52 protein-coding genes, 1 tRNA gene and 2 pseudogenes (1 of these 55 cut by a window edge) are annotated in these 56639 nt (G+C 68.4%); 19 read left to right on the top strand and 36 right to left on the bottom strand.

From position 1 onward, the window contains the following. Positions 1-93: 93 nt before the first annotated feature. Positions 94-1209: an ADP-ribosylglycohydrolase family protein gene (locus tag ACIRP2_RS23270; protein WP_404253207.1), complete on the top strand. Its 1116-nt coding sequence runs from the start codon at positions 94-96 to the stop codon at positions 1207-1209. 87 nt (positions 1210-1296) lie between these two features. Here the strand turns inward: ACIRP2_RS23270 and ACIRP2_RS23275 are convergent, their stop codons facing one another. Together ACIRP2_RS23275 and ACIRP2_RS23280 are read right to left on the bottom strand one after the other, a co-directional pair. Further along, on the bottom strand, positions 1297-2868 hold the full coding sequence (locus ACIRP2_RS23275) for a sodium:solute symporter family protein (protein ID WP_404253209.1): 1572 nt from the start codon (positions 2866-2868) through the stop codon (positions 1297-1299). A gap of 360 nt (positions 2869-3228) precedes the next feature. Further along, positions 3229-4011 (bottom strand): SDR family oxidoreductase, encoded by a 783-nt coding sequence (locus tag ACIRP2_RS23280; RefSeq protein WP_404253211.1) that lies wholly within the window; start codon positions 4009-4011, stop codon positions 3229-3231. Between the two features lie 80 nt (positions 4012-4091). On the opposite strand from ACIRP2_RS23280, the gene ACIRP2_RS23285 reads away from it, so the two are divergent. Then, positions 4092-4931 (top strand): hypothetical protein, encoded by an 840-nt coding sequence (locus ACIRP2_RS23285; protein WP_404253213.1) that lies wholly within the window; start codon positions 4092-4094, stop codon positions 4929-4931. 328 nt (positions 4932-5259) lie between these two features. Here ACIRP2_RS23285 and ACIRP2_RS23290 read toward each other — a convergent pair whose 3' ends face one another. From ACIRP2_RS23290 to ACIRP2_RS23300, 3 genes are all read right to left on the bottom strand, one after another. Next, positions 5260-5466, bottom strand: coding sequence for a DUF397 domain-containing protein (locus tag ACIRP2_RS23290; protein ID WP_404253215.1), 207 nt, complete (start codon positions 5464-5466; stop codon positions 5260-5262). 256 nt (positions 5467-5722) lie between these two features. Further along, on the bottom strand, positions 5723-6592 hold the full coding sequence (locus ACIRP2_RS23295) for a helix-turn-helix domain-containing protein (protein WP_404253217.1): 870 nt from the start codon (positions 6590-6592) through the stop codon (positions 5723-5725). A 310-nt stretch (positions 6593-6902) separates the two neighbouring features. Beyond that, complete coding sequence (locus ACIRP2_RS23300) at positions 6903-7625, bottom strand: GPP34 family phosphoprotein (protein ID WP_361443514.1); 723 nt, start codon at positions 7623-7625, stop codon at positions 6903-6905. A 164-nt stretch (positions 7626-7789) separates the two neighbouring features. On the opposite strand from ACIRP2_RS23300, the gene ACIRP2_RS23305 reads away from it, so the two are divergent. Continuing rightward, positions 7790-10438, top strand: a complete 2649-nt coding sequence (locus ACIRP2_RS23305; RefSeq protein WP_404253219.1) for a D-alanyl-D-alanine carboxypeptidase family protein — start codon at positions 7790-7792, stop codon at positions 10436-10438. An 88-nt stretch (positions 10439-10526) separates the two neighbouring features. On the opposite strand, the gene ACIRP2_RS23310 is transcribed toward ACIRP2_RS23305, so the two are convergent. Beyond that, complete coding sequence (locus ACIRP2_RS23310; RefSeq protein WP_404253221.1) at positions 10527-10940, bottom strand: acetyltransferase; 414 nt, start codon at positions 10938-10940, stop codon at positions 10527-10529. 219 nt (positions 10941-11159) lie between these two features. Here ACIRP2_RS23310 and ACIRP2_RS23315 point away from each other — a divergent pair, with 219 nt between their 5' ends. The 5 genes from ACIRP2_RS23315 to ACIRP2_RS23335 all read left to right on the top strand — a co-directional run bounded on the left by ACIRP2_RS23315 (position 11160) and on the right by ACIRP2_RS23335 (position 15662). Beyond that, positions 11160-12977, top strand: a complete 1818-nt coding sequence (locus ACIRP2_RS23315; protein WP_404253223.1) for an MFS transporter — start codon at positions 11160-11162, stop codon at positions 12975-12977. Positions 12978-13077: 100 nt separating this feature from the next. Next, positions 13078-13359: a hypothetical protein gene (locus tag ACIRP2_RS23320; RefSeq protein ID WP_404253225.1), complete on the top strand. Its 282-nt coding sequence runs from the start codon at positions 13078-13080 to the stop codon at positions 13357-13359. Positions 13360-13421: 62 nt separating this feature from the next. Further along, the gene (locus ACIRP2_RS23325; protein WP_404253227.1) at positions 13422-14114 is read left to right on the top strand and encodes a hypothetical protein; all 693 of its coding nucleotides are present in this window, start codon (positions 13422-13424) and stop codon (positions 14112-14114) included. Continuing rightward, positions 14111-14992 carry an isocitrate lyase/phosphoenolpyruvate mutase family protein gene (locus ACIRP2_RS23330; protein ID WP_404253229.1) on the top strand — a complete coding sequence of 294 codons (882 nt, stop codon included), beginning with the start codon at positions 14111-14113 and terminating at the stop codon, positions 14990-14992. Before ACIRP2_RS23325 ends, ACIRP2_RS23330 begins: the two co-directional genes overlap by 4 nt. Positions 14993-15281: 289 nt before the next feature. Then, on the top strand, positions 15282-15662 hold the full coding sequence (locus tag ACIRP2_RS23335; RefSeq protein WP_404253231.1) for an antibiotic biosynthesis monooxygenase family protein: 381 nt from the start codon (positions 15282-15284) through the stop codon (positions 15660-15662). 182 nt (positions 15663-15844) lie between these two features. On the opposite strand, the gene ACIRP2_RS23340 is transcribed toward ACIRP2_RS23335, so the two are convergent. Both ACIRP2_RS23340 and ACIRP2_RS23345 read right to left on the bottom strand, forming a co-directional pair. Continuing rightward, positions 15845-16000 carry a hypothetical protein gene (locus ACIRP2_RS23340; protein WP_404253233.1) on the bottom strand — a complete coding sequence of 52 codons (156 nt, stop codon included), beginning with the start codon at positions 15998-16000 and terminating at the stop codon, positions 15845-15847. Positions 16001-16110: 110 nt separating this feature from the next. Further along, positions 16111-17214 carry a hypothetical protein gene (locus ACIRP2_RS23345; protein WP_404253235.1) on the bottom strand — a complete coding sequence of 368 codons (1104 nt, stop codon included), beginning with the start codon at positions 17212-17214 and terminating at the stop codon, positions 16111-16113. A gap of 570 nt (positions 17215-17784) precedes the next feature. Between ACIRP2_RS23345 and ACIRP2_RS23350 the strand changes: the two genes are divergently transcribed. Both ACIRP2_RS23350 and ACIRP2_RS23355 read left to right on the top strand, forming a co-directional pair. Continuing rightward, positions 17785-18384: a hypothetical protein gene (locus tag ACIRP2_RS23350; protein ID WP_404253237.1), complete on the top strand. Its 600-nt coding sequence runs from the start codon at positions 17785-17787 to the stop codon at positions 18382-18384. 515 nt (positions 18385-18899) lie between these two features. Continuing rightward, positions 18900-19112 (top strand): hypothetical protein, encoded by a 213-nt coding sequence (locus tag ACIRP2_RS23355; RefSeq protein ID WP_404253239.1) that lies wholly within the window; start codon positions 18900-18902, stop codon positions 19110-19112. A 375-nt stretch (positions 19113-19487) separates the two neighbouring features. Here ACIRP2_RS23355 and ACIRP2_RS23360 read toward each other — a convergent pair whose 3' ends face one another. Both ACIRP2_RS23360 and ACIRP2_RS23365 read right to left on the bottom strand, forming a co-directional pair. Next, the gene (locus tag ACIRP2_RS23360) at positions 19488-20375 is read right to left on the bottom strand and encodes a prohibitin family protein (RefSeq protein ID WP_404253241.1); all 888 of its coding nucleotides are present in this window, start codon (positions 20373-20375) and stop codon (positions 19488-19490) included. A gap of 330 nt (positions 20376-20705) precedes the next feature. Next, positions 20706-20893 (bottom strand): annotated as a pseudogene (locus ACIRP2_RS23365) (hypothetical protein). Between the two features lie 507 nt (positions 20894-21400). On the opposite strand from ACIRP2_RS23365, the gene ACIRP2_RS23370 reads away from it, so the two are divergent. Then, positions 21401-22702 (top strand): right-handed parallel beta-helix repeat-containing protein, encoded by a 1302-nt coding sequence (locus tag ACIRP2_RS23370; protein ID WP_404253737.1) that lies wholly within the window; start codon positions 21401-21403, stop codon positions 22700-22702. Positions 22703-23301: 599 nt separating this feature from the next. On the opposite strand, the gene ACIRP2_RS23375 is transcribed toward ACIRP2_RS23370, so the two are convergent. Continuing rightward, a complete protein-coding gene (locus ACIRP2_RS23375; protein WP_404253243.1) occupies positions 23302-24042 on the bottom strand; it encodes a class I SAM-dependent methyltransferase in 741 nt (246 codons plus the stop codon). A 224-nt stretch (positions 24043-24266) separates the two neighbouring features. On the opposite strand from ACIRP2_RS23375, the pseudogene ACIRP2_RS23380 reads away from it, so the two are divergent. Further along, positions 24267-24511 (top strand): annotated as a pseudogene (locus ACIRP2_RS23380) (integrase); the annotation flags it as partial. A gap of 561 nt (positions 24512-25072) precedes the next feature. Here the strand turns inward: ACIRP2_RS23380 and ACIRP2_RS23385 are convergent. From ACIRP2_RS23385 to ACIRP2_RS23455, 15 genes are all read right to left on the bottom strand, one after another. Beyond that, positions 25073-26449, bottom strand: coding sequence for a Shedu anti-phage system protein SduA domain-containing protein (locus tag ACIRP2_RS23385; protein WP_404253245.1), 1377 nt, complete (start codon positions 26447-26449; stop codon positions 25073-25075). Between the two features lie 133 nt (positions 26450-26582). Continuing rightward, positions 26583-27308, bottom strand: a complete 726-nt coding sequence (locus ACIRP2_RS23390) for a PaeR7I family type II restriction endonuclease (RefSeq protein WP_404253247.1) — start codon at positions 27306-27308, stop codon at positions 26583-26585. A 12-nt stretch (positions 27309-27320) separates the two neighbouring features. Further along, the gene (locus ACIRP2_RS23395; protein WP_404253249.1) at positions 27321-28997 is read right to left on the bottom strand and encodes an Eco57I restriction-modification methylase domain-containing protein; all 1677 of its coding nucleotides are present in this window, start codon (positions 28995-28997) and stop codon (positions 27321-27323) included. Between the two features lie 636 nt (positions 28998-29633). Continuing rightward, complete coding sequence (locus ACIRP2_RS23400; RefSeq protein WP_404253251.1) at positions 29634-30551, bottom strand: restriction endonuclease; 918 nt, start codon at positions 30549-30551, stop codon at positions 29634-29636. Between the two features lie 349 nt (positions 30552-30900). Continuing rightward, positions 30901-32385 carry an SAVED domain-containing protein gene (locus ACIRP2_RS23405; protein ID WP_404253253.1) on the bottom strand — a complete coding sequence of 495 codons (1485 nt, stop codon included), beginning with the start codon at positions 32383-32385 and terminating at the stop codon, positions 30901-30903. Next, positions 32385-33305, bottom strand: a complete 921-nt coding sequence (locus ACIRP2_RS23410; protein ID WP_404253255.1) for an AAA family ATPase — start codon at positions 33303-33305, stop codon at positions 32385-32387. The genes ACIRP2_RS23405 and ACIRP2_RS23410 overlap by 1 nt, the downstream gene beginning before the upstream one ends. Positions 33306-33335: 30 nt before the next feature. Continuing rightward, on the bottom strand, positions 33336-33851 hold the full coding sequence (locus ACIRP2_RS23415; RefSeq protein ID WP_404253257.1) for a hypothetical protein: 516 nt from the start codon (positions 33849-33851) through the stop codon (positions 33336-33338). Positions 33852-33853: 2 nt separating this feature from the next. Beyond that, positions 33854-34852: a CBASS oligonucleotide cyclase gene (locus tag ACIRP2_RS23420; RefSeq protein WP_404253259.1), complete on the bottom strand. Its 999-nt coding sequence runs from the start codon at positions 34850-34852 to the stop codon at positions 33854-33856. 280 nt (positions 34853-35132) lie between these two features. After that, positions 35133-35927, bottom strand: a complete 795-nt coding sequence (locus tag ACIRP2_RS23425; protein ID WP_404253261.1) for a phosphotransferase family protein — start codon at positions 35925-35927, stop codon at positions 35133-35135. A gap of 19 nt (positions 35928-35946) precedes the next feature. Beyond that, complete coding sequence (locus ACIRP2_RS23430; RefSeq protein ID WP_404253263.1) at positions 35947-36855, bottom strand: aldo/keto reductase; 909 nt, start codon at positions 36853-36855, stop codon at positions 35947-35949. Continuing rightward, positions 36852-38045, bottom strand: a complete 1194-nt coding sequence (locus ACIRP2_RS23435; protein ID WP_404253265.1) for a cupin domain-containing protein — start codon at positions 38043-38045, stop codon at positions 36852-36854. Before ACIRP2_RS23435 ends, ACIRP2_RS23430 begins: the two co-directional genes overlap by 4 nt. 16 nt (positions 38046-38061) lie before the next feature. Next, positions 38062-38208 (bottom strand): hypothetical protein, encoded by a 147-nt coding sequence (locus ACIRP2_RS23440; RefSeq protein WP_404253267.1) that lies wholly within the window; start codon positions 38206-38208, stop codon positions 38062-38064. Positions 38209-38505: 297 nt separating this feature from the next. Further along, positions 38506-38742: a hypothetical protein gene (locus ACIRP2_RS23445; RefSeq protein WP_404253269.1), complete on the bottom strand. Its 237-nt coding sequence runs from the start codon at positions 38740-38742 to the stop codon at positions 38506-38508. Then, positions 38739-39155: a hypothetical protein gene (locus ACIRP2_RS23450; RefSeq protein WP_404253271.1), complete on the bottom strand. Its 417-nt coding sequence runs from the start codon at positions 39153-39155 to the stop codon at positions 38739-38741. The genes ACIRP2_RS23445 and ACIRP2_RS23450 overlap by 4 nt, the downstream gene beginning before the upstream one ends. Beyond that, positions 39142-39555 (bottom strand): hypothetical protein, encoded by a 414-nt coding sequence (locus tag ACIRP2_RS23455; RefSeq protein WP_404253273.1) that lies wholly within the window; start codon positions 39553-39555, stop codon positions 39142-39144. Before ACIRP2_RS23455 ends, ACIRP2_RS23450 begins: the two co-directional genes overlap by 14 nt. Before the next feature lie 119 nt (positions 39556-39674). On the opposite strand from ACIRP2_RS23455, the gene ACIRP2_RS23460 reads away from it, so the two are divergent. From ACIRP2_RS23460 to ACIRP2_RS23470, 3 genes are read left to right on the top strand one after another with little or no spacing between them, the layout of a single operon-like run. Then, entirely contained in the window at positions 39675-40718 is a 1044-nt protein-coding gene (locus ACIRP2_RS23460) for a helix-turn-helix domain-containing protein (RefSeq protein WP_404253275.1), read from the top strand. Further along, positions 40715-41404 (top strand): YdcF family protein, encoded by a 690-nt coding sequence (locus tag ACIRP2_RS23465; RefSeq protein ID WP_404253277.1) that lies wholly within the window; start codon positions 40715-40717, stop codon positions 41402-41404. Before ACIRP2_RS23460 ends, ACIRP2_RS23465 begins: the two co-directional genes overlap by 4 nt. A gap of 28 nt (positions 41405-41432) precedes the next feature. Beyond that, on the top strand, positions 41433-42158 hold the full coding sequence (locus ACIRP2_RS23470) for a WbqC family protein (RefSeq protein WP_404253279.1): 726 nt from the start codon (positions 41433-41435) through the stop codon (positions 42156-42158). 178 nt (positions 42159-42336) lie between these two features. On the opposite strand, the gene ACIRP2_RS23475 is transcribed toward ACIRP2_RS23470, so the two are convergent. The 5 genes from ACIRP2_RS23475 to ACIRP2_RS23495 form a co-directional block, all read right to left on the bottom strand. After that, complete coding sequence (locus ACIRP2_RS23475; protein WP_404253281.1) at positions 42337-44040, bottom strand: relaxase/mobilization nuclease domain-containing protein; 1704 nt, start codon at positions 44038-44040, stop codon at positions 42337-42339. Next, positions 44040-44555: a plasmid mobilization relaxosome protein MobC gene (locus tag ACIRP2_RS23480; protein WP_404253283.1), complete on the bottom strand. Its 516-nt coding sequence runs from the start codon at positions 44553-44555 to the stop codon at positions 44040-44042. The genes ACIRP2_RS23475 and ACIRP2_RS23480 overlap by 1 nt, the downstream gene beginning before the upstream one ends. A 256-nt stretch (positions 44556-44811) precedes the next feature. Beyond that, complete coding sequence (locus ACIRP2_RS23485) at positions 44812-45678, bottom strand: DUF2637 domain-containing protein (RefSeq protein WP_404253285.1); 867 nt, start codon at positions 45676-45678, stop codon at positions 44812-44814. A gap of 396 nt (positions 45679-46074) precedes the next feature. Then, the gene (locus tag ACIRP2_RS23490; RefSeq protein ID WP_404253287.1) at positions 46075-47358 is read right to left on the bottom strand and encodes a DUF3631 domain-containing protein; all 1284 of its coding nucleotides are present in this window, start codon (positions 47356-47358) and stop codon (positions 46075-46077) included. A gap of 226 nt (positions 47359-47584) precedes the next feature. After that, on the bottom strand, positions 47585-47815 hold the full coding sequence (locus tag ACIRP2_RS23495; protein WP_404253289.1) for a hypothetical protein: 231 nt from the start codon (positions 47813-47815) through the stop codon (positions 47585-47587). 96 nt (positions 47816-47911) lie between these two features. On the opposite strand from ACIRP2_RS23495, the gene ACIRP2_RS23500 reads away from it, so the two are divergent. Together ACIRP2_RS23500 and xerC are read left to right on the top strand one after the other, a co-directional pair. Beyond that, on the top strand, positions 47912-48592 hold the full coding sequence (locus tag ACIRP2_RS23500; protein WP_404253291.1) for a helix-turn-helix domain-containing protein: 681 nt from the start codon (positions 47912-47914) through the stop codon (positions 48590-48592). Then, positions 48589-50193 (top strand): tyrosine recombinase XerC, encoded by a 1605-nt coding sequence (gene xerC, locus ACIRP2_RS23505; RefSeq protein WP_404253293.1) that lies wholly within the window; start codon positions 48589-48591, stop codon positions 50191-50193. Before ACIRP2_RS23500 ends, xerC begins: the two co-directional genes overlap by 4 nt. Positions 50194-50239: 46 nt before the next feature. Here the strand turns inward: xerC and ACIRP2_RS23510 are convergent. Then, a tRNA-Arg gene (locus ACIRP2_RS23510) sits at positions 50240-50312 on the bottom strand. Between the two features lie 730 nt (positions 50313-51042). Then, positions 51043-51660, bottom strand: coding sequence for a TetR/AcrR family transcriptional regulator C-terminal domain-containing protein (locus ACIRP2_RS23515; protein ID WP_404253295.1), 618 nt, complete (start codon positions 51658-51660; stop codon positions 51043-51045). 67 nt (positions 51661-51727) lie between these two features. On the opposite strand from ACIRP2_RS23515, the gene ACIRP2_RS23520 reads away from it, so the two are divergent. Further along, positions 51728-52990, top strand: coding sequence for a beta-ketoacyl-[acyl-carrier-protein] synthase family protein (locus ACIRP2_RS23520; protein WP_404253297.1), 1263 nt, complete (start codon positions 51728-51730; stop codon positions 52988-52990). Between the two features lie 268 nt (positions 52991-53258). Here ACIRP2_RS23520 and ACIRP2_RS23525 read toward each other — a convergent pair whose 3' ends face one another. The 3 genes from ACIRP2_RS23525 to ACIRP2_RS23535 are packed head-to-tail and all read right to left on the bottom strand — an operon-like array spanning position 53259 to position 55868. Beyond that, complete coding sequence (locus tag ACIRP2_RS23525; protein WP_404253299.1) at positions 53259-54059, bottom strand: FAD:protein FMN transferase; 801 nt, start codon at positions 54057-54059, stop codon at positions 53259-53261. Further along, positions 54052-54495: an FMN-binding protein gene (locus tag ACIRP2_RS23530; RefSeq protein WP_404253302.1), complete on the bottom strand. Its 444-nt coding sequence runs from the start codon at positions 54493-54495 to the stop codon at positions 54052-54054. The genes ACIRP2_RS23525 and ACIRP2_RS23530 overlap by 8 nt, the downstream gene beginning before the upstream one ends. An 11-nt stretch (positions 54496-54506) precedes the next feature. After that, a complete protein-coding gene (locus tag ACIRP2_RS23535; RefSeq protein WP_404253304.1) occupies positions 54507-55868 on the bottom strand; it encodes a ferric reductase-like transmembrane domain-containing protein in 1362 nt (453 codons plus the stop codon). Positions 55869-56040: 172 nt separating this feature from the next. Between ACIRP2_RS23535 and ACIRP2_RS23540 the strand changes: the two genes are divergently transcribed. Beyond that, a protein-coding gene (locus ACIRP2_RS23540) for a response regulator transcription factor (protein ID WP_404253306.1) crosses the window boundary here: on the top strand, positions 56041-56639 show its 5' portion. 139 nt of this gene lie beyond the right edge of the window; 599 of the gene's 738 nt are visible here — the first part of the coding sequence; it begins with the start codon at positions 56041-56043; its stop codon lies beyond the right edge, outside the window.

Genomic DNA, 56639 nt, shown 5'->3' on the forward strand with positions numbered 1-56639 from the left:
CGTTCCGGTTCGATTACAGTGCTGCGCGTCAAAGCTGCGCAGTCGTACGCGGACGGCTTCAAGGACGGCTTCCGCGGACGGGGGAGGGGCACGGTGAGCACAGGGACCACAGCTGTCTGGGGCCGTGCCGAGCAGCAGGACTTCCGCAGCCGGGTACGTGGGGCTCTGCTCGGCGGGGCCATCGGCGACGCGCTCGGGGCGGGTGTCGACGGACTCACGCTCGAAGAGATCCGGGCGGCCCACGGCGTCGACGCGGTCACCGACTTCGTACCCGCGCACGGCGGGCGCGGCATCGTCACCGCCGTCACGCAGCTCACCCTGTTCACCGTGGACGGGCTGATCCGCGCCCAGGTCCGCCGCGACACCGGCGCCTGGCATCCGCCCACCGATGTGCACCGGGCCCATCTGCGGTGGGCGGCCACGCAGCGCGACTGGGGGCCCGACGAGCGGCGCAAGGACAACGGCTGGCTCGCCCTGCAGGAGTGGCTCTACGCCCGCCGCGCCCCCGCCAGGGAGTGTCTGACCGGTCTCGGCGACACCACCATGGGCACCCTCGACCAGCCCAAGAACCCCGCAGCGCGGGACTCGGCCGCCCTCACCCGGTCCGCCCCGTTCGGACTGCTCGTCGGCTGGGAGCCCCAGCTCGTCCTCCAACTGGCCGTCGAGTGCGCCGCGCAGACCCACGGCCACCCCAACGCGCTGCTCTCCGCGGGCGCCCTCGCCGTCATGGTGCACGGGCTGGCCCGGGGCGAGACCCTGGACGGTTCCGTCCAGCACGCGCTGGCCCTGCTCGCCGAGCGCCCGGGGCACGAACCGGTCACCGAGGCGCTGAAGCGGGCCCTCGGCACCGTACGGCAGGGCATTCCGGGACCGGCCCTGATCGAATCGCTGGGTGCCACGGACGCCGCCGAGGAGGTCCTCTCCGTCGCCCTGTACTGCGCGTTGGTGGGCGAGGACGTGCGGCACGGGCTGCGGCTGGCCGTGAACCACGGGGGGCCTTCCGCGGCCACCGGATCCCTGTGCGGAGCGCTGCTCGGTGCGCTGCACGGCGAGACCGCGCTGCCCCCGGCCTGGCTCGCCGAGCTGGAGGGCCGGGCCACCGTCCTGGAACTCGCCGACGACTTTGCGATGGAGATGACCCAGGGGCCCGCCCTGCACAGCCCGTCGGCCGCCGCTCCGGGCTGGCTGACCCGGTATCCGCGCGGCTGAGACCTCGAACCACGGGTACGGGCGGGGTGCGGGCGCCGCCGCGGCCGTACCCCGTCCCTCGCCGCCTTCCCGTACCGACGGCGGGCCTCAGTCCTTCACGTCCTCCGTGACCGCCGCGTCCCCGGAACCGGCCTGCGCAGGAACCGTCGCGCCGGCTCCCGTGCCGTCACCGTCCGAGTTGATCTTCTCGATGACGGCGTCCCGCTCCGGGGTGTCCTCCGGTTTGACGAGGCCGATCACGATGTAGAGGACCAGCGAGATCGCCAGCGGCAGCGCCACCTGGTACTGCAGTGCGACGTCCGTCTTCGCCGAACCGTCGAAGTCGTAGTTGGTGAAGTAGAACGCCAGCAGGCCCGCCGCCCAGCTGGTGAGCGCCGCCGTCGGCCCGGACCTGCGGAAGCTGCGCAGCAGACCCAGCATGAACGGGATCGCGATCGGGCCCATCAGACCGGCCACCCACTTGATGACGACGGAGATGATGTCCTTGAACGTCGGCGAGTTGATCTGCGTGGCCAGCGCCATCGACAGGGCGAGGAAGCCGAGCGTGGACAGCCGCGCCGCCAGCAGCCCGGCCCGGCTTCCCCAGTTGCGCGCCGCATGGGAGAGGACGGGCGCGATGTCGCGGGTGAAGACCGCGGAGATGGCGTTGGCGTCCGAGGAGCACATGGCCATCGTGTGCGAGAAGAAGCCGACGACGACCAGGCCCAGCAGCCCGTGCGGCAGCAGCTGCTCGGTCATCAGGGCGTAGCTGTCCGAGGCGTCCGGCTTCTGCGCGTGGACCAGCAACGGGGCGCACCACATCGGGAAGAAGAGGACGGTGGGCCAGACCAGCCACAGCACGGCCGAGAGCCGCGCCGAGCGCTTGGCCGCGGCGGCGGACTCCGTGGCCATGTAGCGCTGGGCCTGGTTCCACATGCCGCCGTTGTACTCGAAGGTCTTGATGAAGAGGTACGCCAGCAGGAAGGTCACGGTGTACGGGCCGGCCGTCGGGTCGGTGTGGCCCTCGGGCAGCTTGTCCCAGACCGTCCACAGGGTGCTGACACCGTCGAGCTCGGCCATGGCGGTGACGAGCATCGCGACCCCGGCGAAGAGCTGGATGACGAACTGCCCCAGTTCTGTGAGCGCGTCGGCCCACAGGCCGCCGACCGTGCAGTAGACGGCGGTGATGCAGCCGGTGATGAAGATGCCCTGGGTGATCGAGATCCCCGTGAAGACGGAGAGGAGGGTGGCGATGGCCGCCCATTTGGCGCCGACGTCCACGATCTTCAGCAGCAGACCCGACCAGGCGAGTGCCTGCTGGGTCGGGATGTTGTAGCGGTTCTTCAGGTATTCGAGCGGGGACGCGACGTGCAGCCGTGACCGCAGTCGGTTGAGCCGGGGCGCGAAGAGCTGGGCGCCGATGCCGATGCCGATGGCGATCGGCAGCGACCAGGTCACGAAGGAGGTGACGCCGTACTGATACGCGATTCCGGCGTAACCGGTGAACATCACCGCGCTGTAGCCGGACATGTGGTGCGAGATGCCGGACAGCCACCACGGCATCCTGCCGCCGGCCGTGAAGAAGTCGCTGACGTTGTCCACACGCTTGTGGGACCAGAGCCCGATCGCGATCATCACGCCGAAGTAGCCGATGAGCACGACCCAGTCGAGACTGTTCATGTGTCCCCTCCTGGGGTCCGCCTTATGAACGGGTGTGCACTTCGTCAGTGAGGCCGCTCAGCGGTGTCCCCGTGCGGGGGCGGGGACTTCGGGGATTGAACCGCCTGCGCGGCATCTCGGTCAAGGTCTCCACGGTCAGGGATGTGAACGAAGGTCAGTAAGGCGAACGTTTTTACTTCTTCTTGACTCACGTGGGCGTTGTCGCGAACGTGACGGCGGCCACACGATGAGCGGGCACTTCGTCAGGCTGTGCAGAGCGTCAGAAGGACCGTGGAGCACAGAAAGACCGCACGGGATGCGGGTCCCGTGCGGCCGAGAAGGAGGGGAACTGGCCCTGCGAGCCGGTCGTGCGAACCGGCCCTACCGCATCAGCTCGCCCGCGTTGACCAGCAGGGACTGCCCGGTGATCGCCCGCGCCCGGTCCGAGGCCAGGAACGCGACGGCCTCGGCGACATCGCCGTCCGTGGCGAGGTCCGGAAGCGCCATGCGTTCGGTGAGCCTGCCGAGCACCTCGGCCTCGGGTACGCCCTCGGTGTGCGCGGTGAACTGCACGTACGCCTGCACCGGTGGACCCCACATCCAACCGGGCAGCACCGTGTTCACACGGATCCGGTGCGGGCCGAACTCCCGCGCCATGGAGTACATCGCCGAGGTGAGCGCACCCTTCGATGCCGCGTACGCCGCCTGTTGCACCTGGGACGGGGCGGCCACCGAGGACTGTGTGCCGATGACGACCACGGCCCCGCCGCGTTCCTTGAGGCCGGGCAGGCAGGCGCGCGTCATCCGCAGCGTGCCGAGCAGATTGACGTCGACGACGGACTGCCAGGTGGCGAAGTCGGCGTCCTCGATCCCGCCGAAGTAGCTGTCCCAGGCGGCTACATGGACCACCGCGTCGATCCGCCCGAACCGTTCCAGCGCCAGTGCGGCGAGCGCCTCGCACTGCGACTCGTCCGTGATGTCGGTGGCCAGACGGGCGGTGTGCAGGCCGTCCGGATCGATCTCCGCGGCCGACTTGGCGAGATTCGCCGCGGTGCGCGCCCCGAGCACCGCGTTGCCGCCGTCCCGTACGACCGTCGCCGCGACCTGGTGTCCGAGCCCGGCGCCCACGCCGGACACGATGACGGTCTTCCCCGCGAGCAACATCGGTGGCCTCCCGGCTCTGGCAGTTCTTCTGACGGGGCGTCAGAGTAGGACGCCGCTGCGGAGTACGGAAGGGGAACGGCATGAGCGACGAGACGCGGAGCGACACCTACGCCGAACTGGCGGCGCTGGGACCGTACGGAGTCCACCCCGGCCATGCGCTGATCACCATGGTCGAACCGCACCCGGGTCATGAGTACGCGTACAACCGCTGGTACGAGGACGACCACTACTACGCGGGCGCCATGGCGATGCCCTGGATGTTCGCGGGGCGCCGCTGGGTCGCCACCCGGGAGCTGCGGGAGCTGCGGTACCCGGAGAAGTCCGCGGTGGCCGAGCCGGTCGGCGCCGGCTGCTATCTGTCGACGTACTGGGTGACGGACGGGCGCTACGACGACCACATGAAGTGGACCGTCGGAATCAACAAGCGGCTGAACCGGGACGGCCGGGTCCACCAGGGCCGGACCCATGTGTTCACGTCGTTCCAGGACCACGAGGCGACGGTCTACCGGGACGGCGCCGCGGGGCCCCGGGACTTCCACGCGCTCGACCACCCCTATCGCGGGCTGGTCCTTCAGGTGATCGACAGCGAGGACGCGCAACGGCGGGCCGAGTTGCTGGAGTGGCTGCGCTCGCGGCATCTGCCGAAGCGGCTGAACGGCTCCCCGGCGGCGATGGTGACCGTATTCCGCCCCACGCCGCTGCCGGGCGACCGGATGACCTATGTGAAACAGGTCGAGGGCGTCGACACCCGGCTGACCCTGCTGTGGTTCCTCCAGGAGGACCCGCGGGACTGCTGGGCCGGGCACTTCACCGGGCTCGACGCGATGGTCGCGGAATCAGGCCTGGGACGGGTGGAGTTGGTGGCGCCGTTCATCCCGACGGTGCCGGGCACCGACCGGTATGTCGATCAACTGCGCTGAACACCCGCTCGTTCCGCCCGGTATTCCCGGTCGGACGCGCCCCGGTGCATTTCCCGCAGTGCATTTCCCGCCGGCCCCCGTCGGACATTCCTCGACCGGCCCTTCCCGGGGCGGTCATTCTTTGGCGTAGCCCTTTCCGGGGCGATCGTTGTCGTTTCCGCCGATGTGCCCCGGTGTCCGGCGACGCGTATGCCGGTAAAAGCGCGCCCCGGGGCGGGAATTCCCCGGGGCAGGCATCGAGCACTCTCGGCCAGGACGGCGGGCCGGCCGAGAGGGCTGCACGCGACACCGGAACCGATGCTGCGATGTGAACGGTGGAGAGCAGCGGTCAGGCGTCGATGGCGCCCTTGCCGATGTCACGCACGAAGGCGTTCCACGCGGCGGGGACGAACGTGATCGAAGGACCCTCGGGGGCCTTCGAGTCGCGTACGGCGATGGCCTGGGCAAGAGGGGACTTGACTTCGACGCAGGCGCCGTTGCCCCCGGAATACGAGGACTTCGTCCACTTGTCCGTAGCACCCTGACGAATGGCCATGTTCACTCCGGTTCAGAGAGTCGTGTGAAGGACACCGACAGCTTTCCGTCAGTGCTTCATTTGGCGTGATCGACGCTACTCGTCAAGTCCCTTGGGTGAAGGGGCCGTTCACTCGACCGGATGGTATATACAAGCGAGGTCTTCCCCTGCGGGCGGGCGGCGGTGTACCTTACCGCCGCCCTTCCCGTTGCATCACTTCATTTCCCGCATACCGGACCATTGGGCTGTCCGGTTTTACGCGCCGACGTGCCGGGTTTCACGCAGCGGATCCGTCGGCGTACTTCTTCGCGATGTCGCTGATGAAATGCCGGGTCTGCTCCACGTTCAGTGCCTGGGCGCGCAGGTGCTCGTACATGACGCTGTACCGCTGCACGTCGTTGGATTTCTCCAGGTAGAGGTCGCTGGTGACGCCCTCGATATAGACGACGCTGGAGTCCGCGGCGTCCGGGAATTCCAGGACGGCGTACTGCCCGTTGATGCCGGGGTGCGCGCCCATTTCGAACGGGAGGACCTGCACGGTGACGTGCGGCAGGCGCGACAACTCGACCAGTTGCTCCAGCTGTTCGATCATCACCTGCCTGCCGCCGACCAGTCGGCGCAGCGCGGACTCGTCGATCACCGCCCACAGTCGCAGCGGATGCTCCGGGTCGGTGATCCGGTCCTGGCGGCGGGCCCGCACTTTGACGCGCTTGTCGATCTCGCTCGGCGGGGCCTCCGGCAGGGCGCCGCTGATCAGCGCCTCGGCATAACTCCGCGTCTGCAGCAGGCCCGGTACCACCTGGGGTTCGTACACCCGCAGCGACTCGGCATCCGTCTCCAGACCGATGTAGACGCTGTACGGGATGTCGCCGAAGGCGTGCCACCAGCCCTGCTGGCGCGAGTCCTTGGCCATCTGCATGAGCGAGTCGACGACCCGGTGGTCCTCGACCTCGTACACCCCGCAGAGATCGCGTACGTCGCGCTGGCTGATGGAGCGCCGGCCGTTCTCCAGGCGGCTGATCTTCGACTGCGACACCAGCAGCCGCTCCGCCACCTCCTCGGCCGTCATACCTTTGAGTTCGCGCAGTCGACGCAATTCCTGGCCCAACCGGCGTCGCCTGACGGTGGGGTTGACATTGGACGGCACGGAAACGGCACCTCCGGCTGTGTAGCTGTGCGTATCTACTTCTGAGCAGATTGCCACCCCTGCCCCCGGCCGCGCTGGAAAACGGATACACGCAAGCGCGCGGGGCAGCCGTGATTCCGGCTGCCCCGCGCTTGGTGCGGCTCCCGAACCGGGTCTTGGGGACGACGGTGCGGCGGTATTCGATTGGTCCGTCCGTGCCGTTGATGCGGCCGCGCCGTGTGGTGCCGTGCGGTGCGCGCGGCGCCGAGTGCGGCTGTCGGGCCTCTCGTTCGGATCGTGCCCGGCTCCGGCCTGATCCGAACGAGATGCCCTAGTGGGCCGCGGTGTGCGCCATGCTGCCGCGGCGTGACTGCGACTGCACTTGCGGTTGCAACGGCATTCCGGCCGCCTGGTTGCGGCGTGGTTGTGCGACCGCCCCGTTCTGGACGTCCATCACGGCGTGCGCCACGAGTCCGCCCATCGGGTCGTGCCTGATCAGGTCCCGGAGCCTGGAGCGCGATGAACGCCCCTCGTTCCCGGGGTACAGGTGCTTGCCGAGTCCGACCGCGTGGGCCAGCGCGGCGAGCGCCGCGGTCCGCGGGTCCGGCGGTACGCCGGTGCGGATCGCACTGTCCAGCCTGGCTCTGATGTCCCGGCTGATCGCCGTGTCCGTCGCCTGGTAGCGAGTTGTCGGCAGAACTCCGCACATCTGGCCCGCCACGGCATGCACCATGCCGCATCGCTCCAGATGAGCGAGGTAGATCTGACGCAGCCCCAGACGGGGCCCGCCGATCCAGTGGACCGCCCGGACCGGGCTGCCGCGTCGGCGCAGCAGTTCCAGTGCGGAGTCCAGAGTCGGATCTCCTGTCGGCCGTGGCATCACCACGGCGATACGATCCCCGTCAGGGGCTATCCGTCCTGCCAGAGCCAGCTCCACTAGCTGAGCTCCGGCGAGGCCGAGGTCGAGCGACTGCGGCTGCGCTGTGGTACCCGTGGTCGGGTCCAGAGCGAGCAGCAGAAGCTCCTCCGGAATTGTTCTGCGGCTCCTGCCCATCCATGCCTCCCCGCGTGGATGAATGACAGGGTGACCCCTCTCACATTGGTCTGTCGAGGGTGCCTGGGTGCTTTGTATGGGAACCAGTAGGTATGTCGTTCTCGTCTAGCAGCCGGGCCGGTGGTTCACACGGGACACTGGTAGATGGTTCGGACAGCGCGGGGATGTCCCCGCGCCGCATGGAGGAGGCATCGGTGGCGGGCGAGTCCCCCGACAAGTCGAAGCAGCAGAAGTCGTCGGGGACGGCTCGCGGCGAGAGCGATCCGCGGCTTGCCGTCTTCCGTGAACCGCCCGCCGACGCGGAGGCCCGCGGCGGGACGGACACGGCCACAGCGGTTTTCCGTACGGATTCGTCCGGCGACGGCGAGGGCGAGGGCGGCAAGGCGGACACCGCGACGGCCGTCTTCCGTACGCGACCGTCCGGGGACGACGAGGACGGGGAGCGCGACGCGAGCCCGGCCGCTCGGGAGACCTCCGACGACGAGGCCCCCGGCGGTCTGGACGGCTCCGAGGCCGCTGCGGGCGCCGAGGGCGCCGAGAGGGCGGAGAAGGTCGCTCAGGGCCCGGAGAAGGCGTCTGAGGCCCCTGAGGCCGCCGTGAGCGCAGTGGACGCGGAGGACGCGGCCGCCGCCGAGCCTGCCGCTGCCGCGGAGCCCGAGGCGGGCGACGCGCGGCTGCGCGCGGCGGTCGCCGCGTGGGTGTCGAAGGATGGCGAGGAGGGCGACGAGAACGGCGAGGGCCCGAAGGACGCCGACGCCGCGAAGGGCGCCACGTCCGAGAACGCGGCCGAGCCGGATGCGGACGCCTCGGATGCGGGGGCCATGGCGAAGGACGACACGGCGGAGCCGGTTGTTCCGGCTGCTTCGGACGACGATGCCCCTGACCGCGCGACCACGTCCGGCGACGACGCTTCCGACGAGGCCCGGGGCACCGGGTCACGCGAGAAGACCTCGGACGCCGAAGACGCCGAAGAAGTCGCAGGCGCCGAGGACTCGGAAGACGAGGCCGACGCCACGGCCGGTGCGGGCGACGCCGGTAAGGCGGAGGCCGCGGACGACGCGGCGAAGGCCGAGCGCGCGGACGACGCGGCGAAGGCCGAGCGCGCGGACGACGCCAAGGGCACGGACGAGGCGAAGGACACCGCGAAGGCGAAGGACACCGCCAAGGCGAAGGACGTCGACGCCGCCGAAGAAGCGGACGGTGAGGACAAGAAGGACGGCTCCGGGGGCAAGCGCGGCGGCGATCAGCCGACCGCCGTCTTCAGGACGCCCGCCGCGGCCAAGGTCGACCAGCCGACGACCGCGCTGAAGATCACTCGGCCCGCGGCGAAGCCGGACACGGAGTCGAAGCCCGAGTCCGCCGCCGAGCGGACCAGCAAGTTCGTACCCCTGCGTGGCGACGACGTACGGCCGGCGCCGACGCCCGCACCTCGCAAGCCCGAGGCACCGGCGGCCCCCTCCGCCGCGACTGCTCCCGCTTCCGCGCTCTCCACCGCCGAGCGGACCACGCAGCAGCCGATGCCGCCCAGGCCGCCGCTCGACCTGCTGGCCGAGCTGACGAACACGCCTCCGCCGCCCGAGACGCCCGTCCGCACCGCCGTGCGCCGGGTCAAGATCTGGACCCCGCTGGTCCTGCTTCTGCTGATCATCTTTGCGATCGTGCAGATGGTGCGCCCGCTCCCGGACCCCGAACTGGGGCTGTCGATGGATCCGGCCTACACCTTCAAGGGGGAGGGCCTGCACCTTTCCTGGCCGTCGCAGGGGCAGTCGGCGGTGAGCGTGGACGGTGTCGGTTCGATGGGCAGCGCGGGCGCGCAGAAGCCCGCGCCCATCGCCAGCGTCGCCAAGGTCATGACGGCGTACGTGGTCCTCAAGGACCACCCCCTCACCGGCAAGGAGGAGGGCGAGAAGATCACCGTCGACCAGCAGGCGGAGGACGAGTCCAAGCGCGAGGACGAGTCGACGGCACCGATCACGAAGGGGCAGCAGTTCACCCAGAAGCAGTTGCTCCAGCTGCTGATGATCCCCTCCGGGAACAACGCGGCGCGGCTCTTCGCCCGTTGGGACTCGCCTTCCGAGAAGGAGTTCGTCGCGAAGATGAACGCCGCCGCCAAGGACCTCGGGATGACGAGCACCACGTACACGGACCCCAGCGGCCTGCAGAAGACCACTGTCTCCACCGCCGAGGACCAGCTCAAGCTGGCCAGGGCGGTCATGCAGAACGACGTGTTCCGGGAGATCGTCGACACCCCGCAGATAAAGATCCCGGGCATCGACCAGGTGATCTACAACAACAACACCATCCTGCTGGAGCCGGGGGTCAGCGGCATCAAGACCGGCTCGTCCACCCCGGCCGGCGGGAACCTGCTCTGGTCTGCGAACACCGTCGTGGACGGGAAGAAGCTCTGGATCTACGGCGCCGTCATGGGGCAGCAGGCAGGCACCGGCCAGCCGTACGACAGCCTCGTGATGTCGCTGAACAACAGCCTCAAGCTGATCAAGGGCGCGCAGAAGGCCGTGACCTCGGCCCTGGTCGTGAAGAAGGGCGACGTCGTCGGGTACGTGGACGACGGCCTCGGTGGCCGGACCCCGGTGGTCGCGACCCGTGACCTGAAGGCGAAGGGCTGGCCCGGCCTCAAGGCCGAACTGGCCGTGTCGGAGAACGGCAAGAAGATTCCGCACGACGCCTCGGCGGGTACCGAGGTGGGCCTGGTGAGCGTGGGCACGGGTCCCGGAAAGGTCAGCGCCCCGGTGGCGCTCCAGCAGGATCTGAAGGCTCCTGGCTTCGGCCAGAAAGTGGCGCGAATTAGCTGATCAAGCAGACAGACGTCCGGAACACACCTGGGCCACGCAGCGCGGCACGCGTTGCGTGGCCCAGTCCGTTCCGGCGGGGTTCCGGTGGTCAGCCGCAGTGGCTCCACCCGCTCGTCCAGGACTCGTCACTGCCGAGCATGCCTCCCCACTTCACACACTTCCCGCCCGCGGCCAGGCGCACCGGCCCGGCGTACGCGGTGAAGGAGCCGCTGTCGTACTGGGTCGCGCCGCCCTGCACCTGGAGCCCCGCCTCCATGTAGGCGGCCTTTCCGGCCGTGTTGCGGATCGTCACTACGCAGTTCTTGCCGGCACCGGCGCTGTAGAGCAGATAGACGGTGCCCGAGACGGACTGGAACCGGTGCGAGTCGATGACCGAATAGCCCGAACCGCAGAGGCCCGCCGGATCGGCGGCGGCGGCCTGGGCGGGGGCGGCCATGGTGCCGAGCGCCATCACGCCCACCGAGGCCGCGAGTGTTGCGGTGCGTGCTTGCCATCTGCGCATGGGAACTCCCTGATCGTGTGAGTAAAAGATCTTGGACGATTGTGGCAGCCCGCTTTGGAATGACCCGTTCCGTACGACCCCTTTCGGACAGTGATGGGGTGCGTGCTAGCGTCCCGGAAGCAACGCGTGGATCCCGGGACGCGTCTTCCGGTACATGAGGCCCGCGCGGTACACCGTCGGTTCCGACCACGTGTCCGGGCAAGGACGGGGAGAGTCGCAGTGACCACTGCTGAGCCACGACGGGCGAAGCACAGCACGGGTCTCGTGGACCCCGAACGGGGCTCCGCGCGGCGGTCCGCGCCGGACGGCGGCGGTCTCGCGGCCGGATTCGCGCAGCGGTGCCGCCGGCACCCGGTCCTGCTGACGACCGCGGTCGCCGCGGTCGCCCACCTGCTCTGGTTCTTCTTCTTCGCGAACAGCGGTGGTGACCTCGCGGCCCAGGACGCCTGGGCGGAGTTCGTCGGCCGGCATCCCGGTACGGCGTACAACCTCGCCTGGTACGGGGGCATGCACCCCGTCTCGTACAGCGTCGTGTCGCCGTATCTGATGTCGGTGCTCGGCGTGCGGACGACGATGATGATCGCCGGGACCGTTTCGGCGGCGCTGACGGCGCTGATCCTGGTCCGGGTCCGGGCCGTGCGCAACCCGCTCGCCTGCTCGCTCGCCGGGGTGTTCGCGTACCTGTGCAACGCGCTGTCCGGGCGGGTGACGTTCGGGCTCGGCATGATGTTCGCGGTGGGGGCGGTCGCCGCGGTGTTCTGCTGGCCGCACCGATGGCGGTACAAGCGGTGGGCCAAGGCGGCCGTCGCCGCCCCGCTGGCCGCGCTCGCGACGGCGAGCAGCCCCGTGGCCGGACTGTTCCTCGGCGTGGTCGCCGCCGCGCTCTTCCTGAACAAACGACGCCCCGGGGCGTACGCGCTGGGCCTGGCGCCGGTCGCGGTCGTGGCGCTGTCCGCGTGGCTGTTCCCGTTCTCCGGCACGCAGCCGATGTCGCTCGCGACCCTGTCGCTGCCGTTCCTCTTCGCGGCCCTCGTCTTCGTCCTCGTACCGCGCGACTGGAAGACGGTCCGCACCGCCGCCGCCGTGTACGGCGTCGGGACGCTGCTGACCTATGTGATCGACTCGCAGATCGGCTCGAACGTCACCAGGCTGGCGATGATGTTCGCCGGTGTGGTGCTGCTCGCCGCGCTGCCGTACGCGAAGCCTCGCTCCCGGCGCTGGTACGCACTGGTCCTGGCGTTCGTCGGGATGAACTTCTGGATCGGCCTCAAGAGCGTCGACGACATCGTCCGGACCGCTCCCGCCGCCTCCTGGTCGCGCGAGCTCGCCCCCCTGGTCAATGAGCTGCAGAAGGTCGGCGCGGAACGCGGCAGGGTCGAGGTCGTGCCCGCCAGCAGCCACCGGGAGGCGTCCGCGCTCGCGCCGTACGTCAATCTGGCCCGTGGCTGGAACCGGCAGGCGGACATGGAGCGCAACCCGCTCTTCTACGACGACTCCCTGAACAGTGCCGCCTACCGCGAGTGGCTCGACCGCTGGGCGGTGCACTACGTGGTGCTGCCCAAGGGAACGCCGGACTCCACCGGCGCCGTGCAGGAGGCGGAGCTGGTCGACGAGGGGCTGCCGTATCTGAAGCCGATCTGGTCGGACGCCAACTGGCGGCTCTTCGAGGTCGACAGCCCGGTACCGCTGGCGGACCCGCCGGCCACGGTGGACCGGGCCGGTGCCGGCGAACTGACCATCCATGTGAAGAAGCCCGGCCGGATCCTGATCCGTATCCCGTACTCGCACTGGCTCGCCCTGGTGGACGAGAAGGGCAAGAGCGTGGAGCGGCCGCAGGAGACCGAGGCGTCCAAGCATCGCCAGGACGAGAACAGCCCCCGGACGTATCTCAACACCAACGGCTGCCTGATCAAGGTCGAGGAGGACGCGGACGGCGACGAGTGGACGGAGCTGCTCGCGCCGCGGCCGGGCGTGTACCGGCTGGCCGCGCCCTACCAGCTCTCACCCGGCACACCGTGCCCGGAGGAACTGCGCTGAACCCGGCCCCGGAGCCACCCGGTCGGGGTGACATCCGGGCCGGTGGCTCGATGGCCGGGAATCGGCTTCGCGGGGCCGATTCCGCGGCCATAGTTGATGTATGAGCCTGACCACAGACGGAGAGCCGCCCGGCCCCGTGCGGTTCTACCTCGCGTGCGACCGCCGGGGCTGCCGGGCACGGGCCGTGTTCGACCTGGTCATCGCGGAGCCGCCGCCGGACATCGAGACCGACCTGTTCGGACATGTGCTGCACAGTGCGACCGTCGCCTCCCCGTACATCGCGGAGCTCGGATGGATGTTCATCCAGCAGGAGGGCTACTGGTGCCCGAACTGCGCCTCGCCGGGACGGCGCCCGCGGTCGAGGGACGTCACGTCGTCCTGAACCCGGGATGCGCCGACAACGGTTCGGCAGGGACCGAAGCGTCACGGATCTAGCGTCGAGGCATGACGGACACGAAGCACGCACCCGGCGTACTCGACGCCCTGCACACACCCGACGCACCGCACGCACCCGACGCACCGCGCACGCCCGACGCCCTGCACGCACCCGACGTCCCGCGCACGCCCGACGTGCCGCGCACATCTGACACGTCCGGCCTGCTCACACCGGGCGCCCCCGACACCCTCGACGAAGCCCCGGTGACCGACGACCGCGACCCCGCGCGGATCCTGACGGCCATGGTCGACCACGTCCTGGGCCTCGCCGGGACCTGGACCGGATGGGACGGCCGTCCCATCCCCGCCGACGACCGGATCCACACCCCGCACAAGGCGATCCGTCGTGTCGCCGACCACATGGTCGACCATCTCGCGGAGATGGAGGCCAGACTCGTGGGTGAGGAGACGCAGCCGGACCACTGGCACGCCTCGGCCATCACGACCGAGGCGGACCTCGCCCCGTTCACCGAGGCCGACCTCGACGAAGCGCGCAGCAGGCTCGTCCGTCTGGCCAGGGTCTGGGCGAACCGTCTGGACACCCTGACACCCGACCAGCTCGACCGGTCGCCCGGAAAGGGGTGGACGTTCCGTCAACTCGCCTTCCACCTGGCGGAATCGACGTACTACGCGGACTCCGTGGGGGACCTGTCGGCGGTCGACGCACCCGCTTCCCGCCCGTACCGGACACCGAAGCCATGACGCCGGACGACTCGCCCGGCGAGGCCGCGCTGCCCCTGGCCGCCACCGCGTTCGCCGCGCTGCACCGTTCGTCCGGGCCGCCGTTCCTGATTCCCCATGCCTGGGACCACGCCTCGGCGTCCGCCCTTGCCGGGCAGGGGTTTCCGGCCATCGCCACGACCAGCCTCGCAGTGGCCGCCGCTGCGGGCCTGCCGGACGGTGCGGGAGCGACCCGGGCGCAGACGCTGCTGCTGGCCCGACGGCTCGGGACCGGACCGTATCTGCTCTCCGTGGACGCCGAGTCCGGGTTCGGTGACGACCCCGACGAGGTGGCCCGACTGGCCCGTGAACTGGCGGACGCCGGGGCGGTCGGCATCAACCTGGAGGACGGCCGCCCCGACGGCACCCTCGCTCCGGTGGCGCTGCACGCGGCGAAGATCGCCGCGGTGAAGGCCGCCGTACCGGACCTCTTCGTCAACGCCCGTACGGACACGTACTGGTTGGGCGGCCGGGAGAAGACCGCGACGACGTCTCGACTCCAGGCGTACGAACAGGCCGGCGCGGATGGTGTGTTCGTGCCGGGGCTCACCGATGCCTCGGAGATCGCCACCCTGGTGAGGCGGCTCGAAACCCCTCTCAACATCCTCTACGCGCCCTCAGGTCTCACCGTCCGCCAACTCGGCGACCTCGGGGTGCGCCGGGTGAGTCTCGGTTCGCTGCTGTTGCGGACGGCGCTCGGGGCGGCGCTGGGCGCGGCGGCGGACATCCGGGCGGGCAGGCCGGTGGCCGGGGGAGGGCCCACGTATGCGCAGGTGCAGGCCCTGGCCGGTCCGTCGTACGAGCCGGGGGCGCGGCCCGGGAACCGGGCAGATCCCGCAGGGAGCGGCACCGGTCGGTGAGTCATTTGTCCGAGCGTCCTTCCCGCAAGGGCCCGCACGCCGTGGGTGTATCTGAAGGCCGGAGAGGTGGTCGAGGTGACGTTCGACGGAATCGGTGCGGTGTCCACGCCGATCGTCTGAAGGCCGGGCCGCCCGGCCGCACTCGCGGCGGACCGTCTCACGGTGGCCCGAGTCGTTTCCGGGTGCCGGTGAAGTGCTCGGACAGCTTTGGTCAAGAGTTCGATCCCTTATGCATCCCGTTCAGCAAAGGCGCTGGATCGTCGTGCGCACCCCGCCTTACGGTGGCGCCATGAGCAATCACTCGGAAGCACCTGTCGCACCGGTCGAGGCCCATGAACCCCCCTACTACGTGGCCGTCTTCACTACGGTGCGAACCCAGGACCAGAGCGGCTACGGCGAGACCAACGCACGCATGGAAGACCTGGTGAAGGACGTCCCCGGGTTCCTGGGGATGGACCACGCGCAGACTCCTGGCGGGCTGTCCATCACCGTCGGGTACTTCCGGGACGCCGAGGCCCTCACGGAGTGGCGGTCCAACGCCGAGCACCGCGCGGCGCAAAAGCGCGGGCAGGCCGAGTGGTACCAGAGCTACACGCTGCATGTGGCGAAAGTGGAGCGGAGCCACGGGTTCGAGCGAGCGTCGGTGCCGCAGAGCCCGACAGCGGGCTGACCGACCGAGGTCACCTCGGCGACCGTCCCGCCCCGAGCCTGCATCGAACGGGTCGGCGTGCGGCCCGCGAGCCCGCTCCGGCGCCGCGTCAGAGAACCCTCGTCCTTCGTGATGTGACGCAGAGCACGAAGCAGCTGACACGCGGGTCGACCGAGTCGCGCATCTCACCCGACCTCGTGGCACTACTTGCCACCGCTACGTCTGCGGCGCACTCGCGACACGGTCCAGATCCCGACGCCGATGATCGGGAACACGATCAACGACATCGTCACCACGGCGGTGATCCCCACGAAGAGGAACGTGACCAGCAACTCCCATATCGAGGGGTCCTGTTCCATACCCTGCCTCCTTGAGGTGGTCGCGCGACCCTGCTCTGGCGAACGAAGATGGATCACGGGCGAGTGGTGTGCCCCGGCCGGGCCGCCCATGAGGCGCCTGTAACGGCCATTCACGACCGCGTGGCAGTCCCGCACCCCGCATCGCCGGCCTTTCGCATGCGCGTTTCCATCGACGTGCTCCGGTCGTACGGGTCGACCTCGGGGCCGTCTCCCGGGCGCGAGGCCGCGCGCTCCGTGCTGAACTTGGGGGTGAGGTAGCCGGTGAAGTTGTCGCAGCCGCCGTTGGTGCTGTCCACCTTGTAGGAGACGAGGGAGAACGTACCCGGCTCGACGATGACCTTCGCCGGGTCGTCCCAACTCATCACGACCTCACGGCGCACGATGGTGCGCGCGACTTCGTCGCTTCCCGCTGCAGCGCGCACGACCGGATACACGTACGTGACATCGGTGGTCACCTCGACCGCACCGCGCTTACCTTCTTGGTACGTGACCCGCCCTCGTGCCTTGACCACGCCCCCGACAAGCCGGACCTTCGTCTTCTCGAACCGGCTGAACAGCAGCAGAGGATCGTTCTCCCGGCTGGGCGCACGGAATGCGGTCGCCAAGTAGTCCTGGACATCCTGCTGATGAGGATTGATCAACGCAATCGCCTTCTTCGGCTGTTCCCCGCGCAGCACACCAGGATCCAGACTGGACGCGGTGAGGAAGTCCCGGGTCTTCTCGAGCGTCTGCGCGACCTGCCCCTTGCTCATCCAGCCGGTCGCGTGTGCCTCAGGCAGGCCGATCCCGGCCGTCCCGTCACCCCACTGCGCAGCGGGCGACCCCCTGAACGGCTGCTCCATGGTCGGACGTCGGGCTGTCGATTCTGTCGGCGGCGGTTGATCCGGACGTTTCGACTCCACGGCGAGCGGCGCACTCTCGCCGCCTTCCCCTCCGCCTCCGAACCATCCAGCCACCCGTCCTGGATCCAGCGCCACGACCAGCAAGCCGACCGCAACCAGCAGACCGATCACGTACCAGCCCTTGCCTTCTTGCCGCCGGGCCGGTCGGTGACTCCGCCACGGCTCCGGTCGGTCGGTCTCCTCCCGCAACCGCCGGGCCACCATCCGGGCCCGCGCCGACGGCTCCTCGGGCGCGCCCTTGGTCCCCGCCTCGGCTTCACGAAGGAAGCGCTCCCATTCTTCGTCCGGTATGGACTCCCCACCCTTGCCCACGACGGGCCCCGCCCTTCCCGCGTACCCGGCCCCTCCCCAGGGCCGGTCATCTTCCGCGCATCATCACACAGCTCGGTTCGGAGCCTTTTGCCTGGTGCCCCGGCAGGATGCGAACCTGTGACACCCGCTTCAGGAGCGGGTTTGGGCGGTTGCCGACATGAGCCGTGAAGACATGGCGTGGGGCAAGGCAATGAGCCCGCGCCGTCGTTGCCGCCGAGCCCCCATGAGTCCCCACCCGTTCTGGCCCAGGAGCGGCACGACCTCGTGGCAGTGAGGCAGCCGATCCTTGTCGCACCCCGGGTCGCGGCCTTTACCGTGCGGACGACCACACCGATGGCCAAGGCTGCGACCTCCCCCGCGTTCTGGGGCTCATCTGGTACTGGGCCTGAGGGGGGCTCGCCTGTTGGAGGCGGAGGCCGGGCAGTGCCGCCAGCTCTGCGGCAGCACGGACGACGCCGCACCGGCACGGGGCGGTGATCGACAGGCGTGATCACGCATGGTAAATGATCAGTCACACGCAGTGATCTACGGGGGGTGTCAGGCCCGCCGCGAACAGACATGGAGCTCCCCATGCGAGCAGCAACCACACGCATCAACCGTCGGCTCAGGCGGTCGACCACCCTCGTCAAGGCGGCCGTCGGCGGCGCTCTGTTGGCGGCCCTCATCGCCGCACCGGCCTACGCCGACGGAACGCCGGACCTCGGCGCAGCTCGCACGGCCATGGCCGCCGTGCCCTCCGACCCGGGAGGCTCGACATGGCTCCAGACCGACCCGCTCACCTTCAACCACCCCCTCAACGGCGCCGACCGCGCCTACGAGCAGATCTCGGAGGTCCCGGATCTCAAGATCCCCTTCCCCGGTGTGTGGGAGATCTCCTACAACGTCCGCACAGCGATCTCTCTGCCTGCGAACGCGGCATCGCTGCACACCCACACGGCATTGTTCAACAACGGCGCGGTCATGCCTGAGAGTGAGGCACTGACCGGCATCTACGGCTCGAATCACGCAATCCAGGCCACCGCCGGTCAGACGTTCCTGCACACCTTCGCCGCCGGGGACGTCGTAACGCTCCACGCGTCCCGCATCGGGCAGCCCGGCAACATCTCCATCCTCAGCAACAGTGACGGACGCACCGGAATCATGGCGCACTGGGTGAGCCCGGGATTCTGAAGGGCTGTGCGGCCCGCAGTGCTTCTGTCCTTGCATCTGGCGATGACGAGGTAGTCCAGGGGCCCATCGCGCCCGAGCCGTGAGCACGAGGTGTGACGAATTGGCGGTCCGTTACGAGGTGACCATCCTCGTAACGGCCGTCAACAGGTAGCTTCGACCAGCACATTCGGTACACGTTCCAGTCCTGTGCGCCCCCAACTGAGCCACCACTCACGTACGGCGCACCGTCCATTCCGGAGTCAGAGCGCCCCCGCCGGAGGCATGTCCTTGAGCCGCGGGTCGGTTCTCGTCCCATGCCCTCGGGCCCACACAGCGGACGCGCGTCGGCGCAGCGCGCGCGGAGCGGGCCGAAGGCAGGAGCGCGGCCAGAGCCGGGTGCCCTGATGAGGCGTCGCCACCGACCCCGCACCTCCCAGCACTATCACCCGAATGGCGTCACATGACGTGCCACCCACATGGCTGACGATCAAGCTGACTAGTGCCCCAACCGAGGCAATCCGTGAAAGGGGAACCAAATGCGCATTCGACGAATCCTCGCCGCCGTCATCGCCACGTCAGCCCTCGCCGGACTCGGCCTCACAGGCGCCGCCACCGCCACCGCCGCCGCACAACGCGCCCCATCCGTCGTCAGCCCTTCTCAGTGCAGGGAGGGAGGCGGAGATCCCCGGATCGACTTGCCCGGCAACCCCTGCGTGGGTGGTAAATACGACGGCCAGGCGGTCGACTAAACGCCACAAGGCGCCCCGCAGCCACGCGCCGCGGGGCGCTCCCGCGCGAGCGAAGCCGGGAGATTCGCAGGGACTGTGCCGATCTGTCGGGCACGCCAGGTCCGAGCCGGCCCGGAAGCACGGCGGGCCGGACCTCCCGAACACCGTCGCGCCGAGTGCAGCAAGCTGCCAAGGCTTGCGCGGCCGTAGGCCGCGGCCCTCGCGAAGTACCTCGGGTACTCCGATCCGGGGCCGAGGCCGAAGGCGTACGCGCACCTCATGCCAAGCAGCCGGGAGCGGGCCCGGAAGGCTCTCGGGCCGACTCTCCGCCCGCGAGATCACACGGGCTGAGGCTCCAGGGAGGTCCCAGACCGTGAAAATGCCCCTGCTCCGGAATCACTTCCGGCCGCTGCCGTCCACGATGACCGGGGTGCCGTTGCCGGAGCCACAGGGCACGGCGTAGACCGGGTTCTCCTTGGCCGCTTCCCTGTACGCGTCGATGCACTGGTTCATCAGAACCTTGTCGGTCAGAGAGTCGTTGAGGATCTTGTTGGCGCGGGCGGTGCCCTCGGCCTCGATCTTGCGGCGCTTGGCCTCCTCTTCCGCCGTGCGGGTTGCCTCGGCGGCCCGCTCGGTGGCCTCCTTCTGCTGGATCTTGCGGTCGATCTGCTTCTGGAGGGCGTCCGAAGGCTTGACGTTGCGCAGGTTCACGGCGGTGATGTCGATACCGCGGGGCGCGAGCCGCTCCTTGATCAACGTGTCGATCTCCGCGTTGATCTTTTCTCGGGCCGAGGCGTATCCCTGCTCGCTGGTGTAGCGGGCGAAGACGTTCCGGACGATCTCCCGGCTGTCCGGGAAGACCAGTCGCTGCTGAATGGCGTCCTCGCTCCCTGCCAGCCGATACAGCTCCCCCGCCTTGTCCGGTACGACCGCCCACTTCACGGTCACCTCCACGTACATCACACCCCCCTGGGAAGACCGCACCTCGACGACGTCCTTGTCGGAGAGGTTGAGGTCGACCGGACGGGTCGAGAACCGCGTGACATCGGTGAACGGCGCCTTCAGATGCATCCCGGACGTCATCGGCGTACCCACCTTGCCGAAGGTCACGGGCACGCCGACCTCGTAGGCGCTGACCACGTACACAGTGCTGGCGATGCCACAGAACACGCTGCCGAGCAGTGCGGCGCCGGCACCCAGCCGAAGCCGGGACGAGTCCTGGGCACGGCCGACGAAGTACATCACCACGGCGGCGAGAACGAGCAGGCATGACAGTACGAGCACGGTGACTCCCCCCTGAGAGACCCTCAGCGGTGCCCCCCCGGCACCGCTCGCCAGTGGAGGATAGGGCATCCGAAGTGCGAGGAGATCAGCGGGCGTTCGCAAGCGGCGCCACTGCTACGGCGTGGGCCTGCGTGCTGTTGTTCAGCACCTGCGTCGTCATCCTTCCCGACCACGTCGTCGGCTCGGGTCCGGGCGACATCGACACCAGGAGGGCGTACGGTCGGGACGAGGCTCTATCAGGCGCGGCCGCCTTCCCTGTGATTCCCCGCTGTTCCCGCCCGTTCCGGTGCGGTTGTGGTGCGCGTGCTGGTCATCCACGTTCGGGGGCCCCTACCGCTTCTGCGCCCTGTAGCGCTTCATCAGCACAGTGTCCGTGAGTGATCCGCCTGGCCGTTGAGCTCGGCCACGAGATCGTCGGGACACAACTCGTAGAGATCGCCCCACCACCGACGTCCCCGGTTGTCCCAGATCCGGTAACCGCCCGGCACGCCCCTGGCCACATAACGTCTCCTGCTCACGTTCCCCCGTTTCCGGCACAACCCCTGCTGTCCTTCAGCGAGTCATTCCCGACGCGTGACCATACGCGGGCTGCGGCCAACCAGCGAGGCGGTATGCGGCTGCTGCCCCACACGCTTTCCAACGGGGGCGTTCACCTGCTGCGTCCATGGGCGGCCGGCTGTCGACGTGGAGACGGCTGGGAGTCTCGACTGAACGGTCGTGAACGGAGCTGAATGAGACGGAAACTGAGACGGCCGCCCATGGTCCTGGAGCTGACCTCGCCACCACGGCACGCCCGGGCTGTCAGCCGGGATGACCTCGGCCCTTGCCGGAATCTTCCCGTCGAGGGCCCGCTCTGTGCGGAGGGGGCCGTGGCGGTTGAATCGGTCATGTTCCGGTTCTTGATTGAGCCAGAATGCTGACTTTCCGGAGCAAGCGAGTGGCCGCGCTCAATTCATCCCTTTCGAGAGTCGATGCCAGTTCAGGCAACTTGGCCCTTGATCCGTTATCACCGAAGGGGAGCGAGAATGCGCAGAGCGATTTTCTCAGCAGCGAACGCCGTATGCCTTCTGCTCGGTCTGCTCACTCTGGCCACGCCGCAAGCCGGTGCCCAGACCGCATCCTCTGCGGCAGCGGAGCACCAACGGCCGGCACAGCAAAGGACTGCGTCCCTTCGCGCCCGGCTTGCCGGGCACGCCCCCGCTGCCCTTTCGGCTGGGACACCGGCCCGGGTCACCGGCGGAGCGCCGGAGGTGACCGTGCCCACCTGTAACGCGAGCGACCTGATCGCGGCGATCAACACGGTCAACGCGTCCGGCGGCACCGTGAACCTCCGTCGTGGCTGCACCTACACACTGACCAGCCCGGACAACGACTCCAACGCTCTGCCGGTCATCGTCAACACCGTCACTATCAATGGCAACGGTGACACCATCGAGCGCGCTGCAACCGCTCCGAAATTCCGTATCTTCGAGGTCGCCGCGCCCGGCGACTTCACCCTCAACAATCTGACCGTGAGCAACGGATACATCGGCCCCCTCGGCGGCAGCGTCGGCGGTGGCATCCGGGTCGCCAGCGGCAGGTTGACCACCAACCACACCCGGATCACCGGCAGCATTGCCGACATCGCCGGCGGCGCCGTCTACCTCGACAACTCGAGCGTGGGCAGATTCAAGTCCACGACCATCGACGGCAACATCTCGGCCGGGTGGGGCGCCGGCCTGTACCTGGAATCCAACGCCACCGCGACGCTGACCGGGTGCGCGGTCACCGACAACCGCGCCACCGCCGTCCATGGCGGCGGCCTGTACCTGGAACCCGGCGCCACCGCGACGCTGACCAGGTGCTCGGTCACCGGCAACACGTCCACCCTCGCCAACGGCGGTGGTATCGCGAACGAGGGTGGCAACGTGATCGCGAACCACACACGCATCATGAACAACACCGCCGTACAGGGCGGCGGGATCTTCAATACCGGCGGCACCGGCGTCACCCTGAACTACAGCCCGGTCACCGGCAACACCGCCAGCAGTTCCGGCGCTGTCGGGGGCGGCATCTACAGCGGTGGCCCGCTGAAGCTCAACAGCAGCCCGGTCGAGAACAACACCGCAACCGGGACCAACGCCCGTGGCGGCGGCATCTTCAATGGTGGGACCGCGACGCTTCGCAGGAGCCGGGTGGACGGAAACCATGCTCTTGGCACCGGGGCTCAGGGTGGGGGCATCTTCAATGGCGGCACGGTCACTCTCATCGCCAGCCCCGTGGTGGCGAACATCCCCGACCAGTGCGCACCACCCGGATCCGTACCAGGGTGCCGACAGCGCGGGTGAGGTTGTGTGCGAGGGCGAGCCAGGCGGCGTTCGCCTGGAAGCGCCCGGAGGGGGCGTGCGCGCGGTCGGCGTCGGGCTCGTCGTGTGGGGACACATGTGAAAGCCCGCGTGTTGATCGGCTCGCTGCCTGCTGAGAGGCGACCGCCGTCAGCCGCTTCCGTCAAAACGGCCCGGACCGTGATCGGTCCGGGCCGTTTGCGCGCCGCGGACGGCATCGTCCTGCCGGTGAGGTCGCACCGGCAGACCCTTGCTGACAGCCACCACGCGTACATCTGCGCACCGTACGACGATGTTGTGGTGACCACCGACCACGACGGGCGGGTGCTCAAGACGATCGAAGGGCTCGATGGGGCTCGCGGCATGCCCCTGTCCCGGGACGAGTCCACCCTGTACGTGGCCTTGTCGGAAGCCGACGCAATCGCCGCCGTCGACACCACCACACTGACTGAGACGCGCCGGTTCGCCACCGGGGCGGGCGCGGAACCGGAGAACCTCGCCGTTGCAGGCGGGAGGCACGGCGATCCTGCCATCGGGCCCGGTGCACCAGTCCCCAGGCCTGCCCGGCGAGGGGATGCGTTCACGTCTCGGCGCGGCGGAACTCACGGTTTGTGGGTTACCCAGAGCAGTTCCGCCGGCCAGCGGTGTGCCCAGTCGGGTGGGTCGGTTTCGTTGTAGCCGTTGAGTGTTCCGAGTTCGGGCCGCGGCTCGATGAGGTCGTCGATGACGAGACCCGCGCCGCGCAGGACCTTGACCCAGTCGCCGTAGGTGAGCTGATAGCTGGTCGCGCCGTCGCCTTCGGCGATGGTGTTCAGCCCGAAGTAGTCCTGCTGCAGCGTCGTGGTCACGCGGCCGGCGGCTTCGTCGTAGCAAGCTTCGAACCATGGGCTGGCGACGTTGAACACCAGGCGCCCGCCTCGGCCCAAGACGCGTGCGGCCTGCGGGACGGCCAGATGCGGGGGCGCCCAGCTGAGCCCACCGAAGTCGCAGAACACCAGGTCGAAGCTGTCGGCGGCGAAGGGGAGTCGTTCGGCGGCGCCTTGCACCAGCGGATAGCGGGCCGCTCCCATCGCGCGGGCCGCTGCGGCGAGTTGGGCTTCGGACAGGTCGAGCCCGACCACGGTGGCTCCCTCGGCGGCGAGCGCCCTGGACCACTGGCCGGCGCCGCAGCCGAGTTCGAGGACGCGCTTGCCGGTGACGTCACCCAGGGCGTGCAGGTGCGCGTCGGGGATGGAGTACATGCCCCACAGCCGGGGTGTGGCGCCGATGTGCGGGTCGTGCTCGTGCTGGTAGGCGCTGCTGATCCGGTTCCAGAGCCGCCGGTTGGCGGGGATGCTGTCCACGTGCCGACTCCAGCACTGCCTGCCGGGGGCGGTCAACACGATAAGGGCACTGACCGGCCCTCGCCTCGGTCCGGCCCCGGCTCGGCCCGTGATCCGCCAAACGTCGCCGTGGCGGCGGCCATCTTGGGCTTCCTGCGGAAGCGTGCACCGTGCACCGGGTGACGCCAGCGCAAGCGTATCGACACCCGGTAGTCGCCACCCGGGCCCTGCGCCTCGCCGGTAGTCGGCGGCTCGTCCGTGTCGGCATGGGGTTCCGGCAGGGCGAAACGCTCGGACTGCATTGGTCCTACGTCGGCCTGGAAGCGGAACTGTTCCGCCCCGAGTGGCAGCGACAGCGCCTCACCTGGCGGCACGGCTGCGACGCCCCCCCCACGTCTGTGGCGGGCGCCTTCACCGCTTCGAGCCGTACCCGCCAGACTGCACCACACACAAGGGGTACAAGCGTGGCTGCCCGAAGGCGTGCACCAAACGCTGGCCTCCACGGCCGGGGCCAGCACGCGGGGGTTGATGACGCGGATGGGCCACAGCTGCTCACGAGCCGCGTTGATCCACCAGCACCTGCCCAGCGATCGTGACCGGGCCATCGCCGACCGGCTTGGTGCCATGATTCGGGGCGGTGGGGGAGCGGCCTCCGTCCCTCCGAGAGGGACCCTGCGGGTTTGTAATGGCACGCCTGTGGCACGACCCCTGAAGCGCCGAAGGGCCAGCCTGGGAGGAAATCCCTCCTGAGCCGGCCCTTCTCTCTGTGCCCCCGGCAGGATTCGAACCTGCGACACCCGCTTTAGGAGTGGGATCGAATCCTTGCTGGGGGGTGCTCGACGCTGCCGCAGGGTGCTGTTCTGCCTGATCACCGCCCTGCGGCGTCGTACCCCATCCCGCTCGTGACGCCCTGTGCCGGACCGTCCGCTCACGCATCGCGCACGCACGGAGCCCGCGGCCTGGAAGGCAACTGCGCAGCTGGCAGACAGGTCATCCCACGCAGGGGGCAATGACGAACTGACTAGGGCGGAAGCCTGCCTTGGCTCAGGGGCTACGCCTCTTCGCTGCCCAGCCGGCTGTCTTCCTCAAAGGCGAGGGCCCGCTCGGCCGTATCCAGAAGGTCGGCATACGTCAGGACCTGGATCCGAGACAGGTGGGCGTTGTAGGTCCTGATCGTCTGGTCGACCTGCTCGCGAGTTGCAAGGTCCGCTGCTGTTCGCTCGGGATAGCCAATCACCACCGTGGCGCGAGCGCGTCGGTAGTCGTAATTCAGGTTCAAATCGTTGCGGTGGAGAGTGCCGAGAGCCGCGCCCATTTCGTCGAGGGTGCGCAGGTAATTCATGCACTGTCCGACAGCTTGGTTGACGGCGCTAGAGAGGATGAGATGGTTTTGGCGCGGTCGTCCAACGAGCGGCGCCTCGGGTCCCTTCAGCTCGATGATATTAAGGCTGCGGTCGGCCGAGATCAGTGGGATGTCGTGCTGGTGCAGGTTCATGAGATCTCGCCTTACAGCGACCCCAATGTACTGCCCGCCGAAGATCCAGTGCTGGCCAGACAGAGCCTTGTGCATGATGGTCTCGTTTGTCTCTTCAGACATGGCGAGCGCCCGCAGCTCTTGAACCAGAGCCCGTCGTCGGCGGATGACGGCAGACTCTGCTGCAAGCAAGCCAGCCGGCGTCGAGGTGAGACCAGTGAGGACGTCCTGGATGTCGCTTCGGCGAGCCAGCATCTCGCCGAAGGTAAGGGAGGTAACTCCCGTCGTCCCCTGCACCTCGGCTAGGTGAAACACTTTCTTGACGAACCCGTCGACGAACGCAGTGATCGACATTTCGGCATGAGGTTCCTGTAGCGTCGCACTCTCTTCAGTACGGGATGTTACGTAACAGATTCCGTCATAGAGGCCATCCTTCTTGAATTGCGAGAAGACTTCTGCCAGGCGTTCCTTATATGACAGGCCATCGCCGATGGCGGAGTATCCTTCGCCGCTGCGCTGGATGGGTCGGTTGGCTCGTTCGCTATCTTCGAGAATGAAGAACAAGCCGAGGTGCGGTTGGAGAGATGCGAGTTCCTGGCTTGCGTATTCTCGACGAACGTCGAAGGCGACGGACGTAAGCTCGGAGATTCTATTGGTGTAGTTGTTTCCAAGGGCGGGGCCGCCGAGTCCCTTGAAGGTGATCGCGCCAAGGGGAACCCCATCCTTGACGACCGAGAGATGCCAGCGCCCGAGGCGATATGCGCCCGGCAGGGTGGCGTTGCGCCCGACGCGGATCCAAGCCGGGTCAATGCCCCTCGTGACGAGTTCCTTGACCAAGGCTGCGCAGAGGCGGTCCCCCGGCCCTTTCACGGTGTAAGGCTGTGAGCTGCGTGGGTCCATGGCGCTGCGCCGCTGGTGAAAGTAGTCTCTGGCCGCTTCCCTGATCGCGTCCACGATCAGCCACCCCCACTCGTTGTGTCCACGACTCTGCTGCCATGAGGCTACTGGCGGGGTGTGACACAGCACCTATACGGCTGGCGGGTGCTGTGTCAGTGGTCGCGAACGCGGAAGAGGGCGCGATCCGTAGCTATCCGGGGAAGCCAAGGTCCTTGAGGTAGGCGAGCCGTGCGTTTATGGCCGCAGAGAAGTGGCGCCAGTCGAGCTTGTCGACGGGCTCGTGGGGCTTCGGGTCTGCTGCCGAAGAGGTGATGTAGCAGGCGGCGTTGTAGAGCCGTTCGGACAGGAGCCTCTGGCAGAAGACGGCGAAGCGTTCTTGGTAGGACATTCCTTGCCAGATGCCCTCCACTGGCAAGGCGCCCTTGGCCGCCTTGACCGGCCTACGAGACCCTGCCTCGTCCTGCATGATGAAGAAGTAGCCGAGCCAGGGTTCCTCCCCTGGATACAGATCAGCCAAGGCTGCATGGCGCAGGTCAATGGCGCTGCCGAGCGCTTCCTCAACCCGGTTGTTGTAGTTGTTGCCGAACGACGGACCGCCGAGGGCCTTCAACTCGAAGGCAGCCACGAGGGTGTCTCTATGGACGACGACCAGGTCCCACTGCTTCTGCGGCCGGTAGTAGCCGGGCAGTTCGAGGCCCTGTGACTTGGTGACGCGGATGCTCTCTGGCGGGTACCCAGCGTCGAGGAAGAACTTCGACAGCAGGACCGCGATGGGGTCAAAGTGCTTGCCGCCACGTACGGAACCTGCCGTACCTGCTCCCACAGCAGCCTTGATCGCTGACTGCTCTCTTTGCAGTTCCTTGGCGCCCCAGTACGCCGCTATGGCGTCTTCGAAGTCTTGGCGGGTGACCGTCAAGATCCGCTCCTCCTAGTCAGGCAGCTCGGCAAGCCCGTAGACACGCAAGGCGGCCTCGGTGGCAGCCTCCACGTCCCGCTTGTCGAAGGCTTCTGCAAGAGCAGCCTGGTCGCTCTCGCTGATCGCTGCGGCGTCTGGGACGCGGATCTTCCGGAGGTACTGCGCCTGGAAGCGGAGGGTGCCCCCACGCATCTTGACCGCGTACGCCTCCACGAATGCCTCCGCGACCTTGGACAACAGCAGGCCACCGAGTACGCGCATGTCCCAGACGTCCGAGACGATGAAGTACAGGTTGTGGTGAGGGTACAGGCCGCCTTCGTCGAGGACTGGGTGGATTCTCAGCTTCATGTCTGGAAACAGCAGCTTCTGCCGACGGGTGAGGTGATGGTCGACCTTGTCGATGGTCTTGTACCAGCGCTGAGGCTGCTTGACCGCTACGTAGCGCTTGCGCAGGGCTTCGCCGTGCTTCTCGAAGTAGGAGGCGAGACGCGGATACGCAGCGAGGTCGACCAGATCGCCGCTGGCTGTCCAGGGGTTGACCAGGCGAGTGCCGTCCCAGTTGATCGTGCCTGTGGTGGTGTCACGGACCATGGCCATGGGGAGCAACCGGTCTTCCTCGACCAGGTCCTTGTCCTTGGTGAGGAAGACCTTGTCGGCGCCGGTGGCGACGCCGATCCCGACCCTCGTTCCCGTTTCGGTGTCCTCCAGGAGCCGGAAGCGCTCGGTGAGGTCTTCAAGGACCGCGAGCCTGGCCGGCGAAGCAGCCGGCCACGAATCTTCCTCGGGGAACCAGTGAGGCATGCGAGCAGCCTGGTAAGAAGTCTCCGTGACTGCTGGTGCCTCGCTCGCCAAGTACCAGTCGGAGAAGTCTCCCGCTTGTTCCGCTCCGAAAGACCGGTTCGTGTCCACGGCAACCGCCGCTCCCTGGGGCTTGTTCGAGATGACGGTGATCGCGGGATAGGCCGAAACCTGCTCGTCGAAGGCATCAACATCGTGCATCACGAGGGCGAGGTCCATGCTGAAGTCCCTCGTCACCAACTGCCTCAGCCGCCGGCCGTACTGGTTGCGCATCCAGCGATCGGCACAGATGAAGCCAAGCTGGCCACTGTGGTTGAGGCTGCGCAGGGCCACTTCATAGAAGCCGATGTAGATGTCCGCTCGACCGCCCATGGTGGAGCAGGCCCGGCGGTAAGCCGCCATGCGGTCGTCGGGAACGTCTTCGAGTCGGATGTACGGAGGGTTGCCCACGACGTAGTCGGCACGGTGCTCGGCGTCCGATTGCAGCAGGTAGTCGCCCTGCTGCACCCACGCTGTGGCGACCCTCCTCGCGTCTTTCGGTTCCCAGCCTTCTTCCTGAAGTTTTTCCGTGACCAGCGCCTGGCTCTGCTCTACGTTGCGGTCCAGCAGGTCGAAGGCACGGACAGCCCCGACCGCATCCGTGATGGGGCGCTGATGTGCCTGGCACGACGCACTGATGCGAGATGCGACGACCGCCAGGAATGCGCCACCACCGCAGGCTGGCTCGACGAGCTTTACATCGCTGAGGTCCTTGTCGGCGGTATATCCGAGAAGATCCAGAATGAGCTCGACCACCCAGGCGCGTGTGAAGACCTCGCCGTGTTCCACGGCCTCTTGCAGGGACTCGGGAAGGGAGAGGTTGTCGGTGCTGAACAGCGAAGGAGTTGCCACGCAAAGGACAGTACCGCCCGCGCCCTACGGCACCTCGCGTCTATCCACAGAGCGTAGTCAGGAAATAACAGGAGCCCGCCTGTGGTGCACGGCCTTCCCTCCGGTTACAGGTGGTCATAGCTCCCGCAGTCCCGTCAGGACGCGCCCGATCAGAAGAGGGGGCAGCCGCATGGCCACTGGCGCCTCCTGGCTCATTCAGTGAGATCTTGGGCTCGGTAGGCACATGCGCCCAGACGATCTTCCCCGAATCGGCGCCAGGACGGTAATAGCCTCAGCAGCTGGCCATGGCTTGGGTCAGGAGAAGCTCGCGGCCCCCGGTTGCGCCGGGATCGCCAGCGCGGGATACCGGTGGTCTGGGGTCAGCGTCGCCGACCGACAGCACCACTCCCTGCTTAGTGGGCCACAGCATCAGGCTGATCGTTGGGAGGCTGGTGGGTTTCGGGCTGACGGAATCCGTGGCCGCTGCTGGGCGAGCATGTTGGATCGCGTTGGTAACCAGCTCTGAGATGAGGAGTCGGGCGACCTCGATACTCTCGGTAATAGGAGTCGGCCTGTGGGTGACGACGCCACACAGACGGTTGCCGGGGCGCGACCTCACACCAACCCAGCGAACTTCAATCGCGCGCTCGCAGCACCCTAGACGTAGCGGGGGAGGCGCTCGTAGTACCGGTAGTGGTCCGCATCGTAGGCATCGTGACCGCGGTCGACCCTCCTGAAGACGATCTCGAAGTCGTCGAACTGGCCGTCGTTGTAAGTCACAGTGCCGTCGCCAAGCCGCCGGAGCAACGTGTTCTCATCGATCGGCGGTTCGATCTCCTCGCGCTGCCAGCCGCGGGGACCGTATAGGTAGTCGAAGTACCAGACGAATCCGCCGTGCTTGTCGTCGTAGAAGACGCCTCGGGGGCGGATCTCATGTCCTTCGGGCAGCTCGATCGAGGCGGCTCTGTCCAGTCGCTCGGTGATGCTGCCAAGCTGAAAGCCGAGCACGCTACCGTGCCGATTGGAGATGCGAATGTAGAAGCCCCGCGTGATGCCGATGAACCGGTTCGGCTCGCTCGTTGCGAAAACCCTCCACCCGCTGGCCTCGGCGCTTACGGGGAAGAACCGCTGGGCCACTGCCCACCCTCGGGGGGTTGTGAGCATGCGCTCGAGCTCCACCCCATCCCAAACATGGGTGTGCACGCCCTTGCTCCGCTCGATCGACTCCAGCCGAGAGACCAGTGCACTCGACGGCTGGGTGGAGCAGACGAGGAGGAAGCCGTCAGCATCATGTTGAGAGACTGCGTCTACGACGCCGCCGACGCTCCCTACGTCCTCACCGCTTACCGAGCGTCCGGCACCGCCCTTGGCGTGAGCCATGTGCTTGCATGAGACGACCCAGTTTCGCGTCTTCGCCCCCAGCAGTGCGTCGCCTGGCTCCACCAAGAGGAGGTCACGCCCGCCGTCCGCTCCTCGGCCGGACCAGCTAGCCCGATAGCCGAGGGCCATGGCCAATTCGCGGACCAGCTGCTCCAGATCCTCGCCGTCCGGCGTCAACTCGTGAAAGTCGAGCACAGTGTTCCTTGTCAGTGGGGTGAAGTGTTCGTCCGCATGATGCAGGTGGCCAGAGCCGGTAGGTCGGGTGCCCCGGGCACGGCCGGGTTCCCGCGCTGGGGGGCGGGTCACCCCTCCGGGGCGCACGCCGAAGGGTGCCTCTGGCCGCGTGCTGGTGTGCTCCTTGGGGTGGATGCCACCGGAGGTCAGAGACGGCTACTAGTCTAGATAGCCCGATGTTGCCGGATCCTAGCCTGACCATTTCCAAGACCTCCGAAAGCGACTGGTCCACGCGCTTCTGAACCTCGATTAGAGATCGGCCGTGTGCCGCGTGCCCGCCCGAGGCTCAGCGCCATTCAGCTTGGGCCTCTTATGCCTCCACGGTGAATGCCGCTTCGTATCCGTCGCCGACCTTGATGTCCTCGTACACGACGGTCTGGCATAGGCGGTTCCACCGGTTGCCCAGCAGAACAGCGAGTCCCATGGGGCAGGCGAGGAAGAGGTGGATGCGTCGGACCCGGCGGGTGGATCGGCGGAGGTGGTCGCGGATGCCGACGGCCAGGGCATTGGCGGTGGTGCTGTCGGGGACGGAGCTGTCATTCGCTGTGCTACTTGGCGGGGTGAGGACGATGAGTTTGCCGATGGGGAGGTTCTGCTCGCGCAGGTATTCCAGGACGTCCTCAGTGGGGTCCGTCGCGACGGCGATGGCGACAGCGATTTCGTCGCCTTGGCCGATCTCGTGCTCGATGACTCCCGGTACCAGGGCGGTGTTGAATGGGTCGTTGGTTGACCAGAGCTGGCTGCCGGCCCTCCCGCGCTGCACTGCCGCGAGGTCGGTGCCGGTGACCATGCGGAAGGTGGTGCCGACCAGGAAGGCCGGCGCGAGACGGATGCTGCCGGTGACGGAGATGGCGGTGGTCCCGGGAGGCAGGTGTCCCGGTGCGGCCTCGATGTCTTCCTGTAGCTGAGCCCACGTGTTCGGCGACAGGGGGCGACGCTTGGTGTAGTCGGAGTCGCCGTCGAAGCGGTCGACCCAATCGATGGCATGGTCGGCGTCTGACGCCAGCGGGTCCGGCTTGAGGGTGGCGATCGACAGGACGGCCCGGGCGGGGCCGGCCTTGAGGTCTAGGTCGCTGACGGCGGCCTCGATCATCGCCAGGGTGAGTTCACGTCGGCCTTCGCGGACCATTTTGGCGACCCAGCCGGCTCCTTCCTCAAGCGCCCGCTGGTCGTGGCGAAGTCCGGTGACGGCCATCAGGAGTCGGAGGTTCTCCTGGTACCAGACCATGTCCAGAGGCAGGTCGAAGCGCAGTACCGACAGGAGGTCGATGAGCTCGGCCTCGGTCAGCCCTGCCTCCTGCGCCCACCGGGTACGGGCCTTGCCTCGATCTGACCTGGCTCCGCCGACGGCCGCTTTGGGCATGAGGAGGCCGGTGCGGGCGTCGCGGCCAGCCACCAGGTCGTCCTCGGGGTCGGCCGCCCGGTTGGTGACCAGGCGCAGGTCGGCGCTGCTGCCGTCCGCGGTCAATTTCTTCCAGGTCCTGGCGATCTTCTTGAGAATCGATGGACCACCGTTGGCACTGGGCTTGGTCAGGTACTCCTCGTTGACCGGCGTGGTGCTGTCCACCGCGTACTTGACCTGCTTGTAGGTGTTCGGTGGTGCGTCACGCAGCAGGACGACGTCGTCGAGGTTGCCCACGCCGTCGAGTTCGACGCCGACTGCGCGGACGGGGTTGTGCGAGCGGGCGATGGTCTCGCGAAGGAGGGTCAGGCAAGCCTCCCAGGCGACGAGCCACTGGTAGTAGTCGCCGGTGGTGCGAACGCTGGTGGGACCAGCGGCGGGGAGGTGGTCCATCAGCGCTCCTCGGTGAAGACGGGCGTGGGCTCCAGCTCCTCGGCGAGGGCGAGGAGGTCCTCGTCAGTGACCGGCCGGTCGGGGAAGGCGCGGAAGACGGCGGCCGGAACCAGGCGCTGGGTGAGATCGGAGAATGTGTAGCCGGGCTGGTCGGCGGTGGGCCCGGTGAGCTCGACGACCTTGCGGACGGTCTCTGGGCCGATGCCGAGCCCGTCGAGCGCCTGGGTGAGGACCGTGTGGCGCTGCTCTTCGCTGGGACGGGTGAAGGTAAAGGTGGCCGCTGCGCGGCGCATGACGGCCGGGTCGAGGGCGCCGAGCCGGTTGGTGCATAGCACGACGACGACCGGGAGCCGGGCACCGGCCAGGCTGTCGATGCCAGCCAGGAACGCGTCGACGCCGGCCCGGTCTTCGTGGTGCATCTGTTGGGCCTCGCGGGACTGCACCAGGGCGTCGGCCTCGTCGACGACGAGGATCTGCACGGCGCGCGCACCCTGGGGGCCGGACACACGCTTGCCCATCGTGTGCATGTGGGTGAAGGCGTCGCCGATGAGCGAGGTCATCTCGCCTACCAGGCCGCTGCCGCGGGTAGCGAGCTTGAGCCGGTACAGGTAGACGGGCAGGCCGAGAAAGTCGGCGAGGTCACAGCCGAAGGACTCGGCCAGAGCCGACTTACCAGAGCCGACGTCGCCGGCGAAGACGAACAGCGGCGCCCGGTCCGCGAAGAGGGCGAGAGCGGCGACATCACCACCGTGGTTGGTGGCGGCCCAGGTCTGAAGCCGACGCGGGTCCGCGAGGAGCGCGGCTTCCTTTCGCAGGCGCAGCTTCATACCGTCCAGGCCGACCAGGCGGTCGTATCGGGCGCGGCGGGTGGACTCGGGCAGTTCGATGACGGGGTGGAACAGGTCGTCCTGGCTGGTCACGTTCTCGTTCCTCCTGCTGGTGTCGCTGAACTAGTAGGCGACGTAGACGTTGCGGGAGACGCCGGCGCCGTTGCGGGCGTAGCCGTGCCCCGTGCTGGTGGTGCCCGCGAGGGCGCTCGGGGCGGTGCTAGTCGTCCGGGAGAAGGGCAGGTCCTCCTTGACTCCGGCCTGCTCGCTGCTGGTCAGAAGCCAGAAAGCGGAGCTGTAGGACAGGAAGCTGTGGAAGCCGTAGCCGGTGAGATCGACCGGGTCCGGGAAGCTGCCTGGCCGTGAGTCGGTGAGCTGGCCGCCGACCGTGGCGTTGTAACGCAGGCGGAACTTCCAGGCGTTGGTGCCCGTGTCGCGGAAGCCGTAGTCGATGGTGTCTAGGAATCCGCGGTGCAGGAGGATCGCGACCTCCTCGGCGTAGTCCTCGATAGTGGCGAGGTCTGGCTTGCCGTAGAGGTTGTGCAGGAGGCGCAGGTCGGCGCCGACTCTGCCTCCGACGTAGCGCGCGTCGGTGATCGTGAACGAAGTGGAAGCCGATCTGGCGTATGAGCCAGTCATGGTCATTCTCCCGGGAAAGTGGGGCCGAACAGCTCTCGCCAGGCGTCGAGCGCCTCGCCCTTCGTCGCCGCGTAGGCGGCCATCGAGATGGTTTCGAGGGTGATCCTGGCGTGATTCACCAGCCGCTGGCGATCCTGCTCGGTGTAGCCACGCGCGACATTGTTCTGCGGGTTGACCGGGTCCCAGACCTGGATGGGGTCCGCAGTCGCATTCACCGCCTCGGCCTTGTAGTAGTCGGTGAAGATGATCGGCGTCTTCAGGCCGGTGCGGACGATGTAGGAGAGAACCTGCTCGATCGCTGCCGGGTATTCGTCGACTTGGAGCAGCTCGCCGTTCCAACCGACGTCCCACAGGTGGGCCACCAGGAGCTCGAGCAAGAACGACTTGCAACGCAGCTCCGGGTCGACCTCCTTGCTCTCGCGGATCCACGCTTTCAGCAGCCGGATCAACTCCCGGTAACCGTCGCCGGCCTTTTCCTTGCGCGTCTGTATGAACTGAAGGTGCAGCGTGACCGAGGTGAGCACCTTGGTGCCCTCGGCGGTGACGAGATATCCCCTGTCGTCCGGTTCGCCGGTGTAGAGCACCGGCACGACGTCGATCTTCAAACCACTGCTCCGCATGGTGATCCCGACGGCATGGTCCGACGGCTTGAAGTCGTCCTCGTCCTTCGTTGCGCCGTAGACCTCGATGCAGCGGTCTCGCAGCCAGGTCAGCATCGTCGAGACGTCGATGTCGGTGTCCGTGGTGCGCAGGTAGGCGGCAACGTCCGCGTCGGACCCCGTGCCGCTCCTGCGTCGGATCGCCGTGTGCTTGGCCGTGCTACCGGACGCACGCAGCTTCACCAGGTCGAAGTCAGGGTGGGCAGCAATATAGTTCTCCAGCCGCTCCCGCAGGTGGTTCACCTGCCGACGGCGCTCCTTCGCCTCCTCCGCCGGCACGTTCACCTTGCTCTGTGCGAACCCCTTGAGGACCTTGTGGTCGATGTAACGCTCTCCCGCCATAGCTGTTCGTCCTTCCACCCGAGAAGCTGACCGATAGAAGAACAGGCTTATCACCCACCGCTGACAATCCCGGTCCAAGTTGTGAGCGATACCCCGGCCGGCGCGGGTACCGGACTGTCAGCGAAGGTCATCCCACCAGCTGCAACTTGACGACCGCAGCCCGGACGCCAAGCGTCCGGGCTGCGACATGCACCAATTTGCATGGTCGTGGAGGAAGCGAAATCACTGCTCCGGCGTAGCCGCTCGGAGTGGGCTTGCCGAGCCTCCCACTCCCGCCTGGTCACTGAGGTTGATGCAGTTCCTTGGCCAAAGCACGCAGTGACGGTACGAGTTCTGCGTGATCGCCGCGGGAAGCCGACTGCAACAGTTCGGTGATGACGATGACCTGTGCGATGCGCCCAGCCTCGGTCTTCAGCACGGGGAAGGTGTCCCGTACATGCTGGGTGAAGTCGGGGGTCAGCAATGAGTAGGCCAACAGCATGGCCGCGTCGTATCCGACCGGCGCTCTCCCGAAGCCCTCCCAGTCCAGGAGGTAGGGGGTGCCGTTGGTGAGGTTGGCGGTGTGCAGGTCTCCGTGGGCTGTCGTCCAGTCGGTGATTCGGGGTGCGGGCATGCCGAGGAAACGCGGAACGCTGCGGTCGACCCACTCCTGGCGTACGGCCACACGGTCTGTGGAGACGCCGCTCACGTACTCGAGATCCCTGCGGAGCGAGTCCCACCATGCCCTCGGCGGCTCGGGATCGGTCTGCATGACGGGGTTGGCGGAGGTGACAGGCTCGGTGGTGTACTGGTGCAGCTCCGCGAGGTAGGCGTAGCCGCCACTCTTCGCTTCTGCGGTGTCGTACAGCAGTGGTTTGCGGACGTGGCCGTCGAACAGGCCGGCGGCCACGCGGTTGCCCTCCCAGAGCTTGCCATTGGCCTTGTCCGCAGGTGCGGACAGGAGCCTCAGCCAGCAGCTACCCCGGTCCGGGTGCTGGACGCTGCTGCTGAGGGTGCGGCCGTGCCAGCCCCAAACTTCCGGGCCGGTCACGGCCGTGCCCAACGCCTTCGCGCACTTCGTGAGTGCGCGGCGCATTCGGTGTCGGTCGGCGGGATCAGTCGGCGGCGAGTACATCCAGCACCTTTCGCAGTGTCGCGACGGGCACGGCGGGCTCCTGGAGGGCGGCTTGGGCTTCGGCCCAGTGTGCCGGAGTGGAGGTGGAGAGCAGAACCCGCGTCACGCCGGGGCATGAGGCCGCTGCCAGCAGGCATGCCTGCGGGACTGTGAGGTTCGGGCTCAGTAGCGCGGTGAGTTCGCGCGTGGCCAGGTGCGGCAGTTCGCCACCGAACAGGGGCGCCGAGGCGTACACCTGCCATCCGAGGCCGGCTGCTTGCGCGATAGGTCCTCTTCCGTCCAGCGCTTCGGCGAACGCCGTTGCGGTGACGAGAGATACGGGCAACTGGACGGCGCGCAGGTGGTGCTGGTCCGTGCCAGCGGCTTCGGCAGCCAGTTGGTGCAGGGCGGGGACGCTGAGGGCGCGGGTGTCGAAGCCATCCCAGGTGGCGACACCGTACGCGCTCAAGTTGCCCGCTGCTGCTTCTGCTTCGAGGGCGGTGAAAGCGTCGCGCAAAGCTTCGTACGGGTCGCCGTCGGTGTGCTCGGGATTGTGGACGAAGACCAGGTCCAGGCGGTCGCGGCCGAGTTCCGTGCGGTTGCGGGCACACTGCCAGTGGACGTACGGGGCGCTCAGACAGTGGCCGCGTTCCGCGTCATCGGCGGTGAGAGCCCCATCCAGGACGGCGCCCTTGGCGGCTTGGTGGGTGAGGAAGCCGACCTTGGTGGAAACCGGAACGGGATACCGAGCGAGAGCGGGGGCGAGCAGCGGCTGCGCCTGCCCGTCGAGGTAGTTGGGGGCGGTGTCGATCCATGCGCAGGTGGGATCTGTGGCAGCGCGGACGGCGGCGTCGTTCACTGCGGAGGGGTGGATGCGGTAGGTACCGAGCCCCATGGGTGCCGTACTCATCGTTCGTTTCCTTCCAACGTGATCGCTTGGCCGCGCATCAGCTCGGAGACGACGGCCGCCGCGTCCGCGACGGAGATCCGCGATGTCGCAGCCAGGTCACCAAGAGACACGGTGCCGGGCACGGCAGACACCAGGAGCTGGAGCAGCGGAAGGGCCTCTGCGGCCATTTCCCACTCGTTGTCGCAGGCCCGGAACAGCACTCCATCTCCGTCGGCCGCGGGTTCGACGCGGGCCCGAGCGGTGGTCAACCTGACACGGACGTTCGGGTCCACCGGGACGCCGGTGATGTGCGGCAGGCTCGGCCGCAGGCGGGTGAGGTCGGATCCATCGAGCGTGGCGCTGTATCGGCCGATGAGGTCCGGGGCTTCCAGAGCCGCGACGACTTGCTTGCGCAGCAGTTCCAGGTAGACGGCTTGCTGCGCGGTGGTCGCGTGCACGGGCAGGTCCTCGCGCAGGACGTCGTGGCGGCGCAGGTCGTCGGCGAGCCAGGAAAGCAGTTGCGCGCCGGTGGTGGTCTGGATGCCGAAGGTGAGGTGCAGGGAGTGCTCGCCCTCGCTGGCGGCGACCGAGTGCCACCAGCCTCGCGGGAGATACAGGACGTCCCCGGCATGCAGGACGAGTTCCGTGACCGGCTCCTCCGGCGGCGGCTCGGGTTCGTTTGTGTCTTTGTACATGGGGGCGGTGCGAGTGGGGCCGTACAGCTTCCAGCGTTTGACGCCATCGATCTGGGTGACGACGACGTCGTGGTCGTCCCAGTGCACGCCGAAGCCCTCGCGGGCGGTCCAGGAGGCGTAGAGATTGGTCTGCACTCCCGTGCGCAGCCACTGTTCCAGTTCCATCGCCGCGCGGGCGACGGGTGGGTGGAGTTCGTCGACAGCGTCGATGACCAAGGAGGCACCGTCAGTGAGACGGGCGTGCAGCTCGGCCGAATGCAGGCGTTGCCAGACGGTGTGTCGGCGGGTGGTGACGGGCGCGGTGTAACGGTGGGCGGGCAGCATCTCCCCGTCCGCGGACAGGCGGAAGCGGGGCGGCTCCAGGCGGTGGGTGGCCAGGAGGGTGTTGACGTCGTCCCACGTGATCAGGTCGCTCGGGTTCGGGAGGGCGGCGGGGACGTGGCGGTGGTGGCGGTGGAACACCTGGGCCAGGAACTCGTCCTGGCCCAGGTGGGCCGCCAGGTTCAGCGGCGACAACGCGTCTCCTCCCGGATCAGTCGTTGCCGTCGGAGCGGCCGGTGCTGCCGCCGTCGGACGGGGTGACGCCGCGCACGCGGGCGGCCTGGATCCGACGACGCGCCTTGACGAGTCCGGCCTGGGACGGCCCGGTGGTGGGGGTGGTTGCCGTGCTGTTCTGCATTGCTCCTCCTCGGGTTCAGCCACGAAGTGGCATGTGCGGACCCGCCCCGGACGGTGTTCGTCCTGTCCAAGGGCACGGGCGGTTGATCCGCCAGGGCGGGTGCTTGCGGCCCGCCCCTGCCGGGGCTTCTCGGGGTGGGGGAACCTCTCGATCGGCTACGTCCGGCAGGGACGGGGGTTCAGGGGCCGTGCGGGGTGGCGGCGACCGCGAAGCCGATCACGAATCCGCACGAGGCGGAGATCAGCATGATCAGCAGCGGGCCCGTGTAGCGCGCCAGTCGGCTCACCGCGCGGCCCATCACGGTTTCCACCAGGCCCGCCACGGTCGGGAGATGATCTCCCGGTACGTGTGGTGCGCGGGGTTGCGGCCGCCGTGCTCGAACACCCAGTCCTGTGGTTCGGCGAAGTCAGCGCTGGCCGGTGAGCTCTCGCCGCAGATGGCGCACTGCATCGCATAGGTGGTGGGCTCGGCGTCCGGCTCTCGGTCGGGCTGGAGCATCCATTCCTTGTGACAGACGACCGCTCGGGTACTCACCGGCTCGCCCCTTCCAGGGCGGCACTGACATACGGGTGCTGAAGGGCGGCGTGCAGGGCGCCAGCGTCGGTGAGGGTGTCGTCGTCGGGCAGCTCGTACCAGCCGCCGAACCAGTCGTCGATCAGCTCCAGACCGGGCGCGACGAGCCACGAGTTGCTGGAGAAGTGCCGTACCGGCAGGTCGTTCCAGCTTTCGGCGGTGCCGGTACCGATGGCGTAGTAGAGGCGCTCGTTGGGCCCGTCGTACAGCACCGGGCCGATGGCCGCACCTGTGACTCGCAGGTGGGCCAGGGCCAGGAGGCCGATCTCCGCGGTGGTTCGCACGAGGTCCCAGCCCTCGCCGACCCGGAGCAGACGCAGGCCAGGCGCGTCGTTGACCACGGGTGCGCTTCGCAGCGCCTCACGAACGGACATCACGCATCCCCTTGTGCTGGCGGTCAGAGCTGGCGTTGAGCCGTGTCGGCCTGATGGTGCGGACCACGATCAGACGGGCGCCCGTTGCTGTTATCTGTCGCCTCCGCTCGGCCACAACGCGCTTCGGACCCAGATGGCTGAGGGCAGGAACCACGGCGCCATAGCTGTCGGGCAGTTCGAGCGCGTCCAAGAGGCCGACGAAGGCGGGGGAGTGAACGGCCACCGCCGCGTCGCGATCCGTGAATATGCCGCCCAGGGTCAGTTCATGCTGCCGGCAGTACTCGGTGAGGCAGTCGACGAGCGCCGCGTGGCGGGCCATGCCGCCGGTGATGTGGCGCAGGTAGCCGAAGACCTGAGGGAAGGCGACGGAGCGGCGTTCCGTGATGAGTTCGTCGTCCATGTCCACAGCGTCGGCCTCCGGGAACGGCCTCGAAATGACCTGCTGTTGCACTTCCGTTGCACTTTCCGCCCCACGTCGTCACCGAGAGTGCTTGTATACGTGACGGAAGGAGGTCACTCGTGGTCAGCGTGCAGCAATGGACCGGCCGGGAAGCGAGCGCCCTGCGCGCAGCGCTGCGCATGAGCACGCGTGCTTTCGCCGAGCATCTCGGTGTCGCGCTGCGTACGGTCGCCAAGTGGGAGAGCCTCGGCGCCGAAACCCAGCCCCGGCCGGACACCCAGGCAATCCTCGACACCGCGCTCGCCCGTGCGGACTCCGCTGCCCAGGCCCGCTTCGAGACGCTGGTGTCTCCCGGGCGGAAGAGCGCGCGCCCGGCAGACCACGAAACGTGGACCGAGGACATCGAGCGCGCTGTCGTCTGCGTCAGCCGTCAGAACTTCCCTTTCGCCTCGTCCCTGTTACACCGCTGGCTGAGCCGCTATGACCCGCACGACCTCGACGACAAGGGCCTCTACCTCTACGGCCGCTCTCTCGTTCTCCTCGGCGACCTCCAGCGCGATCAAGGCGCCATCCTTGGGCCGCTCTCCGCACGGCACTCTTACCTGACCGCCCGAGGCATGTTCACCGAGCTGGACATACCGCGTCGCGTCGCGCAGATCGAGCTGTCCCTCGCCGTCGTGCAGGAAATGTCCGGCCATCTCGATGCCTCTGCCCGCCAGTACGAACTCCTCTCGTCAGACGAGCGCTTGAGCCCCCGCGACCGAGCCAGAGCTGGGCTTTGGGTGGGTACAGCTCTGAGCAAGGAAGGCAACAACGAGTACGCCACCAACGTGATGACGGCCGCCACCCGCGCCTTCGAGGATCTGGGCGAGCCGGAGGACTGGTCGGTCGCCCACCAGAAGCTGGCCCTGGCCCACCGCGGCGCCGGCGCCCTGAAGCAAGCTCTGCACTGCATCGACATCGCACGCAGCACCGGGACGGTCGATTCCCCGATGCAGCGGGTGCGGTTGGACACCGCTCACGGGCACATCCTTCTGTCGGACGCGGCGACCCGGAATGATGGGCTGTCCGTCCTCGACCAAGCGGCGCAGGTGGCCCGCCAGTATGGGCTGAGCCACCAGCTCCGCAGCATCGAGGGCATCCGAAAGGGGCAGCAGGGATGAGCCAGGGAGTGCCAGTGCCGGAGCACGAGCAGCGTCAGATCACCGACGAGCAGTTCCACGACGCGACACTGATCTGGAACTACCACCAGATGGGCCATGAGCAGCGGCCCTGCTCGGCGGCGATCGGTCTTGGCAGTCACGACCTCGGTGTGGCCACCACAGCGGCCGATCTCTACCGCGCGGGCCTCTTCCCCGTCCTGGTTTTCAGCGGCGGCAACAGCCCCACCACCCGTGCCCGCTTCCCGCGCGGCGAGGCCGTCCACTACCGCGAGCACGCCCTAAGCCTGGGCGTACCGGACGAGGCGATCCTGGTCGAGTCGAAGGCGGCCAACACCGGCCAGAACATCACCTTCTCCCGAGAGCTGCTGGCCGAGGCCGGGACGGAGATCGAGTCGCTTCTCCTCATCTCCAAGCCGTACATGGAGCGCCGCTCCTATGTGACCTGCCGCAAGCTGTGGCCCGAGGCCGAGGTTGTCTGTGCCTCCGAGCCGCTGGAACTGGACGACTACATCAAGTCCATCGGCGACGAGAAGCTCGTCGTCGACATGCTCGTCGGCGACCTGCAACGGGTGATCGAGTACCCGAAGCTCGGTTTCGCCATCGAGCAGGACGTACCGGGGGATGTCTATGACGCTTACGAGCGCCTCCTTGGCGCCGGCTTCGACAGCCGCCTCATCAGCACCTGAGCCACCCCGCGTCGGCCCGCCGAGCGGGGTGTGCGCGATTCATCAACCGAACCTGTTCCCACGGCTGTCCACTCTGGCGAAGCTCTTCGCCGCCGACCGCTGGATCGTCCTCGACGACGTGCAGTTTGCCCGGCGCGACTACCAGCACCGAGCACGTCTCGCCACCTTGGACGATCCTGCTCGGCAGCAGTGGCTCACGCTGCCGACGCATCTTCCCCATGGACGTCCGACACTTATCAGCCAGGCTCAGCTCGCTGATCCCGGCCGCTCGCGCCGGACGGTCGAGCTGCTTGTGCGCCAGTACTACGGCCGCAGCTCCCACTGGGGCGCCGTTTCTGAGGTCCTGGAGGCGGTGGTGGACGCGCTCGACACCACAGACCGTGTGGCCGGCATCGCGAGAACATCGACGGTCGCCATGCTCAGCGTCCTTGGCTGGGCAGGGGAAGTGCTGGACAGCAGTGGGATTCCGGCTCGCCAAAGCCGATCCGAGCGCCTTGCCGACCTCGCCGTGGCCACCGGCAGCACCCACTATCTGTGCGGCACCGGCGGTCTGCGCTACCTCGACTCCGATCCCTTCGATGCCCACGGCATCCCCGTACAGCCCTTCTGCGTCCCTGCGGATACCAGCGACCCGCTCTGGCGCTGGGCCCGGCGGTCCAGCAGCCTCTGGGCGTTGAGCGAGATCGGTCCTGGCGCGCTGGCGAACCACCTGGCTGCCCAGCGAGAAACTCACCGCCTTGGATTCGCCTCGTGACCGTGCCGAATACTTCGGATGCGGCGCAGGCCGCCCACCCCGCGTACCGAAGGTGGCGCGGGGTGGGCGTCGTGATCGGCTCGTACGAACCGCACCGCCCGCAGGCAGGGAGGCGGACCGCTCCCGTTGGGAGGATGCGCTGGAACCGTTCACTCCCAAGCTGTCCACCTCGGCCTGATCAGCGCCGCCGCGCTTGCGGCGGCTGCGGGGTTACTCGGACAGCCGTTGCCGCTGGCACTGGCGTGCTGGGGAGCTTGGCTGTGCTCCTGGCCTGAGCTGCTCGGGCGCGTGCGCTGGGCACTGGCCTTGCGCTGAGACGCTGGATGCGCCAGGTCAGGACCCGTGCTGGGTGGCGAGCGTCGTCCAGGGCTCGCTGGTCGACGGCCTGTTGGAAGAGTCGTTCCGGGTCGTGGCCGGCGGTCTCGGCGTCAGTGAGCAGGGTGGCGAGAGCATCGAAGGACGGATCATCCAGGACCTGCTGTGCGTGGTCGGGTACAGCCTGGCGTATGCGGAGGATGTGCCGGTCCACCGCTTGCTGTGGTAGTCGACGCTGGGTTAGCGCGGCCAGCGGCGAGGCAGCCAACTGGTCGTAGGCAGCCTGAAGGTGGACCAGGGTCTGGTGGGCGGCGGCGACCTGCTGGTCATGGTGGCGGAGCTGGTGCCAGCGGGTGGCGGCGATGACGACGAGGATTGCGGCGTCGAGGAACATCGCCAGGGCAGCTCCGTCCCTGGGGGCAGTCTCGCGGAGCATGGCCCGAAAGGCACCGCGCAGGGCGCGGGCGTGGTGGTGATCGGCTCGGATGCGGGACCGGGTGGCGCGCTCGAACGTGGTCGCTGCCTCGCGGAGTTGGGACCGAACGGGCTGGGGTGCGATGAGAGGTAGGGCGTCGAGGGCTTCGCCGAATGCGGCGAGGTGGGCCTGGGAGGCTTCGTCGTCGGCCTGGTCGAGGCGGTGAGGGATGCGTTCGGCGGCTGCGGTGGCCTGGTGCCAGGGGTTGGGCCTGCGCCGGCCCGGCTGGGCGGTGGGCTGTGGGTCGATGGCTTCGAGGCGCTCGCGGACCTTGGGGAAGGATAGATCCGGGGCGAGTTCGGAGCCCGAGAACCAGACGGGCTTGTTGTCGGCGGTGGTGGTGTCTTCGCAGGCGACCTTGTAACCGCGTACGTCTCCGGAGGGGAAGTACACGACCTCGACGAGCACCCCATCGACGTGGCTGAGCAGGTGCACGAACTCCTCGGTGCTGGTGGCAGCGGCTACTGCGGTGCGGACGGTGGAGCGCAGACGTTCGCGGGCGGGCTTTTGTTGGCCTTGGCGGTGGGCCTTTTCCTGCTCGGCGCGGGTCGGGCGCTTCGCGGCGGTGCGGTCACCGCGTACGACTTGGCGAAGGCCGTATTCCTTCTCGATCGTGGCGAGTTCGCGGTCGGCGGTGAGGTAGTCGTTCCAGTGGCGGGCGGTGCGCAGGTCGCGGCGGACTTTGGTGGCGGCGATGTGGATGTGGTCGGGGGCGTGGCGGACGGCAACCCAGCGGCAGCCGTCCGGGTCGCCTTCCGGCGCGATGCCGGTGGCGACGACGATCCGGCGGGCGATGTCGGCCCACTCCTCGTCGCTGAGGATGCGGTCTTTGGGCGCGGCGCGTACCGAGCAGTGCCAGACGTGCCGGTCGGGGGCGCGGCCGAGCTGTGTGGCCTGCTTGACGTGCAGGTCCAGGTCCGCCACCAAGAGGTTCCTCGTGGCGTCGACGTCCTCGGAACGGCCTGGGTCAGGTGCGAAGCCGTCCCAGGAGGCGACCAGGTGGGGGTCTGTGTGGTCCTTGGCCCTCTTCGTGTCGAACAGGTACCGGATGAGGCCGGCGGTTTCCTTGCCGCTACGGATATTTGCGATCATCAGGCCGCCTTCTTGGCGGCTGCCTGGTTTGTGGCTGCCGCGATGTGGCGGACGGTGGTGCCGACCACGTCCAGGGTGCGTTCGGCCTGGCTCAGGAGGGCGGTGTCCCCAAGGTGTGAATGGCCACCGGAGTTGAGCTTCTTGGCGATCAGGTTGATGTTGTGGCCGATCTTGACGACCTGGCTACGGAGGGCGGTCAGTTCGTCGATGTAGTCGTCGAGCGGGGTGCGCTGACCGGGCAGAGTGAGGTCGCCGTGGACGTGGGCCATTACGACGGCGCCGACGTAGTGAGCGCCGGCGATGTTCAGCGACCTGGCCATGCGGAGGATGTCGGCCTTCTCGTCGACGCTGTAGCGCACATCGACACGCTCCTTGCGCTGTGTGTTTTTGCGTTGGCGGCGTCGGGCGACGCGGTGCAGCGCGGCGGCGTCGGCGGCTCGCGTCAGCGGAACGGCGGCGGAGTCGACGGGCTGTTCCCCCTCGGGCACCCCCTGGTGCCCGAGAGCCTCCGCCACCCCTGGGGCGGAGGCTGCTTCGCTGGACCGGCCATTGGACGGTCTAGCGGCATACCTTGCTGGCTGGGTGGCGGTGGTCGTCATCGTCTTTTGGGTGGTGGGAAGTTCGTCGTGCGGATCGTGCATGGGGAGTTTCTCCAAGGCGCGTTCGTAGTGCGGGGTGATGTTGGGGGACTGGTTGCGAGCCAGCCATCCGTCCCCGCACTGACCTGCGCGGGGACGGATGGTGCGAGTCGAGCGGGAGCGGCCGTAGGGCTCAGAAAGCGCCAGCGGGGGCCTTGTCGAGTTCGGCCTGCAGGGCGTCCTTGATCGTGTCCGCCTCGGCCCTGCCGATGGGGAGGCCCGCGCCACGGATCGCTTCCTCGATGTGGCGGCGCGAAGCGCGGCCACCGCGTCCTAGTCGCGCCGCGCGGGCGATGGCGAGGAGTTCGGCGGAGACAGTGCGGAGCTCCTGGCCTTCTGGTTTGGTAGAAGGCTGAGGGGGCTCCGGCGCGTCGGCAGAACCCTGCGCCACATCGATGTGACCGTCTGCCACTTCGAGAGCGACCAGGTCTGGACGATCGGGGCCGTCCTCGGCGGGGCTGGCGGGCTGGGTGCCGTCGGTGCCGTTGTGGCTGTCGTTGGCAGGGTTGTGGCGTTCGGCGACGCCCGCTCCCTGGGCGTGGGAAGTGGGGTGGCGGCGGATCACGATGTAGAGGTGGACGGCACCGGCCAGGGCGAGCGGGGCAATGGCTGACAGGACGCTGACGGTGATGTCGTCCAGGTGTAGTCCGTCCGGGCGCGTCTGCTGGTTGAGGCGGATGGCGTGCAGAGCGTTGGCCCAGATGCTTGTGGCAGTGGCCAGTCCGACGAGCACCCATACGTAGAGCCGAGAGAGCAGAGGGGCGGTGCGCAGGATGAGCAGGGCGCCGACGCCGATGGCGATGAACCCGTCGATCACCAGCGGGAAGGCGTAGGTGAGCAGCCCGCGGACGTGGATGGCGACGGCCATCTGCCGCAGCGCGTCGTAGGAGAGGGCGAAGCCGATAGCGCCGAGCAGGGCGATGCCGAGGCGGATCGCGGGGGTTCCGGGTAGGGAGGCCGGGGTGGGGGAGGTTGTGCTGGGTATCGCAAGGTTGGCCATGGGCTGGGGGCGCTCCTGGGGTGGTGGCGTGGTCCGTCTTTGCCGTCTTGGCCGTTGCAAGCGCAGGTCAGGGCCGTTACGGCATGGGGGCTGGCGTTCCGTCTTGATGGTGTTGTCGCGTCTTGATGGCCCGCGATTTGGTGCGGGCTGTAGCTCGGTGGGTGTGGACGGATCGAGCCCGTCTTCCGTCCCAGTCGCGGGCGCTGTGACCTGTGGTGATACGGCATGAACGGGTGGGACGGCACAAGACGGATGTGGGCGGCGTCCTGATGGGTAGTGCGCCAGTCGTGATCGCGTTGCCGTCTTGACTCCGGCTGCCGTCTTGCCGACATGCCGTTTGACCTGCGGCGTTACGGCAGGGACGGCAAGGACGGCAGCCGGAGGTGGGGCGGGAGCTCAGCTCTCCGTGTGGGCTGGGCTGGTGTCGACCGGGTGGACGGTGGGGCAGTAGCGTCGCCATGCGTCGAGGAACTTGTTGCGCGTGTAGCCCTTGCGCTGGGTTCCGTCGGCGAGGCGGACGTTGCCGGAGCCGATACCGAATTCGCGCAGCATCCTGCTCAGGTCACGTGGGCTCAGCCCGCTCCGACCCCACTCCGCCCAGGGGGCTTCCGGGTCCTGGCGCAGGTGGTGGAGGAGTTCGTCCGTGGTGAGGCTGTCGACCTCGCGCTGGGCGACGAAGGCTCGGCGGATGTCGGCCAGGATCCGGGCTCCGCTGGGGTTTTCCTCCTCGGCCGCCGCTTCGGCCGTGACCATGTGCGCGCACGCCGTGCGGGCGAGACGGGGCCAGGGCCCAGCGGCCAGGTCGGCGACGATCACCAGGGGCTCCCAGGTGTCGGCGGCGCGGTCTTCCACGGGCATGTCCGGTTCCAGGTCGGCTGCCTCGTCGAGCAGCGGCCTGGCCCATGCGGCGATGCGGTCGCGCAGGTCGTGGAGGGCTGGGGTGTCGCGGCGGGATCGGAAGGGCTTGACGCTCTCTCCCTCGGCCCGGCGTCGCATGCGGATGACCACGGACCGGTCCATGATCGTGTCGGGCAGGTCGCCGATCCCGGCCAGGGCGGCCATGGCGAAGGTGGCGAACTTGTGGGGCGTGTGGTCGTTGCCGACGACGCGGGTGACGTAGCGGTTGCGCTGGTGGCCGGCATTGAGCAGGCCGCGCATCTCCTCGTTCTTCTCCGCCATCTTCGGGGTGCCGAAGATGGTGTCCGCCTCGTCCACCAGAAGGGTGGGCGGTTCGTCGGTGATCGAGCGAAAGACCGCCGCAGGTGTGGTGTTGATGGTGAGCATCGGCTCGTGGACCGTCTCAGTGAGCACGTCCAGGAGCCGTGACTTGCCGCACCGCTTCGCCGGCCCGACCACCGCCAGACGTGGGGCATGCTGCCAGGCGGGCTGCAGGTGTGTGGCCGCCACCCAGAGCGTGACCGCGTCCAGCGCCTGCTCGGAGGGCAGGATCACGAACTTGGCTATCTGGGCACGTAGTTCGACCAGCAGCGCGGAGCCGCGCGTCGGCTCTGGATCCGGCACCGCTGCCTCGGAGGGGATGGCCGGTATCGGGTCAGGTGCCTTGCCGTCGGCCGCCGGCGCGGCTTCGGGGGTCTCGTGGCCGGGCCGACCAGGCACCGCGACCGTCGGCCATACAGCTTCGGCCGGTGCGGAATACGGCTCAGGTGTCGTAGGTTGCACAGGGCAGCTCCTATCCGGTGACTTCGGGCATGCAGGCCCGGGTCACGCAGGTGGTTCGTTGGAATGCGGGCAGTGGAGTGTCCTGAGCCTCCGGCGTTGACGCGCCGGGGGCTCTCTCGCTTCCTTGGCCGGGGCGAGGGACCACGGACAGTACGTCTACGCCTGGCCACAGTCCAGCGTTTCTGTGTCAGCTCAGCGCAGAAGTATCTGCTACGTTGCCGCCCTTTCACGCTGCCAGCCCCAACAGATCCAGCAGATCCGCGGTCACGACCCGGTAGGCATTGCCGAGTCGCAGCACCTTGCAGGGGTACTCGCCCCGCTTCGCCAACTCGTAACCCTTGCTCCGTCCGAGCCCCAGAGCGCGGTTGCTTGTGTCCAGGTCAATCGCCACGGGGAGGGTGAGCAGTTCCTCGCGGCTCATCCCTTTCGACCGTCCGGCCGTCGCGTCTTCGCGCATGCGGTGCGCCCCTTCCAGTACAGCCATCGGCGAACGCGGTGATCGCGTTCGTCTCCAGGCGCCCACTAACCAGGATGCTCAAGCTAATGTGTCGACATGACACAACGCGGTGTGGATGCTGAAGAGGACGACTTCCCGGAGTGGGTGGATCGGATCAAGGCCAACGTGGCTGGCGAGGTCCGGCGGAGAAGGAAGGAGATGGGGTGGAGCGCACAGGAGTTGGCGGACCAGTGCGAGCGACTTGGACATCTCATCCCGCGCAATGTGATCGCCAACATGGAGTCAGGTCGCCGGGCCAACCTGCCGCTGGTGGACGTCATGGTCCTGGCCGCCGCCCTGGGGACGTACCCGGTCTGCCTGATCTTCCCGGTCGGATACGTCGAGCAGACCCAGGAGCTTCCGTTCCAGGACCTCGTGCCCACATGGGACGCCCTGCGGCGCTTCACTGGTGAACAGGACGTGCCCGACTACGACGCTGGCCTGGTCCCCGATTTCGAACTTCACGCCAGCCTCGTACGCACTGCCCTCGCCGCGCTCGAAGAGGAAGAGCGGGCACGGTTCGCGGCCAAGACGGCAACCAGCCGCGCTCAGCAGGAAGAAGCCGAGCGCAAGCGGACCGAGTACGCCGATCAGGCCATCTCCGCCAAGTACAGCCTCCGCCACCTCCGTCGGGACATCCGCGACGAAGGGGCCACCCCACCTGACCTGCCGCCCGCCCTGGGCGATGTCGACCCACCCGAAACCGAACCCAACACCACCCCGGAGGAACGTCTTTGAAGGGCTCCACCCACCGTCGCTGCTACTGCCGGGACCCGCACACCGGCAAGCCGCTCGGAAAGAAGTGCCCCAAGCTCACCAGCCGCAAGCACGGCTCGTACTCCATACGTCAGGAGCTCCCGCCCCGCGCCGACGGCACGCGCCGCTCTTTCAGCCGTGCCGGCTACGACTCCCTCAAGGTTGCTCAGGGCGACCTCGACCATGTCCGCGCGCTTCTCGGCCTCGCCGACGCGGACGACGCCGAGGACCTGACTCAGATAGCCGAGTTGCTGGAGAAGGTGGCCGAGGAGAAGGCACCGCTGCCGGACATCGAGGCGACCCGCAGGCGCCTCAGCCACGGCCTGGACCTGACGAACCGACTCACGGTCGGCGAGTGGCTGGACATGTGGCTGGCGGGTAAGAAGGGCCGACAGAGCGCCATCAGCCGCGACGAGAGCAACATCCGGGTGCACCTCAAACCGCGGATCGGCCACCTCCGGCTCGATCGCCTCCGGGTTGCCCACCTGTCGGAGACGTTCGAGGCCATAGCTGAGGACAACGTCGAGATCGCGGAGGGCAATGCCGCGCGGCGCAAGGTGGTCGAGGACCTTGGTCAGATCCCCTGGAAGGGCCGCGAACACCGTGCTCGCCGCAAGGCGATGAAGGCGGCCATCGCCGAGATGGAGCCTTACCGACGCATCGTCGGTCCGGCCACACGCCAGCGCGTCCGCTCCACACTGCGGGCCGCGCTGAACGCCGCGATCGCCCAGCAGCTAATCACCTTCAACCCGGCGGCCCACGTCGAGCTGGAAGCGGGCAAGCGGCCCAAGGCGCTGGTGTGGACGGACGAGCGCGTCCTTCACTGGAAGCGCACCGGCGAGAAGCCGTCCCCAGTGATGGTCTGGACGCCGGAGCACACCGGCCTCTTCCTCGATCACATCGCGGAGGACCGCCTGTACGCGCTGTTCCACCTGATCGCGTTCCGCGGACTGCGACGGGGCGAGGCGTGCGGACAGAAGTGGACCGACACCCATCTGGACGCCGGTCTCATCACCGTCGCCAAGCAACTCGTGGTCGACGGCTGGGAGGTGTACGAGGACGACCCCAAGACCGATGCCGGTGCGCGGACCATCGCGCTGGACTCCGACACGGTCTGGGCCCTGAAGCGGCACCGTGCTCAGCAGGACAAGGACCGCGAGGAGTGGGCGAGCGCCTGGGTGGAGACCGGCCGAGTCTTCGTCAAGGAGAACGGCGAGATGCTTCACCCCGCCAACGTCACTCGGCGCTTCGTCGAACTGTACGAGGAGATAGGTCTCCCGCCTGTCCGGCTCCACGACCTGCGCCACGGGGCCGCGACTCTGGCCCACGCGGCCGGAGCCGACCTGAAGGACATCCAGGAGATGCTCGGCCACTCCTCGATCACCATCACGGCAGACACCTACACGAGCCTGCTTCCCGAGGCGGATCTGGCGATCGCCGAGGCCGCGGCCCGGCTCGTGCCGCGCGCACAGCGTGTGCTGGATGGTGCTGATCGATCCGGAGAGATATCGGGGCCTGGCGCCCCGTCCGCTCACGCACCGCTCACGCAAACGGCCCCGGACGAGACGTCCGAGGCCGAATAGAGCCACTCCCTGGGGAGAAACCCCAGGTCAGCGGCTTAACGCGTTGTGCCCCCGGCAGGATTCGAACCTGCGACACCCGCTTTAGGAGAGCGGTGCTCTATCCCCTGAGCTACGAAGGCGGGGGCTTGTGGAAAACCTTGGGGAGGACCCAACGAGTGGATCTTCGCCGAGGCGCACAAGCCCGCTGGTCAGTCGGGGTGCGGCGCCCTCTGTGATCTTGCTCGGGTAGACAGCGGGACGTACCGACGACCGACCAGGGACAGCGTAGCGGATATGCGCCGATGAGGGGCTTCTGCATCGGGGTGACTGCGCGAGAACGGGCGCGTCAGGCTTTTGACCTGCTGCTTGTCCGGGTGTTCGGGCTACTGGGAGAGGGGCGGTGCATGGTTGGGGGCGGGTGATTTGTCTGTTCCGTTTGGTATGTGAACCCGTGAGTGAATTACGAGATCTCGGATTGTCTGACGTGCCGGCAGGTGCGGTTGCGCGGATCTCTGCCGTGCCGGCCCCAGGTGTCGACGCAGCCGAACGCGGCACCTCGCCGACAGTCTCGGTGGGGCCGAGGCCCCTGTCCTCGACGCCCGAGGCCGTGTGCTGATCACCGGATCACGAGTACGGCTGCGGCTTCCCGGTACCTGACTGGAGTCTGTGACTGTCAGCCGACCCCCAGTGGGCCGGCCTTGCCCGCGCAACCGGCCGGGGCGCACCGGTTGTTGCCGGCAAGCAGGTTCTCGACGCCTTGCTCCAGCCGCAACAGTGGAGTTCGTCGGCGACGGCGAACATGCCGACCGCGGCAAGATCACCATCGCGCGGGAACCGCGCACGTCGTCGCCGCAGGCCCGTTCGGCCGAGCTAGCCGTGCTCGGGTTCGTCGTGGATGGTCAATGCTCCGGCGAGGTCGAGGTCGGCGACAGTGCCGTGTGCCCCGGCCCGGGCGAGCAGCACTGCGCCGAGCGCGGTGCTCCAGAACGTCCTGACCTCCACGTCGAGCGGTCGGCGGGCCCTCCAGCCGCGACCGTCGATGAGCTGGCTCACGAAGCGCTCGGATTGCCGGAACAGCAACTGGAGGTGCCGGTCGACCACAGGGGCGAGTTCTGGCTTGGAGATCCCGGCGGCGAGTGCTCGCGCGACCGACGGGAGCGCGGGCATGGCCAGTGCGGCGCGGGCGATGTTGCGCCGAAATGTCGCCGCATCGAGGGCTTGGCGACCGATGCGCTCCATCCGTCGGGCGTCGTGCAGCAAGCCGAGAAAGGCGGCGTGCACGAGCAGCGAGTCCTTGGAGCCGAAGTAGTAGGTGACCTGGTTGGGGAAGGCGCCTGCCGCGTTCGCGATCTCCGCGACGCTCACCTCGGCGCCGGGCCGCTCCTTGCAGAGCCGTGCAGTGGCCTCGATCAGCCGGCGCCTCGTCGTGCGACCGCGGTCACGCGATCGAGCCGACGTTGATCGGGCTTCGGTTCGCTTCTTCTCCACACTCGAATTGTATGTGATACAACAATGCTGCGTTCGCTTGTATCGCATACAAGAAAGGTTGAAGAGCATGCACCGGACTGAAGTCGTCGTGACCGGACTCGGCGCGATCACACCACTCGGTGGAAGCGTGGAGTCCACCTGGAATGCCCTGCTGGCCGGCGAGTCGGGCATCCGCGGCGGCGTCCTGCGCGGCCACGAGGACGTCGGCCTTCCCGATACCGTCGCGGGCACGATGGCGATCGACCCCGCCGAGTTGCTGCTGCCGGTGCAGGCCAGGCGGCTCGACCGCTCGCAGCAGGCAGCCCTCACCGCGGCGGCCGAAGCCTGGGCCGATGCCGGTGCCCCGCGGGTGGACCCGGACCGGCTTGCATCAGCGATCGGCACGGGCATCGGGGGCGTACGGACGCTGCTGAAGGAAGACGACGTACTGGAGGCGGCCGGGACGCGGCGCGTCTCGCCACGCACGGTACCGATGCTCATGCCCAATGCGGCGGCGGCGCTGATCAGCATCGAATACGGCGCACGGGCCGGGGTCTACACGCCTGTGTCGGCGTGCTCTTCCGGTGCCGAGGCGATCGCCCTGGGGGCCAGGCTCATCCGTGCCGGCGAGGCGGACGTGGTCATCGCGGGCGGGACCGAGGCCGCGATCACTCCGATCACCGTCGCCGGCTTCGTCCAGGCACAAGCACTGTCGCGGTACACCGCCGAACCCGCTTCGGCATCCCGGCCGTTCGCCGCGGACCGCAGCGGATTCGTCCTCAGTGAAGGCGCCGCTGTCGTGGTGCTCGAAAGCGCCGAACACGCCAGCGGCCGGCGCGCGCGCGTCCACGCCGTACTCGCGGGCGCCGGCATCGCCGCCGACGCTCACCACATCACGGCACCCGCTCCCGACGGCTCCGGTCAGGTCTCCGCCATGCGGAAGGCCCTTGCGCAAGCCGGTTTGACTCCCGAGCGGATCAGCCACATCAACGCCCACGCCACCGGCACTCCGGTCGGCGACGTCGCCGAGGCACACGCGATCGGGGAAGTGTTCGGCCGCGCCACCGTGACAGCCCCCAAGGCGGCACTCGGTCATCTCTTCGGCGCGGCTGGTGCGATCGAGGCGCTCATCGCGGTCCTCAGCGTGGAGCGCGGCGTCATCCCGCCGACCCGCAACCTCATCGCGGCCGGCGTCGGGCCCGACATCGATCTCGATGTCGTCGCGGAGCGACGAGACGCCCCTCAGGAGGCCGTGCTCAGCAATTCGTTCGGCTTCGGCGGACAGAACGTCTCACTCATCGTCACCAACGCACGTCACCATGCGTCCCGTACGGCCGCGACGACACCATGACCCACACCGACGCACCCTTGTCCGTGGAGGCGGCCGATCGATCGAACGTTGCAGGACTCGTCCGATCGCGCATGTCGCCGCAGAGATGGGGATTTCCCGAGCGACGGCGTCGAAGCGGCGAAGACGGTCGGGGCAGTTCGCCGGCCGGGGCGTTGACGAGGTGCCGGACGGGTGGCATCGGCCGCGGCCGGCGCCTGCGCGACGGCCCCCCCCCGGGTCGGCTGGGAGGCCGGGGTGGGGGAGCGCGGCTGTGCTGGGGCGGTGCCGTTCACCGCGGGCAGGATGGGGGCCGCATTCCACTTCGTGACCCGTATCGACCGAATCCCGAGGTCTGCCACGTTCGGCCGTCGGGCAGGACGGCGAGTGCCTCGTGGCCGTCCAGTGCTTCCAGCCAGTCCCGCGCGTCCTCGCCCATGGCGAACGCGGCGGTGGCGTAGGCGTCGGTCGTGGTCAGCCGGGGGCCGACGACGGTGAGGGAGGCGAACGCGGTGGCGGGCGCGCCGCTGTGCGGGTCGAGGATGTGGGCGCCGCGTTCGGCGGTGCCCGAGGTGGCGACGGCCAGGTCGTGGTCGGCGGTGACGGCGGTGAGCAGTTCGCCGGGCCGCAGGGGGTGGGCGATGCCGATGCGCCAGGGGGTGCCGGGGCTTGCCCGGCCGCGGAGCTGGAGGTCGCCTCCGCCGTTGACACAGGTGTGGTGCGCGCCGGCTTCGTGGAGCAGCCGGGAGGCGGCTTCGGTGGCCCAGCCCTTGACGAGGCCCGAAGGGTCGAGAACACCGCCCGGGACGATGCTGAACCAGCCGTCCGTGACGTGGGCGGCCTGCGCGCAGAGGGACAGCACCTCATGGACCTCGGGCGGGCAGTCGCCGAGGCGGATCTCACCGCGGTCGAGTCGGCTGATGTGGCTGTCGGGCCGGTAGGTGGAGAACACGGCATCGACCCGGTGGAGTTGGCGCACGGCCTCGGCGAGTGCGTGGCGGACGGCAGTGGTGGGCTCGTCCCGGATGTCGAAGGTGAAGACCGTGCCCATCACGTGCTCGACGTGGCGCAGCCCGTATGCGGTGTCAGGCATGGGCCTGGTCCAGGGCGCTCTGCAGGGACTGGATGTAGCCCTGGCTCGTGTAGCTGGCGCCGGAGACGGCGTCGATGTGCGCGCTCTGGGCGCCGATCGCCTCCCGGGTGAGGCGGGGCGGGGCGTAGGAGGCGATCTGCTGGTCGCGGCCGTTCCGGTCCGGGGCCCGGAGCACCTTGACGGCAGTGATCCTTCCCCGGGCGAGAGTGGCGGCGACCTGCACGGTTCCGTACGGGGTGTCGATGGGATCCCCGGTGAACGTGCCCGTTCCCGTGGACGCGCCCGACGCCGTGCCCGCAGAGGTGGGCGGGGACGAGGAGGCCGCGGGGGAACGGGGGGTCACTCCTGCGAGGACGGGGCGCTGGTGGGGTTTGAGGGCGAGCAGCGCGATGACGAGGGCGCTGATCCCGGTGGTTGCCAGGACGGCTCGGCGCATGACGGTTCTCCTCAGAACGCGAACGACTCGTGGTGGATGCGCCGTGCCGGGACGCCGGCTTCGCGCAGGGCCTGGATCGCGGCCCGTGTCATACCGGGCGGACCGCAGAGGTAGACGTCGTGCGCGGCGAGATCGGGCACCAGGGCACTCAGGCCCCGGGCGGTGAGAGGTGACGAGTACTCGGTCGGTTCGTCGACGACGTAGTGCACGGCGGCCCGTCGGCGGGCGGCTATCGCGTCGATCTCACCGCGCAGGGCGAGGTCTTCGGGGCGGCGGGCGCGGTGGACGAGGGTGACCTGGCCCGGCAGCGTCTCGAAGAGCGTGCGCAGGGGGGTGATGCCGACGCCGCCGGCCAGGAGCAGGACCTTGGGAGCGGTGCGGCGGTTCGCCGTGAGGCCGCCGTAGGGTCCCTCGGCCCATACCCGGGTGCCGGGCACGAGGTGGGCGAGTGCGGCGCTGTGGCCGCCCGCGGTCTTCACCGTGATGCGCAGGTGGCGCGGGTGTGCGGGGGCCGAGAGGGAGTAGGGATTCGCGGTCCACCACAGCCCGCGGGCCAGGAAGCGCCAGCGCAGGAACTGCCCCGGCTCACCGCCCAGCTCGTCCAGGTGCTCGCCGGTGAGGTGGACGGAGACCACGCCCGGTGCCTCGGGGTGGACGGCCGCGACGCGCAGGCGGTGACGCAGCCCGCGCCGGACGGGGACGGCGAACCGGTACCAGGCGACCAGCGCGGCGACACCGAGATACAGCGTGTACCAGGCCACCTGGGCGAGGCGGTTGCCGACGAAGTCCGCGCCGTCGGAGAGCTGGTGGCCGAAAGCGAGGAAGACCGCCAGGTAGGTGGCGAAGTGCAGGTAGTGCCAGGTCTCGTAACTCATTCTCCGGCGGGCCGCGCGCGCCGAGAGGGCTCCCGTGGCCACGAGCAGCAGGAAGCCCGCCGTGCCCTTGAGGAGGTCGGGGTAGTGCAGGACGAGCATGGAGGTCTGGCTGAGCACGTTCGTGTGGGCGGTCAGCGAGTAGCCCCAGATGATCAGCAGGGTGTGGGCGAGGGCCAGCGAGACGGTGCAGCGACCGCCCAGGGCGTGCCAGCGCGCGAGGCGGTCCGTGCCGATGGTGTGGTCCAGGAGCGGCATGCGGGCCATCAGGGCCAGCAGCACCGCGCAGGCGTAGCCGGCCAGCAACCCCGTGATGCGCCCGGCGCCGGTGAGCCAGCCCGCCGGGCCGACGACCGAGGTCGTGTCGCTCCACCACAGGGCCAGCACTCCCGCGGCGCCGGCCCAGATCACCGACGGCGCCAGGAAGCGCACGGCGCTGCGGCGCGGGCGCCGGTGGCGCATGCGGCGGCTCGTGTATGCGGTGGTGAACGTGGTGGTCATGGGGGGCTCCTCCGGACAGGACTCGTTCCGGCGATGGACGGCCAGCCTCCCGGTCGAACTTCTGTGTATCTTCTGAAAGCGACCCGCCGGCGACTCCCGGAGCCGATTCAGAGGAAACTCAGAGACACGGCCCGCCCTGCCGTGACCCGCGCCGGGGGATGCTGAAGGAACCATGGACGAGCCGCGTACGACATCCCCTCTGCACCGCCCCGACGGAGAACCGGTGAGGGTTCTCGTCGTCGACGACGAACCCGACGTCACGGATGTCCTGGCGGGGGTCATGACAGGGGAGGGCTGGCAGGTCCGCACCGCTGCCGACGGTGCGACCGCGCTCGCGACCGCCCGTGGCTTCCGGCCCGACGCGGTGGTCCTGGACTGGATGCTGCCGGACCTCGACGGCCTGCAGGTCATGCGCGCGCTGAGACGCGAGGCCCCCGGCGTGTGCGTGCTGTTCCTGACCGCCCGGGACGCGGTCGAGGACCGCATCGTCGGCATCAGCGCCGGCGGCGACGACTACGTCACCAAGCCCTACAGCCTGGAGGAAGTCCTGGCCCGCCTGCGCGGGCTGCTCCGGCGGGCCGGCCTGACGGCGGAATCCGCCGGCACGAACTGGCTCACCGTCGGGGATCTCGCCATGGACGAGGAAGCCAGGGAGGTCAGGCGCGACGGGGTCACCGTCGAGCTGTCCCGGACCGAGTTCGAACTGCTGCGGTTCCTCATGCGCAACCCGCGCCGGGTGCTGTCCAAGGACCAGATCCTCGACCGGGTCTG

Source organism: Streptomyces sp. NPDC101194, assembly GCF_044767885.1.
In the GTDB taxonomy this organism is placed as follows: Bacteria; Actinomycetota; Actinomycetes; order Streptomycetales; family Streptomycetaceae; genus Streptomyces.

Bases quoted from the DNA above. Each gene is read 5' to 3' on its own strand.
- ACIRP2_RS23285 (WP_404253213.1), top strand. From the start codon at position 4,092: ATGAGCGACGAGACGCGGAGCGACACCTACGCCGAACTGGCGGCGCTG.
- ACIRP2_RS23325 (WP_404253227.1), top strand. From the start codon at position 13,422: ATGACGGACACGAAGCACGCACCCGGCGTACTCGACGCCCTGCACACA.
- ACIRP2_RS23320 (WP_404253225.1), top strand. From the start codon at position 13,078: ATGAGCCTGACCACAGACGGAGAGCCGCCCGGCCCCGTGCGGTTCTAC.
- ACIRP2_RS23300 (WP_361443514.1), bottom strand. From the start codon at position 7,625: ATGGGCAGGAGCCGCAGAACAATTCCGGAGGAGCTTCTGCTGCTCGCT.
- ACIRP2_RS23340 (WP_404253233.1), bottom strand. From the start codon at position 16,000: ATGGAACAGGACCCCTCGATATGGGAGTTGCTGGTCACGTTCCTCTTC.
- ACIRP2_RS23425 (WP_404253261.1), bottom strand. From the start codon at position 35,927: ATGCGCCGCGCACTCACGAAGTGCGCGAAGGCGTTGGGCACGGCCGTG.
- ACIRP2_RS23495 (WP_404253289.1), bottom strand. From the start codon at position 47,815: ATGCGCGAAGACGCGACGGCCGGACGGTCGAAAGGGATGAGCCGCGAG.
- ACIRP2_RS23280 (WP_404253211.1), bottom strand. From the start codon at position 4,011: ATGTTGCTCGCGGGGAAGACCGTCATCGTGTCCGGCGTGGGCGCCGGG.
- ACIRP2_RS23465 (WP_404253277.1), top strand. From the start codon at position 40,715: ATGAGCCAGGGAGTGCCAGTGCCGGAGCACGAGCAGCGTCAGATCACC.
- ACIRP2_RS23525 (WP_404253299.1), bottom strand. From the start codon at position 54,059: ATGCCTGACACCGCATACGGGCTGCGCCACGTCGAGCACGTGATGGGC.
- ACIRP2_RS23450 (WP_404253271.1), bottom strand. From the start codon at position 39,155: ATGTCCGTTCGTGAGGCGCTGCGAAGCGCACCCGTGGTCAACGACGCG.
- ACIRP2_RS23350 (WP_404253237.1), top strand. From the start codon at position 17,785: ATGCGAGCAGCAACCACACGCATCAACCGTCGGCTCAGGCGGTCGACC.
- ACIRP2_RS23440 (WP_404253267.1), bottom strand. From the start codon at position 38,208: ATGCAGAACAGCACGGCAACCACCCCCACCACCGGGCCGTCCCAGGCC.
- ACIRP2_RS23355 (WP_404253239.1), top strand. From the start codon at position 18,900: ATGCGCATTCGACGAATCCTCGCCGCCGTCATCGCCACGTCAGCCCTC.
- ACIRP2_RS23335 (WP_404253231.1), top strand. From the start codon at position 15,282: ATGAGCAATCACTCGGAAGCACCTGTCGCACCGGTCGAGGCCCATGAA.
- ACIRP2_RS23275 (WP_404253209.1), bottom strand. From the start codon at position 2,868: ATGAACAGTCTCGACTGGGTCGTGCTCATCGGCTACTTCGGCGTGATG.
- ACIRP2_RS23455 (WP_404253273.1), bottom strand. From the start codon at position 39,555: ATGGACGACGAACTCATCACGGAACGCCGCTCCGTCGCCTTCCCTCAG.
- ACIRP2_RS23290 (WP_404253215.1), bottom strand. From the start codon at position 5,466: ATGGCCATTCGTCAGGGTGCTACGGACAAGTGGACGAAGTCCTCGTAT.
- ACIRP2_RS23370 (WP_404253737.1), top strand. From the start codon at position 21,401: ATGCGCAGAGCGATTTTCTCAGCAGCGAACGCCGTATGCCTTCTGCTC.
- ACIRP2_RS23530 (WP_404253302.1), bottom strand. From the start codon at position 54,495: ATGCGCCGAGCCGTCCTGGCAACCACCGGGATCAGCGCCCTCGTCATC.
- ACIRP2_RS23415 (WP_404253257.1), bottom strand. From the start codon at position 33,851: ATGACTGGCTCATACGCCAGATCGGCTTCCACTTCGTTCACGATCACC.
- ACIRP2_RS23430 (WP_404253263.1), bottom strand. From the start codon at position 36,855: ATGAGTACGGCACCCATGGGGCTCGGTACCTACCGCATCCACCCCTCC.
- ACIRP2_RS23520 (WP_404253297.1), top strand. From the start codon at position 51,728: ATGCACCGGACTGAAGTCGTCGTGACCGGACTCGGCGCGATCACACCA.
- ACIRP2_RS23310 (WP_404253221.1), bottom strand. From the start codon at position 10,940: ATGCGCAGATGGCAAGCACGCACCGCAACACTCGCGGCCTCGGTGGGC.
- ACIRP2_RS23475 (WP_404253281.1), bottom strand. From the start codon at position 44,040: ATGATCGCAAATATCCGTAGCGGCAAGGAAACCGCCGGCCTCATCCGG.
- ACIRP2_RS23305 (WP_404253219.1), top strand. From the start codon at position 7,790: ATGTCCCCGCGCCGCATGGAGGAGGCATCGGTGGCGGGCGAGTCCCCC.
- ACIRP2_RS23420 (WP_404253259.1), bottom strand. From the start codon at position 34,852: ATGGCGGGAGAGCGTTACATCGACCACAAGGTCCTCAAGGGGTTCGCA.
- ACIRP2_RS23485 (WP_404253285.1), bottom strand. From the start codon at position 45,678: ATGGCCAACCTTGCGATACCCAGCACAACCTCCCCCACCCCGGCCTCC.
- ACIRP2_RS23330 (WP_404253229.1), top strand. From the start codon at position 14,111: ATGACGCCGGACGACTCGCCCGGCGAGGCCGCGCTGCCCCTGGCCGCC.
- ACIRP2_RS23405 (WP_404253253.1), bottom strand. From the start codon at position 32,385: ATGGACCACCTCCCCGCCGCTGGTCCCACCAGCGTTCGCACCACCGGC.
- ACIRP2_RS23500 (WP_404253291.1), top strand. From the start codon at position 47,912: ATGACACAACGCGGTGTGGATGCTGAAGAGGACGACTTCCCGGAGTGG.
- ACIRP2_RS23535 (WP_404253304.1), bottom strand. From the start codon at position 55,868: ATGACCACCACGTTCACCACCGCATACACGAGCCGCCGCATGCGCCAC.